Below are 57,671 nucleotides of genomic sequence, written 5' to 3'. Positions count from 1 at the left end.
CGAGCCCCGAGTGGGAATTGGAGTGTTTGCCCTTGTAAAATTTTTCCTTGGCCAAGGCCAATTCGTTTTCGTCCATGCCTACGCCGTTGTCGGAGATGATCATTTCGTAATTTGGGTAGTTTTTCCGCGCCTCAAAAAGCACCCATCCGCCGGGATCGGTGAATTTGATGGCGTTGTCGATGAGATTGATGAGCACCTGCCGCAGCCGGTCTTCATCGGCTGTAAGAAGCACCACTTCTTCGTTGATTTCGTTAATTAAGTGAATGTCTTCTTTTGATGCCCTGGGCTTCATTTGCTTCCACACATCTTGGCAGGTGGAGGTAATGTCGAAGCGGTCTTTTTTCAATGTGATTCTGCCGGAGATGTATCTGGAAAAATCCAAGAGCTCTTCCACCATTTTCGACAGTCGATCCGTTTCTTTTTCGATAATATCGAAGCCTTCGTTCATGACCTCGGTTTCCGTCGGATCCGTGTCTTTGAGCACCGCCGCCCAGCCTTTAATGGAGGTAAGGGGCGTGCGCAATTCGTGGGAGATGGAGGAGATAAAGTCGTTTTTCACCTGTTCTTTTCGCACGATTTCCGCGGCCAGCGTGTTAATGGATTGGGCCAATTGCCCCAATTCGTCGTCTCGCTTCATGACGATATGCTTTTTGTACTGGCCGTCGGCCAATTGAATGGCGGTGGACTGAATCTCTTCGATGGGTCTTGTAATGCTTTTCGCCAACATGCGGCTCGCCACCACGGCGATGGCGATAACAAAGGCCGTTAAAATCATCAGATACCGGATCAGCGTCCACACCGAATGAATGGCCGGCGCCAATGACGAGGAGTAGCGCAAAACGCCGATGACGTCGTTGTCGTTGGAGTAAATCGGGCGGGAGACGGACAGTACCTTCGTGTCGGAATAGGGCACAGGGCCGATGCGAAAGCCGGCCTTTCCCGCAAGGGCCTGAGCGACGTCAGGATAATCTTTTACAGGGTCGTTAATTGCGCCGATGGAATCGTAGACCAGTTGGGCGTCGTTATCCATCATCTGCACCTGGCCGCCAAATTGATTAAAGATCATATCGTAGTCGCTGTCCAGAAGTTCGTCGATGCTGCGGCTTTTAAAGTAACGATCGTAGGTGTAGACGGCGCTGTTTAATTGTTGATTTAAGTAAAATTTCACCCCGCCGTAGGTGTATTCGCGAAAGCCGAAAATCAAAGCCAGGTCCAGGAGGCTCACAGTTAAAAGAATCAGGGCGACGAAATTTCGCGTCACCGTTTTTCGAATGGAATGTTTCATGCGTCGACGGCCGTGTTTTTCCAGCGGTAGCCCACGCCCCATACGGTTTCGATGGTAACGGGGTGGGCGGCGTCTTCTTCCACTTTCGAACGCAGACGACGAATGTTGACGTCCACGATTTTACTGTCCCCTAAAAATTCTTCGCCCCACACGGCGTTTAGAATCTCGTCGCGACTTAAAGCGCGATTGGCGTGGGTAATGAAGAACTTCACGATTTCGTGTTCCGTCGGCGTGAGCTCGATTTCATTGCCGTTTTTGTAAAATTTATGGCCGAAAACATCCACTTTAAATATGCCCGATTCCAAAAAACGCTCGCCTTTTTTCTCCCCTTTGCTTTCGCTGCCGATGCGCCGCTCCAAGGATTTAATGCGCAGGGTAAGCTCCGTGGGGTTAAAGGGCTTGGTAAGGTAGTCGTCGGTGCCGCTTTGCAGGCCCATGATCTTGTCGTAATCCTCGGCCTTCGCCGTAAGCATAATAATGCCCAGGTGCGGGAAAGACTTTCTCAGGCGATCGCAGACTTCGAATCCGTCGATGCCGGGGAGCATAATGTCCAAAAGCACGATGGTGGGCTTTTCCCTTTCGGCAATTTCAAGGCCCTCTTCGCCGCTGCCCGCTTCGTAGACTTCAAAGCCTTCTCGCTCTAAATTAATTTTTATAAACTTGCGAATGGATACTTCATCTTCCACCAGTAGAATTTTCGTCATCGGCTCCTTCTCCCTTCAAAATGTGCGTCTACTTTTTCCTTTATCATGGCATAGAGTGGCGGAAATTTCCGCACCGGCTCGATGCGTTCATAGACATCTTTTTGCTTGATCCCATGGCTTGTCCAGGTGCCGCCGCCTCCGGCCGCATTGAGAAGAATGGGCTCGATTCGGTCCATGGCCAAAGCGAAATGGGATTCCGGCGTCTCTTGGGCTTCAAATTCTTCCCACAACGCCCGCATTTCTTTGCCCTGCTCTTCGGGAAGCATGCCGTACAAATGCTCCGCCGCACGCACTTCCCTTTCCCGCTTGGTCTTGTTGTTTTCCGTATCGTAGGCGAAGGTGTCTCCCGCTTCGATTTCCACCACGTCGTGGAACAAAAGCATAAACACCACTCGCTCCATGTCCACCTCATCCGGCGCATATTCCTTTAAAATAAAGGCCATGGCGGCGATGTGGAAGCTATGCTCCGCGTCGTTTTCAAAGCGATCGGCGTGGAGAAGATGGGTTCTGCGATAGACGCTTTTCATCTTTTCCAGGGCGTAAATAAAATCGATTTGTTTGTCTAATCGTTGGCTCATAATCATACAGCGAAATAGAAATCGCCCGCTCCTTTTTTCTTTTCGTATTTCTTTAATTGATCCGCTTTAAAAATGCCTAAATCCGTCACCACGCCGAAGACTAAATTCGGCGGCGTCACGTCGAAGGCCGGGTAATAGCCCTTTACCCCTTCCACCGTGTGCTTGATGCCGTGGGCGCTTAAGCTCTCCTCGGGATCCCGCATTTCGATGGTCAAATCCTTTGCACTTTGAATGTCCATGTCGGGAATTCCCGTGGCGTAATAGGGAACGCCGAAGTACGCCGAGACGATGGCGATTTGGTGGGTGCCCACTTTGTTTACGATGCTGCCATCCATGCAAATGGAATCCGCCGCCGAGGTAAATAAGCTGATGCCGTGATTTTCAATGTATGCCGCCACCATGTTGTCTGTAATCACCGTGGTGTCCATGCCCATTTGAGACAAGACCGAAGCGGTAAAACGGGCGCCCTGTAAAAAAGGGCGGGTCTCCGGGCAAACAAAGGAAATATCTTTTCCGCTCGCTATAATTTCCCGCGCCAGCATGCCGATAATGGTTTCGCCGAAACACTGGGTCATGACCGTGCCCTCATCGGGCAGAAGGTCCATAAAATGCTTCGCCACCCGATGGATGGTGGCGTAGCGCTTTTCCATGGAATGAAGGGCGTGATCCCGCAGAATTAAATCCAAATCCTCGTCGTCTAAATGATCCTTCGCCACAGAAAGGGCGCCCTTCGTTACCTGGGCCATGCGCATGGCCGTGGTGGGGCGGCCGCTGGCCAGTACAACCGCCGCCTCTTCCAAATAGCGAAGCCGCGCCGCTCCCTTTAAGTGGCGGGATTCGTGTGCCGCAAGGGCCATGCCCATGGCCGCCGCCGTGTAAGGGCCCGCCGATTGCGTCACCATGTTTTTCAAGGCGTCGCGCACCTCGACGTGGGTCTTGCAACGCACGTATTCCACTCGCACCGGGTAAATACGTCGGTCTAAAATCGATACGACGCCGTCTTTATAATAAGCCACGTGCTCCGCCTGAAGCATGTAAGCTAAATCTCCGTCAAATTCCATACAGACCTCACTTTCCATGTATAATAGTACCATATTCAGGAAAGAGAAACGAGGTTATCATGCATTACGGAATCATCGGCGGCACCGGCTTCGAAGCGCCCTTCGCTGCCGCCAAAGAAGAAATTTTTTCCACACCCTACGGCGATGCCAAACTGATTTATCCCGAAAACAAGCCCTATGTTTTCGTCTCGCGCCACGGCACGGATCACACCATCCCCCCGCACAAAGTGCCTTATCGGGCAAACATCTGGGCCCTGAAAGAAATCGGCGTTACGGAAGTGTACGGCATCAGCGCCGTGGGCAGTTTAAAAAAAGAATACGGCCCCGATTCCATCGTCTTGTGCGACGACTTTTTAGATTTTACGAAGACACGGCCCCACACCTTTTACGACGGCGACCACCATGTAGCCAAGCACATCGCCATGGACGCGCCCTACGACTCGGAATTAAACGACGCCTTTGAGGCGGCCTACGGCGAAAAGCTTCCCCGCGGCATCTACGTGGCCACGGAAGGCCCCCGCTTTGAATCCCGTGCGGAAATAAAATTCTACGCCTCCATCGGCGGCGATGTGGTGGGCATGACCAATGTGCCGGAAGTGGTTCTCGCGAGAGAACTGGGCCTGCACTACGCCAATATTTGCCACGTTATCAACTACTGCACCGGCGTGGAAGACACCATGGTGATTTCAAAATCCGAAGCGGTGCGGAACAACATCCTCCACGCCGTGGACACCGTCTTTACTTCCGAGCGCAGGCCGCGAGAGGCGCGCATCGATCTCTTATAATGCTACACGAATAATGGTACACGAAAAAACCGACGGCCGATCCCTTCGATCACGCCGCCGGTTATTTTTATCCCGCCACGTAGACGGCATCTTCGCCGTCGTATTCTTTAAAGTGTACGATGATTTTTTCCGACTGAGCCGTGGGCACATTCTTGCCGATAAAATCGCCGCGAATAGGCAGTTCTCTGTGCCCCCGATCCACGAGGCCCACCAGCTCCACGAGCTTCGGTCGGTCTTTTACCATCAATGCATCCATTGCGGCGCGCACCGTGCGGCCGGTGTAGAGCACATCGTCTACCAAGACCACCCGCTTGCCGTCGATTTTCCCCATAAATTCCATGGGCATAAAGGCTTCGTCCCGTCGATCGTCTCTGAAAAAGCCGGGATCCAGGGTGTACACCGGCACATGAACGCCTTCGATTTCTTTCATCTTTTCTTGAAGGCGACGGGCGAAAAATTCGCCTCGCGTCACGATGCCGATGAGAACCACGTCGTCCAGCCCTTTGTTTCGCTCGATAATTTCATTGGCGATACGCGCCGTGGCCCGCTTCATGGCCAATTCATCTAAAATCTTGTGCATCGGTCCCCTTTCTCCTTTCGAATGTAGGCGAGCATGCGCTCGGGAAGTTTCGACGTCACGGCCACAACATCACCCGTAATGGGGTGGGTGAAGGCCAGATGGTAGCTGTGAAGCAGGAGCTGTTTCTCCTTGTCGTTCTTCGCCCCGTAAAGGGGATCGCCTAAAAGCGCGTGGCCAATTGATGCCATGTGTACGCGAATTTGATGGGTGCGACCTGTGTGAAGGGCCACGCGAAGCAAGGTGGAATCCCGAAAAGCGAGAACAGGCGCGTATTCCGTCAAGGCTTCTTTGGAGGGATACACCCCCGCCGCCATGCGGATGCGATTTTTCGGATCCCGCCCGATGGGCGAATCGATGATGCCCGCTTCCCGAATGTCGCCGCGGCAAATGGCGTAGTAAATTTTCTCGACCCGACGGTTCTGAAAGGCATCCACCAATCCGTCGTAGGCGGCGTCGGTTTTTGCCACCACCATGACGCCGGAAGTATCCTTGTCCAATCGATGAACGATGCCCGGGCGAAGGGGATCGCTTCCCTTTGCCAGGTGATCGAAGCGATGCATCAGCCCGTGGACCAGGGTCGCTTCTTCTCTGCCCGCCCCGGGATGGACCACGAGGCCGTAGGGCTTGTCGATGCAGGCCAGATGCTCGTCTTCGTAAAGCACCTTAAATGCCACATCCTTCGCCTCCAGCACATAGGGGGCTTCCTCTTCGTAGGCGATTTCATCGCTCCCTTGAAGCTTATAGCCCGCCTTCACCTTCTGCCCGTTTACCGTGACGCGGCCCTCGTCTACGGCCCGCTTCACTTGGGAGCGGCTCATTTCGAGTTTTTCGGCGAGAAATTGATCCAGGCGACCGCCGTCATCTACCCCTGTGAATTTATGAATCATGGCTGTCCTTTTCGTCTCCTAAAAAGACGTGGATCATAAGCAAAATCGTGCCCACGACGATAAAGGAATCGGCGAGATTAAAGACGGCAAAGTCGTGGCCGAAGAAGCGGAAGGACAAAAAGTCCACGACGAAGTGGAGGCGCAATCGGTCGATGAAATTGCCGACGGCCCCCGCCAGAATTAAGACCAGTGCCACGCGCAAAAGCCCCCTCACCTCGTCGCGCTTTCTGTAAATGCCGTAAAGCAAAAAGCCGATGACCGCAACGGTAATCACGATAAAAAGGGGCCGGCCTTCCTGTAAAATACCGAAGGCTGCGCCGCGATTTTCAACATAGAGCAGGCGAAAAAAGCCCGGGATGATCGCCACTTCGCCGCCGCCTGCCAAATGGCGGACGACTGCGAATTTGGACAACTGATCCAAAGCGATGAGTATAAGAATAATTAATGTTACCATAGCGCTCCTATCTGCTGTTTAAGGTACCGTACTGAAAGCGCACTTTGTCCTTCTTCGTTCGGTAAAGGGGCTCGAAAATTTTGATGCGGCCAAATCCCCGCACGGAAATCATATCCCCGGGGACAATCATGTCGTGGGTCTTCTCAGCCCGCTTAAAGTTTACTTTCACCAAGCCCTTGGCCACGAGCCCCTTCACTTCGTCGCGGGGCTTGTGGGTCACCGCCCGCACCACGGCGTCCAGGCGCATGGAGGACACCACCGCCGCGGCCTCGTTCCAATCCTCTTCAATTTCCGGCACGGAGAGGGCGGGAATTTCTTTGAGGCGAATGGGTGTCGCACCCACTTTTCTGAAGTTCACGGCGATGAAATTCGCGATCTCTTTTTTCACGAAAACATAGGCGCCGTCGTCGGTGGCGGCGATGTCGCCGATTTTATCCCGCTCGATGCCCATGCCCAAGAGGGAGCCTAAAATTTGCCGGTGATCGAAGGGGCCGCCTTCTAAATAAAAGGCCGAGAGAAAGCTATCTTCCGTGTCGAAGGGTTTATAGACCGGAATTTTTCGCTCCCAATTGCCCGCCGGTTCGAAAGACAATTCCACTTCCGGAAAGTGGGGCGTCCAGGAAGCCACCAATTGCTGTTCGTAGGGATCTAAAAAATCACCGGCTGTGGCCCTGTAATTTCTCGAACTGATTTCAGGCAGATCGAGTACATGGCGCAACCGAGTGATTTTTTCAGGCTCTCTTATGTGGCGAAGGAGTTCATCCTTCCGAAGGCTCTTTACCAAGGAAAGATGCCCGAGTTTTGTAATTCTTCTTTAAGCCCGTCGATGGCAATATTCGCCGGCGCAAGAATAAAGATGTCTTTGTTCACCTTTTGGATCTTGCCTTCGATGGCATAAAGGGCGCCGTTGACGAAGTCGAAAATTTCACGCTTCACGTCTAAATCCAATTGTTCGAAGTTTAAGACGACGGCTTTGTTTTCCTTTAAGTCATCGACAATCTTCGGCGATTCGTCGTAGCTTAAGGGTTCGTGAACCGTAATGACCATAGCGGCTTTCGTTTGAATGCTTAATACATTGCCGCTGTCTTTTCTGCGAGGGGCCACGGGTTTTTGCGAATGGGTCGTTGTGATGGGTTCAACTTCCGTGGTTTGAAATTTTTCGTCTTCTTGAAAATCGTATTCGTCGTCGTATTCGTAATCGTCACCGAAACCGAACGCCCTTTTTAACTTATTACCAAAATCTGCCATAATTTCCTCCTTAATAGTGCCTTGCACCGAAAATGCGACTGCCTACGCGTACCATATTTGCGCCTTCTTCAATGGCGATATGAAAGTCTTGACTCATGCCCATGGACAAGTGCGTCATGTCCACGCCCTCGTAATGGCGTCCGGCGATGTCCTCTTTCAAGGCCACCATTTTCCGAAACAGCTGCCTCAAATAAGCCTCGTCATCTACATTGGGCGCCACGGTCATTAAGCCGTCAACTTTCAAGTGGGAGTAATCGACGATGGATTCCAAAAAGGGCAGCACCTGATCGTAGGCCAAGCCGCCTTTTGACGCTTCGTCGCCGATATTTACTTCCAATAGACAATGGACGATATGATCCGTTTCGCATCCCCGCTTTTGAATTTCTTTCGCCAAGGACGGTCTGTCCAGTGAATGGATCAAAACCACATCATTGTAGATATATTTTACCTTATTTGACTGCAAGTTTCCAATCATATGATAACGAACCTTCGGTCCCAGGGCCTCAATTTTTTTTGTCAGCTCCTGCACCTTGTTTTCGCCGATATCCGTGACGCCGTATTTCAAGGCTTCTTCGATTTTATCCACGCCGTGGGTTTTCGTCACGGCGATTAATTGCACCGGTTCCCCGGTTAAGCTGTGGCGTCTTGCCTCTTCAATTTCTTCGCGCACCCGCTTGAGTTCGTCGCCTATGCTTGACATAAACACCTCCTGTGATTAATACACAATCTTATCCCGCCGCACTTTCTTCGGCTCAACAACCACCTGATCCGTCGGCCGCAAGGTGGACACGTCCTTGCCTTTCTTATTTTTGATCATGGCCTTGTCGTCGCCCATGCTGATGTAGGCGTCTTTTTCACGAACGGACAACACATCCACGGGCACAAAGGTGACAAATCGGCGCACGGCATCGACGTAGACGCCGCTTTCGCCGTGTTTTCCCGTAACAATGGCTGTCTTTGGAATCTTCAGCGCCCGAGATTCGTTTTTAATTATGGTGGTCTTTTGCTTCCGCGGCCGATAAACCTCCTGTAGTTTATCTTGCAGACTCAAGATCACCACCGGCTCGCTCTCGTCGCCGACAATGGATTCCACCCGAGCTTCGGTCATCACCTTTCCGATTCGCACCGTCACTGTTTTTCCCATTTCATCTTTCACCAAACGGGCATCGGCAATGGGCAGAGCGATTTTATAGGCCGTGTCGCAAATGGTGCGGAAAAAGGCCTGGCCTTCTTTTACTCGATTCTTCCCCCGGGTCAGGGACTCGGTGCTCACGCCTTTTAGGTAGGCGCGGGTAAATGTATCCTCGTCCTTTTCCAATGAAAGGGCTTTTTTAAAGTCGTCAAAGGTGTAGCTTACGATGCCGGATTCCGGTGCCACGTAATCGGCACTGGTGGAGGCGATGCGCTTGGTGAGACGGTCTTTTTTCTCCTCCAGCTCCGGAATGGAAAGCTTTAAAAGTTCGTTGAGCTCCGACACATTCACCGTGTGTTTCGTGCTTAAATCCAAGGTGTTAATGGATGAAATAAGCTTTTCGTAATCCTCGTCGCGAATAAAGCGCTGGATGTTTCGAATGACATTTTCATCTTCTTCATTCATTCTGTCCTTGGATTTTTCCGATGTTCGATCATTTTTAAAGTCGATGGCCGCCTGAATTCGAATGAGCTGGTCCTTCACCTTTGAATTGTCGTTCATGACATTAATGTCCGCCACGCGAAAGCCCTTGGGCACTTTTTTCCCCTCTCGCACATTATAAACGGCGGTGCCGCCTGCCTTGGTAAAAATCGTCTCTTCATTGAGAAGCAAGTAGCCCTCGCCCCGCACCACGTCGCGAAAGCATACCTGCACGGGCTGCTTCGTTTTAGGCGCAGAAACCAGGCGGTCGTACAGGGAGTAGACGCCGCCTGAAATAATCAACAGCAAAAGTAGTACGAGAAGCAGTCGCCTGCGTTTTTTTCTGTGATTTTGCCGTCGTCGAATTTTTTTTCGAACAGTCGAACTTTGTCTCATAATAAAAATATTTTCTCGTTTTCGTGTTTATTGGGCCGCTGCATCAGATCCAACACGGCCTGTCTCGGATCGGCCTCGCGGTACAAGACATCGTAGAGCTTTTCTGTAATGGGCATTTCGATGCCAAGCTCCCGAGACAGCTCGTAGCAGGCCTTGGTGGTCTTATACCCTTCCACCACCATGCCTACTTCCTCGATGGCAGCATCCGCCGCCTTGCCCTTGCCGATGAGGTTGCCGAAGCGCCAGTTGCGGCTGTGCACACTGGTGCAGGTGACGATTAAATCGCCGATGCCGGAAAGGCCTTGGAAGGTAATTGGCTTTGCGCCGAGGGCGATGCCCAGGCGCTGAATTTCAGTTAAGCCTCGGGTCATTAAGGCGGCTTTGGCATTGTCGCCATAGCCCAGGCCGTCGGATAGACCGGCGCCGAGGGCGATAATATTTTTTAACGCGCCGCCGATTTCCACGCCGATCATATCATCTTGTACGTAGACTCGGAAGCTGTCGTAAGTAAATAAATCTTGCGCCCAAAGGGCATCTTTTTCGTCTTCGGCACACACCAGCACCGTAGTCGGCATAAGCTTCGCCACTTCTTCCGCATGGGAGGGGCCGGATAAGACGATGTAGGGCGAATCGGGCAGGATCTCTTTGGCCACTTGAGAAAGGCGCAAATGGCTTCCTTGCTCCAGCCCTTTGGCGAGATTGATGACGGGGGCCTTCGATCCCTCGCGGGCCACGGCTTCCATGGTGGTGCGCACAGCACCGGTGGGCACGGCCAAGACGATGCCGTCTGCCCCTTCAATGGCCTCCTTTACAGACAGGTGCACCTGAATCGTCGGATCAAAGGCAAAGTCCTCCAAGTAACCGGGATTGTCTCCCACCGATTGAATCCGCGCATACTGCTTTTCATTGCGGGTGTACATGTGCACCTCGTGGCCGATGCGGGCCAAGAGATTGGCAATGGCACTTCCCCAACTGCCACAACCTAATATTCCGATCTTCACCGAATCAACCTCCGATTCTGTTTTCTCTGCCTTCTTTCAAGCGAATCAAATTGTCTTTATGACGAATAAACCCCAAGAGCCACACGGCGAGGATCGCCCAGCGATTGTAGCCGACGCCTCCGTATTTGACGAGCATGGCCCCGCAACTAATGGTAAGAAAGGTCAATGATCCGACGCTGACGTATTTCGTGATCTTCGCTGCGATGACGCCGGCTATGGCCGCTACGCCTCCCGATAGGGGCTCAAGGGTCGTCCACGAACCGAAGGATGTGGCGATGCCTTTGCCGCCGCGAAAACCTAAGTAAAAGGGAAAGTCGTGGCCCAAAACGACGAAGAGGGCGGCGAAGAGCCGAATGGATTCGTCCAACATGGGCGCGAGAAAGGCCATGGCCACCACGCCTTTTAATACGTCGATGGCAAAGGTAGTATAGCCCAGTTTCTTTCCCATGACGCGCACGGCATTGGTGGTGCCGGCGTTGCCGCTGCCCTCGTCGCGAATGTCTTTGTGGAAAAAGAGGCGGCTCAGGAAATAGGCGCCGGAGACGGAGCCTACGATATAACAGGCCATCAGCACGAGAAATGTATTCATCGATTCCTCAGCTCCAAAATAATGGGCACGCCGTCGAAGCGATAGGCCGCGCGAATTTGATTTTCCAAATAACGCAAATAGGTGAAGTGGAAAAGCTCCTTGTCATTGACGGAGAGGACGATTTTCGGCGGTCTGGCCGAGACTTGGCTCGCATAGTAAAGCTTCCCGCGCTTGCCCTTGTCCGAAGGCGGCTGATTCATTAAGACCGCTCGGTTCATAATGTCGTTTAAGACCCCGGTTTGAATCCTGAGGGAGTAATTGTTGTTGACCACGTGGATCATGTTCAATAATTTTTCCACGCGAGAACCTGTAAGTGCCGAGATGAAAATCATGGGTGCGTAGTTTAAAAAGGGCAGCTCCATGCGAATGGCTTCTTCGTATTGCTTCATGGTGCGGGTTTCTTTTTCGATGGCATCCCACTTGTTTACGGCGATAATCATGGCCTTGTTGTTGTCGTGGGCATAGCCTGCGATCTTCGAATCCTGTTCGCTGATCCCTTCCGTGGCGTCGATTAAAAGCACGCACACATCGGCCAACTCGATGCTTCTTAAAGTACGCACCACGGAGTAGCGTTCCACTTTTTCGTTGATTTTTTTCCGCTTTCGAAGGCCCGCCGTGTCAATAAGCACATAGTCCGTATCTTCGTATTCGAAGAAGGAGTGGATGGAATCCCGCGTCGTGCCGGGAATATTGGTGACGATGGAGCGCTCTTCCCCTAAAATTCGGTTGACCAAAGAGGATTTCCCCGCATTGGGTTTTCCGATAAAGGCCACTTTGATTTCGTCGCGGAAGTCATCCTCCTCCACTTTGGGAAAGGACGCCACCGTGGCATCCAGCAAATCGCCGATGCCGCGGGATTGCTCGGCGCTAATGGAATAGGGCTCGCCTAAGCCCAATTCGTAGAAATCGTAGCGATGGTCTTCCGATTCCTTGGCATCCATTTTATTGACGACGAGAAGGGCTTCCTTGCCGCTTCTTCGAATATAAGATGCCACCTCGCGGTCCACGGTGGTCAGGCCTTCTTTGCCGTCGACGACAAATAAAATGATCTCTGCATTTTCAACGGCCACTTCCGCCTGGGCCATGATTTCAGGCATAAAGGCTTCGTTGCTGGAGGGATCCAACCCGCCCGTATCGATTAAAGTAAATTCATGATCGAGCCAAGTGGCCTTGGCATAGATTCTGTCTCGCGTCACGCCCGGTGTATCCTCGGTAATGGATATTTTCGAGCGCGTCAGCACATTAAATAAGGTACTCTTCCCCACATTGGGGCGACCTAATATACAGACGACCGGTCTATTCAACAGGACGCACCTCCAAACATTTTTCTAAAAATTCCGCACCATTGTTGCTTACGGTAATAATCTTCGCGCCTAATATCTCTTCCAAAGCATCCACCGTGACATCGTCCAATGTAATGGCGTGATCGCTTCGAAACATTGACATTGGTAACATTATAGCATCGTGGATTTTACCTTTCAATTGACGGACCACATCCTCCGCCGTCAAGAGCCCCGCCACTTTCACCGTCTCGCCGAAAAAGTCGTTTTTGATCGTAACCACGTCGCATTGAATGCCGGGGAATTTTTCGTGAATCATGGCGGCCAAGGCCTCAAAGAGAGGCGCCGCATATTCTCCCGTAGCTAAGGTGATTTTCGAGCGGTATTGCCCTTCCGCCCGATCCAGCGCCTCCTTAAATTCTTCGTAGAAGGAGCGCATAAGGCCCACGCCGTTTTCGTACTGCGGGTAGCCGTCGTAAAAATCCGCCTCGGGAAGATCTTTTTCCGCGATAAGGTAAAATTCATCGGATGCGTAGACCCAGTGGCGGCCGCATTTTTTACGCATATCTTTTCCGAAGGCCTCGGCGATGGCGATGACATCTTTCGCCTCTTCTTTCGTGTAAGGAGAAAGCTTCGGCAAATGGTCGCGATACTTTGACAGTCCCACAGGCACCATGGCCACGGAGGCCACTTGGGGCATGAGCGAGGCCAAGTCCCGAAGGGTGCGCTTCAACTCCTCCCCGTCGTTTACGCCGGGAAGCAACACGATCTGCGCGTTCATGACGATGCCCGCATGGGCCAAACGTTTCATGTCCTCCATGATCTTGCCCGCCGAGGGATTTTTTAACAACTCCACCCTTAGGGCGGGATTGGTGGTGTGCACCGACACATTAATGGGGCTTAGGCCGTAGGCGATCATGCGGTCGAAATCTTCTTTTTTTATATTGGTCAGGGTAATGTAATTGCCCTGAAGAAAAGAAAGGCGTGAATCGTCGTCTTTAATGTATAAGCTGTCGCGCATATTCGGCGGCATTTGATCGATAAAGCAAAAGAGGCAACGATTGGAACAGGTCTTTTGGGTGTCCAAAAGCGGGGTGACGAAATTCAGGCCGATGGGCTCCTCCACATCTTTTTCAATGTCGTAGAGGATCAGCTCGCCGTCTTTCTTTTCGATGGTGAGGGTAATGTATTCGTTGGCCGATTCGTAGCGGTAGTCGATCACATCCCGCACCTCGTTATCGTTAATGGCGATGAGGCGGTCGCCGGCTTCGATTTCCAGCTCTTCGCCGATGGACCCGGGATCGACAGAGCGAATGGTATTTAATGCTTTATGAACGATGTCGATTTCATAAGGGTTCATGGCGCCTCCTGTTGCCGTAATAGAAAAGGACTCTTTCGAGTCCTTCCCGCTTTATTTGTACAGAGGAAATTTTTCGCAAAAAATCCGCACGCGGTCTTTTGCTTCGTCTTCCGCAATGTCTTTTTTCAAAAGATCCACCATGATTTGTGCCACATAGGCTGCGTCTTCTTCTTTCGCACCTAAGGTGGTCATGGCCGGGGTGCCGATGCGAATGCCGCTGGTCACCATGGGCGTTTCGGGATCGTAGGGGATCATGTTTTTGTTGACGGCGAGGCCGCTGTCGTTTAACAGTTTTTCCGCCTCTTTACCCGTCATCTTCAGGGAACGAAGATCTAAGAGCAGTAGGTGATTGTCCGTACCGCCGGAGACCAAATCCACGCCTTGATCCAAGAACACTCTTTCCATGGCCTTGGCATTGTCGATGATTTGTTTGCAGTACACTTTGAAATCCGGTTGGGCCGCTTCGTAGAAGGACACGGCCTTTGCCGCAATGACGTGTTCCAAGGGGCCGCCTTGCAGTCCGGGGAACACGGCCTTGTCAATGGTTTTGTGCAATGCTTCCGTGCAGAGAATGGCGCCGCCTCTGGGCCCCCGCAGGGTCTTATGGGTGGTGGTAGTCACCACATCGGCATAGGGCACGGGGTTTTCGTGATAGCCCGTGGCCACAAGGCCGGCGATGTGGGCCATGTCTACCATAAAGTAGGCACCGCTCGCCTTCACCACATCACTCATGCGCTTAAAATCGATTTTTCTCGGATAGGCCGATGCGCCGCCGATGACCAGCTTCGGTTTGTATTTCTTAACCGCCGCTTCGAAGGCTTCGTAATCGATTCGACCCGTCTTTTCATCGACGCCGTAGTCCACGATGTCGAAGTATTTTCCCGAAATATTCACCGGGCTGCCGTGAGACAAGTGGCCGCCCTGACTTAAATTCATGCCCAGAATCCGATCGCCCGGCTTTAACAAGCCCAAGTACACGGCCATATTGGCATTGGCACCGCTGTGGGGCTGAACATTGGCGTGATCGGCGCCGTAAAGGGCTTTAAAGCGATCGATGGCCAATTGTTCCACTTCGTCTACCACTTCGCAGCCGCCGTAATAGCGGGCGCCGGGCAGACCTTCTGCGTATTTATTGGTGAGGGGCGATCCCATGGCTTCCATAACGGCGCGAGAGACAAAGTTTTCCGAAGCGATAAGCTCGATGTGGCTCCGTTGTCGCTCGGTTTCTTTTTGTACCAGCGCATAAATCGCGGGATCCGTCTGTTTTAAATGCTTGTAATCCAATCTTTGCCCCTTTCTCAGTTTTAATACCTGTCGTTAATGTAGGTGTCGATTTTGGAACGCTTTTTTTCTTCCATAAAGACACCGTGATCGACCAAGGCTTGATATACCCGTTCAGAGGTGGAATGCAAAATATACTCCGGATACTCGATAAAGACAATCTCAAAGAGACGGCCTTGCAATTTCTTGCCGTTGCAATGGACGAAGTAACCGTAGATATTTTTATAATCGACAAAATCAAGGATCTCCAAGATCGTGTCGTCTTTTTTTCCGTAATACTTTTCAGCCATAGAAAGGGAGCGGCAATAGGCTCGATTGCCTTTTTGCATCCGCTTCACACGCCTGGCTTCCATGCGATAGCTTTTGGCCAGAGCGTTGTAGTATTGGTAATTAAAGATCCCTTTTTCCAATCGATCGATGAGAAAAAAGGGGCGCACATTGCTGTTGTGCATATCCTTTAAATTCGTCTGCAAAAATTCCTTTTTGTTTAAGTCGCCCCGCTCATAGGCGCGAATCAAGGCGCTTCGCCTTTCCATGAAGTGCTCAAACCATTTGTCGCAAATCGGCTCCATGGTTATCGGGTCGTCATCATAAGAATGCATTGATCAGTACCGGCAACACCATTGCTAAGCATAAGATCACGGCCACGATTCGAATAAATGTCTTGTTCGATTTCATTCCAATCCCCTGTCAGTTATTAGCCTTCCAAAGAAACTTCTTGTGCGTATTGTTTTAATTCTTCCGGGAAGTCTGCTTCCACGTAGTTTACATTAATGTAAATTTGACGATTTTCCATGCCTAAAGATTCCAGGCGATCGGCCAAATCTTTTAAGTCGTCAATGGAAAGATCCATGACCTTGTACATGCCGTCGACATACACTTTTTCCAAGTCGTAGTCCATGGCGAACATGCCGCTTAAGAAGCCGTAGAATTCATCTAAATTGGTGAGATTGTATTCCGTGGCATTGATTAAACGTACATTGTAGTCCAAGCTGAAAATGTGATCGTCGTCAACTTCGACAAATGCGATATTGCCGTTGCCGCCTTCGTGGTCTTCATTGGCATGATCGATTAACCATTTCGTTTTGCCTGCGCCTTTTGCTCCTAAGATATAACGAATCATTGTCATCATCCTTTCTCTATTTCCTATATAAATGACCTTGCGGTCGGTTTTCCTCAATCATTCGCCGCACGATTTCGTCGCGAATGTAGTACCAGCTTCTGTTCCAATTAGCGAACAAGACATCCTCTTCCGGGGCACGTCCCAAGAGGCGGCCAATCACCGTCTCAGGCGGCAGATGTTCCAGAAATAAGATGACCCGCTCCATAAATTCTTCCATGGGAAGGGGCACGAAGGTGCCGGCCTCATACATATCGGCGAGCTTGGTGTGCTTCGCCACGTAAAGATTGTGAATCTTCACTTCATCGGCGCCAACGCGGGCCAAAAGTTCGGCACCTCGAAGCACATCCTCTCGGCTGTCCCAAGGCAGATCCAAAATCATGTGAACCGTAAGCCTCAGGCCCTTGCCCTTGATTCGATGCGCTGCATCAATAAATTCGCGGGTGCCGTGGCCGCGATTAATCACTTTCAATGTCTTTTCGTTGGCCGATTGCAGGCCCAATTCAAAAGTGATCGCCTTGCCCGGAAAAATTTCCTTCGCCGCCGACAAATACGCATCGTCCACACAGTCGGGCCGCGTAGAGATGGAGACGCCGACGATGTCTTCTTCCGCCACCGCCTCTAAATTTTCTTTAAATTGCGCCAGGGGAAGGTAGGTGCCTGTAAAATTTTGAAAATACGGGATAAAGCCTTGGGCCTTGTAGCGGGCTTTCATGCGCGCTTTGTTTTTTTGAAATTGTTCCCGTACGCTACCTTGTATCCATTCGAAGCTTCCCCCTTCTTCGCCGCAAAAAATGCAGCCGCCCACCCCGGCGGTGCCGTCTCGATTTGGACAGCTGCCTTTAAGATGGATGGGCACCTTGTACACTTTCATGCCGAAGGTGTCTTTTGCGTAATCGCTGAAACTTCGATAGGGTCGTGTTTCCGTAATGGTAAACTCCTTAGTCTTCCTCGTCTTCTGCGTAAAGACGTTCGAATTCATCGGCGACGTGGTTGAAATAGTCTTCATCTTCGATGAAGATCAGTTCCAATTCACCGTCTTCCAATTCGGCGTATTCATAAATCAGAACGGAGGCGTCTTCGTCCACTTCATCGCCCTTCAGGGGCAATAAAGCGATGTAGTCTTTTTCCTCGTAGGGGAAAATGCCGATAACGGCACAGTCCAATTCGCTGTCGTCATCGAGGGTCAACGTAATGACGTCCATTTCCTCGTGTTCATGTTCGTGATCGTGATCGTGTTCGTGGCTCATATTTATCCTTTCATCTTTAACAGTTCAAGAAGGTAATCGAAGACCCGATTGGTGGAGGCGATGGATAGATTTTCGCCGGGGGCGTGAACGCCCTCCATGTCGGGACCAATGGAAATCATGTCCATTTTACCGATGGAATCTTGCAAAATGCCGCATTCCAAACCGGCGTGGATCATTTCCACCGTGGCGTCGTTGCCTGTCATGTCTTTCCATAATTTCACGGCCTTATCCCGCAAGGGGGATTCTTCCGCGTATTCCCAAGGCGCGTAGGCGGAAAGTTCTTCGAATGTGCCGCCGCCCAATTCGCCGGCAATGCGGTTTTTCAAGGCGATTTCATGAATCTTGCTTTCCACATCGCTTCGGATTTGCATGGTAAAGACGAATTTTTCATCGTCACTGGCCGCTACGCCGATGTTGGTGGAGGATTCCACCAAACCTTCAATTTTTTTGCTGAAGGTGTTGACGCCGTTGGGCGCGACAAGCAGGTAATTAATGATGCCGTCGGCCACCTTCGGTGCCAGGACTTTGTCGGCGGATGCGCCTTCAATCTTGAGTACGCCATTGGGATCCGTGGCGACAAATTCTTTGAAGATCGTGTCGGCTGATGCATTCAATGCCGCCTTGATGCCTTCAACATCTTTGGCGTCGACACCGATAATGGCTTCCGCATCTCTGGGAATGGCATTGGGTTTCGAACCGCCGGAGAAATCCGCCAACTCGAAATCATATTGATAGGAGACTTCTCTTAAGATCCGCGCCAACAAGAGAATGGGGTTGCCTCTTTCGTCGTCGATGTCGGAGCCGGAGTGACCGCCGCGGAAACCGCCGAGATCAATGGCGAGGAATGCATCCTTTTCGGGGGACTTAAATTCTTTTTTGAAGATAATGTTGGACACCATGCCGCCGGCACAGCCCACGGTAATAATGCCTTCATCTTCCGAGTCGATATTAATTAATGTGCGGCCTTCGAAATACTTGCCGTCGATGGTATGGGCGCCCGCCATGGAGGTTTCTTCCTCGACGGTGACCAAGCATTCCAACGCCGGGTGCTCGTAGTCGCCGTCTAAAATGGCAAGCATCATGGCCACGGCGATGCCGTCGTCGGCGCCGAGGGTGGTGTTTTTCGCGATGATGCGATCGCCTTCCACGACGGCTTCGATGGGATCCTTTGAAAAGTCGTGTTCGTAGCCTTTCACCGCCTCGCAAACCATATCCATATGGCCCTGCAAAATCACGGTGGGCTCATTTTCGTAGCCTTTCGATGCAGGCTTTTTAATAACGATATTTTTCCATTCGTCCTGAATGACTTCAAGCTCGCGCGCTTTTGCCCATTGGACCAGGTAATTGCTGATTTTTTCTTCTTCTTTGCTGCAACGGGGTATGTCCGTAATCTCAGCAAAAAAGTTTAAAACCGGTGAATCGCCGGTTAAACCTTTTATCACTCTATCACCTCTTCTTTATAGTACATATTACACGAAACAAGCCGCTTCGTCATTACTTTTCGCTTTTATTCGGTAAAGGAATATGGCAATAACCGCCGGGATTTTTTACCAAATAGTGTTGGTGGTATTCCTCGGCCTTCGTAAAGTTTTCAAGAGGCGCCACTTCCACCCAAATCTTGCGCGTCGATACGCTTTGTCGCTTCTGTTTATCCTCTTCATAAAAGGCCTTTAAGGCATCCTCGCCGGGACGATAATAGAGGCCGGTGCGGTACTGGCGACCGATGTCGTTGCCTTGGCGGAAATAGCTGTAGGGATCGATGATTTTATAAAATAAATCCACGATCCTTTCCCGGGAAATCACCTCGGGATCGAATTCGATGATCACACCTTCCGCCGCCTTGCTCTTGCCGTAGCAAAGGTCTTCATACGTGGGATCGGCAATGTCGGAATTAATATAGCCCACCACGGTGTCGGTGATTCCCTCGGTGCGTCTGAAATATTCTTCCACACCCCAAAAGCAACCGCCGGCCAAAATAATTTCTGCCATGCTGCCTCCTGTCAGTTTAACATGCGCTGGATGCGCGTCTTGTTTTTCTCAAAATCCTCGTAGGATCGAATGTTTCTGAATACCTGTGAAATGGAATGGGTGCTCATGCCGTAATAACTGCTGATCATGTGGTTCATGGAAGGATCTTTTTCCACCATGGAAGCGTAGCAATTGAGGATAAAGTCGATGAGCGCATCGTACTCCTCTTCGGTAAAGCCCTTGCTGTCCACCTCTCGTTTAATCGTTCCGATGAGCAGACTTTCCAAGTAGCGGAAAAATTCTTCGAAGTCGATCCTCGGCTCCGATTGCTCGATTTCGGCGATGATCTTAAAAAATAAATTCCAGCCGAATTCCCTGGGCATAATGGCGTACACCGCCCGACCCACGCGATCGGTAAAGGCCGTGGTAAAGGTCGGCTTCCGGTCGAATTCGACGCCTTCGGCCACTTTAAATTCCTGTTGGTCGATGTGATTGATTCGATTCAAGAGGCGAATAAAGTTTTCCCCTTCGTCGTAATCCAGGAGGGCTTGGCATTTGTAGTCGAGGTAATCCACAATAATGTCCGACGTTTCGTTGAAATCCACGACAAAGCCCAGTTCTTTGCGAATGGTGCCGACGAAAATATCGTGAATGATTTTCGACAACAGGCTTTTCACCTGCTTGTGATTGCTTTTCACGGCAGAAGAATCCATGTCGTTGACGTGCTCGTAAAGGATCCGCAGTTGGCGGTCGATCATGGATAAATTGTCCTTAATGGAATGCATAATGTCTCGGAAAAATTCTTCCGTGAGCATGTAATTGTAGTTTTTGTACAGAACCTTGTGGTCGATTTCGCCCCAGAAGACATTGACCAGGGACTTGATCTGCAGCTCGAAATTGATCTGCTCGTCGCCGTTTTTTATAATGCCGTCGATTTTATAAATTCCGAAGCCGTTTTTTTGAATCATGGGCTGAGCCGTTTCCATATCCAGCAAAATATGCTTGTGGCTCGGCGAACGATAGTAGCCATTTTCCACGGGAATGTAAAACAGATCTTTAATGGCTCGGTAAATGGACAACTCGTCGTCGGTAAAGCGACATTCGATTCTGAGCCCGATAATATCCTGCATATTTCGAAGCATTTCACCGGCGTCGTCGTAGCGCATATAGAGGCTGTTACGAATGATTTTTTCTCTTAGTGAGTTTGCCGATTTGATTCGTGAATTGACCGCCAGAAAGCTGTCGTTGTCTTTAAATTCCATTTCAAAAAAATTTTCAAGCTCTCGCTCCAGCTCAGCAATGGCGTCGTATTTGTTGTTTAACAACGCGATGGAGCGGTCAATAAAGTTGAATAAATCCAGTTCCATATCTACCCCCTGACATAGAACCAGTATATCACAGAATCGTGAAGGAAAACGGTCCTTCTCACGGATCGAAAAAGTCATCTGAAAAGCAAAAAACGCATAAAATCAGCCTTCGTAAACAAAAAAGCGGCCGAAGCCGCTCATTTTATTTGTATTCAACTTTGTATTTCTTTTCCAGTTCTGCCACTTTTTCCAAGTAGCGTTCTTGTTGTTTTTGGCGGGTCAGTTCCATTTGAATTTCGCCGCGCACTTCGTCGAAGCTCTTTTCTTCTTCCGGATTGCCTTCGATGCGCTTAATGATGTGGTAGCCGAATTGGGTCTTCACGGGATCGGAAATTTCGCCGTCTTTCATGCCGAAGACTTTTTCGTCGAATTCCGGCACCATTTGGCCGCGGGCGAAGGAGCCTAAGTCCCCGCCGTTTTGATTGGAGGGGCAAGTGGAATGTTCTTTCGCCAGTTCACCGAAGTCGGCGCCTTCGCGGGCTTGCTTGGCGAGATCGGCGGCCTTAGCTTCCTCGTCGACTAAAATGTGTGCGGCGTGAACGGATTCAGGCTTCTTGAAGAATTGCTTGTTTTCTTCGTAGAATTTCTTCATGTCTTCTTCCGTGGCTTCCACACCTTCAATGGTCTTGCTGAAGTTATAGGATTTTAAGAGGGACTTCTTCGTGTCCGCAAAGACCTTTTTAAATTCTTCGTCTTCGTCCATCTTCTTGTCCAATGCATCCAACAGCAAAAGCTCTTGACGCACCAATTCGTCTAAAATGTGTTTTTTGCCTTCGTCCCCTTGGAATTGGATGGCCATTTGGGGATTCATGCTCTTTAAATAGGCATCGACATCGGATTCGTGAATATCTACATTGCCGATGGACGCCAATACTTTATTTGCTTCTGTCATTAAATTACCTCCTAATGATCGTGGCTGTTTGCCTTTTACTGCTCTTTATCATAACAATCCCCTGTGTTTCCGTCAAGATTGTCGCGGTTCTCTTAAATGCGAAAGCTATGGTATAATGAAATACGTACGCAATTTATTTAAACGGGAGAAGAATTTAAGCGCCAGCACCTTTTAGGTGGACGAGGGATGAAGTGATCGAATTTTCGGCGGATGCTTCATAGGTCTGCAACCTGAGTATTGTACAAAACCCGGAGCAATCTCGGCACAAAATCAATACGGCAGCTCCCGAGATTAGGAGGATATTATGTGTGGAATTGTTGCCTTTAACGGCAAGGAAAATGCTGAAGAGCGCATTCTTCAGGGACTTGAAAAATTAGAATACCGCGGCTACGACAGCGCCGGCATCGCCATGATCGACCACGGTTTATTAAAAGTAACAAAGGCCGCCGGCCGTTTGGAAGCGCTGGAAGAAAAGCTTCGCGTCCATCCCCTGGAGGGGCACAACGGCATCGGCCATACCCGTTGGGCCACCCACGGCGTGCCCAGCGAAACCAATGCCCACCCCCACGTGTCCTGCGACCACAAAGTGGCCGTGGTACACAACGGCATCATCGAAAACTTCCAGGCCATTAAAAACCGCCTCATGGAAGAAGGCTTTACCTTCTATTCCGAAACGGATACGGAAGTGGTGGCCAATTTAATCGCATCGAAGCTTCACGGCGATTTAAAAGCCGCTGTGGAAGAAGCCACGAAAGAACTTCGCGGCACGTTCAGCCTGGCCGTCCTCTCCCCCGACGATCCTGAAACGTTAATCGTTACCCGCAGAGAATCGCCCTTGATTTTGGGTATCGCCGACGACGGCATTTTCGCCGCATCGGACATCCCCGCCCTCTTGGCCTATACGCGGGACGTCATCTATTTAGATAACGACGACCTTGTGGTCATTGAAGGGGGAAACTACACCATCTACAACAACGGCAAGGTCATCGACAAGGAAATCAAAACCGTGGAATGGAGCATGGAAAGCGCCGGCAAAGAAGGTTTCGACCACTACATGATGAAAGAAATCTTCGAACAGCCCAAGGCCATTCGCGACTGTTTGCGCCGCAAAGTAAAAGACGGCTTCGTAAGCTTCGGCGACCAATCCTTTACGAAAGATGAAATCGAAGCCTTCGACCACGTCTTTATGACCGCCTGCGGCACGGCCTTCCACGCCTCCGAAGTGGGCAAACGCGCCTTGGAAGATGCCATGCAAAAAGAAATTACCGCAGAAATCGCATCGGAATTCCGCTACAATATGCCTTTCTTAAACGAAAACAGTTTGCTCATCGTCGTGAGCCAATCCGGCGAAACCGGCGACACCTTGGCCGTGCTTCGTGAAGCGAAACAACGGGGCGCGAAGGTCCTCGCCATTACCAATGTGCTGGGTTCTTCCATCGACCGCGAAAGCGACAAGGTCATTTACTGCGACGCCGGCCCGGAAATTTCCGTAGCCAGCACCAAGGCCTACTCCACTCAGCTTTTGAGCCTCTATCTTTTGGCCCTGGACTTCGGCTACAAACTGGGCACCTACGACGAAGAAGCAGTGAAAGTTGCCATCGAAGAGCTCTCCGGCGTTCCGGAAAAAATCGAATCCATTTTAGACCATGTGGACGATTTGGATCCCATCGCCAAGCGCCTCGCCTCGCACCGGGCCATCTTCTACCTGGGCCGCGGCATCGACTATTTAAGCGCCAAGGAAGGCGCCTTGAAGCTCAAGGAAATTTCCTACATTCACGCCCAATCCATGCCCGCCGGCGAATTAAAGCACGGCAGTATCGCTTTGGTGGAAGAAGGAATTCCCATCGTCACCATTATCACTCAATCCCTTCTCGTGGAAAAAAGCATTTCCAATATTAAAGAAGTGAAGGCCAGAGGCGCCTACAACATCGTCATCACCGACGACGTCAGCGCCCACATCGACGAAGTGGCCGACGATCTTATTCGCATCCCCGCCATTTCCGATCTCTATGCCCCCATTCTCGCCGTCTTGCCCCAACAAATTCTCGCCTACAAAGTGAGCGTCCTTTTGGGCAACGACGTGGACAAACCGAGAAACCTGGCGAAATCCGTCACCGTCGAATAATAATACGAATCGGCATAAGGCTTCTTGTGCCGATTTTTTCATGGAAAAAGGACTTCCGCCTTGGGAAGTCCTTTTTGAGTGCAATTCAATTTAAGTCATCAACGAATACTTGCTCTAAACCCTTTCTTATGGAAAAGCTGATCCCGATGCCCATGACGACGAAGACCAAAACAATAGGCAAATAGTTCGTCGTGAGAAAAAGATTTTTCGCGGCGAAAGCAATGGCGAATTTGCTCCTCGCCGATCGCCCCAAGATGACCACGGGAAGCAAGATACCGTAAAGGACAAGTAAGCGCAAAAAGAGCATGCCGCCTTCTCTGTAAACCATGGATTTCATTTGCCTTTCCGTCATGCCCGCCGTCATAAGCAGTTCAAACTCTCTCTTCCTCGCCCGCAAGTTGCCGTTAAAGCTATTGTAGGCATTGGTCAAGGCTATGAGGATGAGAATTCCTTGAATGCCTCCGTTCAGTACGCGTACATTCCTCTCCGCCTCATTATCCAAGGCCCGATTCATGGCTTGAGTCATGGTGGAGTGGTCGGTTTTCGGAATATAAGATGCGATGACTTTCTCAAAATCTTCAGATATTTTGTCCACGTTTTTGTCCGCACGCATTTTTATATTGTAGTAATTGACCGGATCTGCCGGATCGTGTCCTTCCTTTTGGAAAAAGGCCTCCATGGTGGATTGTCGCGTAAATAGAGAGACTTCGCGGGCCGTCATGGGCTCGATGGCGAAGGGCATCTCGTCGATCACGCCACCGATGCCGATGGCCATCACCTTGCCCTCCGCACTGTAGCGTAGATTCACAGCGCCGCTTCCGTCGGTGACGGGAATGTATTTCCGAAAGGCATAGGGACTTCCGTCGTCGGCGGCGGTTTTATTTAAGAGCAAATACGCCGTATCGCTATCGTATCCATTCGCTGCCAAAAGCTTCTCGTAATCCTCGTCGGTAAGTCCATACAGCCTGGCATACAATTCCTTGGACTTCTTTCCATCTTTTAACGCCTTTTTCATAGGTGCCGAAAAGAACGCTCCATTGTCTGCGACAAAGCACTTAAAGTCTTGTTTGCGATATAAATGCCATTCATCCGCACCTTTTAGTGCCTTTAGGTCTTCGGTCATTTGGGGATCCATCGATCCCGGCGTAAAGATAGTTGATGAAAAAGTATAGGGACTGCGAAATTTGTCGTAGGCTTCAGTGAGCTCGCCATAGGCGCCGGAGACCATCACCACGGTGAGAATCACGGCCGAAAGGGCCGTGGATAAAAGGATCGTTCGGTAAGTTCTCTTGTAAGAAAGGTAATAATCCTTGGCCAACGTCTTTTCAATTTTTCCCCTTACTTTCGAAGGACCCAGCCGCCCGTCTTTTTCCGACAGGCCGTTTAATCCCTCGATAATATTTAATTTCCCGCAGCGCTTCGCCGGCACCATGGCGGATAGATAGACCGTCGCCGCAGATAAAATTAAAATGGCCAAAACCACATAGGGCGAAAGGCTCACAGATTGAAAATCCGGTGCCTTAATTCGCTCGCCTAATATATCACCCACGGCATGAATACTCTTTGCATTGTTGCGCCATATTAAATACAAGAGTCCGTTGGCCACACCATAGGACAGAGCCGTGCCCAGCAGAATCGGTCCCCTCGCCAAAAGAAAAGCACGCCTGCGTATCATTTTCTTTACTTGTTTCTCCGTCATGCCCACGCTTTTTAACAGGGCGATCTCCCGCTGATCTCGACTGTTCCACACATTAAAAGCGCCGTAAATAATAAAGGCAAACAAGAGCGCCAACATGCTTATGGGAATATAAGAGTCCAATGCCTCAGATAATACAGTTCTCGGCGGAATAATTCCATTGGGATAGATCATTTTATAATTCAATAACGGAGTATTGTAGCCCAATCGCCCCTGACTTTCCGCCACTTTTGGATCGATGCCTTGCTTCTGTAATATTTCTCGAGTCAGGGTGTAGGTATCTCGTGGATTTTTGTACCAAATATAGGCTTCGATTCCGCTTGATCCTTCGAACAGCTCGTCTTTCGACACATCTCCCAAGCGTCCGATTAGATAAGACTCTTCAAATGATATTTCGTTATTTTCATAAACGCCTACGATCCGATACGTCTTCCCCTCCGCCTCCAATGCGCTGTTTAAATGCAGATCCCGGTTGCGCTTCAAAAACGAATCGGGCACCAACAATTCATCGTCTCTTTCCGGCCGCCTACCCTCGACGGGTTTGAAGCTTTTTAATTGATTGAAATAATCCTCTCGTTCGTAAATCACGGCGTTACGGTCCGTTTTTACAATGCGATCGAAGGCAATTTTTTCGATGGCCGGATTCTTTTTTAGCTCATCGTAAAAAGAGGCGTCGACCTCGGCAATGGACGCGTGGTAATCGCCTGAATCGGCGATGGCAAAATCAACTTCCGCTTTTCTTAAAGAGGTAGTGATGAAGAGAATGGTTCCCAGCAGGATCACGGCAAGCAGTATGCTTGTTTTTACCGCCAAGGCGTCTTTTTTTCCGGCGTTGACCACGGAGGCAGCTAATTCACCAATGATTTTCATCGTCTACACCTCCGAAGGGAAGAGTTTTCCATCGATCATGCGAAAAACTTTTTGGCAGCTGTTGGCCACCTTTTCATCGTGGGTCACGATGGCCATGGTGGAGCCGGTGCGCTCGTTGACCAATCGGAAAAGGGCAGTGATTTCTTCGGAATTTCGCCGATCCAAGTTTCCCGTGGGCTCATCCGCTAAAATCAGGGCGGGTCTCGTGATTAAGCTTCGGGCAATGGCCACCCGCTGCTGCTCGCCGCCGGAAAGTTGTTTCGGATAGCGGTCCAATTTATCTTCGATCCCGAGAATCGAAATAATCTCTTTAAAATAAGCTTCATCTTCCTTTCTTCCGTCGAGAAGCAAGGGGAGCAAGATATTTTTCCGCGCCGTAATATTCGGGATCAGATTAAAAAATTGGTAAATGACCCCGATGTTTCGTCGGCGGAAAATGGTCATTTCCTCGTTACTAAGGGTGGTAATGTTTTTATCTTGAATATAAATTTCGCCGCCGGTGGGCCTGTCGATGCCCGCCAAAAGGTGGAGTAAGGTGGATTTTCCCGATCCGCTGTCGCCGATGATTGCCACCAAGTCTCCTTTTTCCAACTGGAAATTCACGCCGTCCAGTGCGTGTACTTCCACCGACCGACCGTAGGTTTTCGTTAGATTCACTGTTTTTACAATAGGCATAGGGTTCCTCCTTTTCTGAGCCTACGATATCAAGTGAAAGTGACCGGTCGGTGACCGAGTACCGATGCCTCGTTTATTCGTAAAAGCGCAGCTCAAATCGATTTGATTCCTTGCCTTTTGTATAGAGGAGATCGCCGCCTTGTCTTTTCATAATCGCCCTTGCCATGGGGAGGCCGATTCCAAAGCCGGGTGTGTTGGGATCTTTTTTATAAAAGCGCCGAAATGCTTGTTCCAAGGTGTCCCGATCCATGCCTTCGCCGAAATCTTCGACGACAATGGATTTGTAGACATTGGTTTCTAGGAAAGTCATGGCGATGCCTCTTTCTTTGGACGCTTCCATGCCGTTCTTCGCCAGATTAAACAGGGCTTCGTAGGTCCATTTCTTATCACAATAAAGAGCCACTGATTCGCCATAAATAGTGCAAGGGGTCTTTTCTCTCCCGAAGGCACTTTCCAATCCTTCCGCCACGGATGTCGCCAGCTCCATACCGTCTACCGTTTCTTTTTTCATCGCCACCACGTCACTATCCACTGCCGCCAATTTGAGTAGCGCATCGGAAAGGCCCAAGAGGCGCTCCATGGATCGGCCCATACGTTCAAGGGCCTCTTTGTCCGATGCATCGTCGATGAGATCCAGCATAAGCAAGGTGCCTGTAATTGGTGTCTTGATTTGATGGGCGATATCTTCCGTATACTCCGTCAGTTGAACGCGACGGTTCTCAGCCTCTTGAGCGATGCGCTTATTTTCTGATGTCATCTTCACGATTTCATCTCTCAGCTTAGAAAAATCGTCTTCTTCGGCCTCATCGACTCGAGACTCCGGATCTGAACTATGTAGGAGGCGGATCATGTCGTCGATCTTCTCTTCAACTTCCATGGAAGCATTCCCTTCAAAGCGATCGATGGCAAAGTAAAGCCCTGCGTTAATCATGAAAAATAGCGCGACGGTCAACCAATCGAAGCGCGGAAAGAAAGCAACTACAACCATGGAAAGGACGAGATTCAGCGAAAGGATCAACAGAGTCTGTCTTTTAGTCATCGCCATCCTCCCAAAAATAGCCCATGCCCCGCACAGTTTTTATAAAATGGCCGTAAGGTCCCAGCTTCTTGCGAAGGCGCTTCACGGCGACGGTGAGTGTATTATCGTTAACTTCGCCGCCAAAGCCCCACACCTCGTCGATTAATTGGCTTCGCAACAATTGTCTGCCCCGATGTGCCAATAGCATGGCCAGCAGATCAAATTCCTGTCTATTTAAGTCCACTGCATCGTCCCGCAAGATTGCCATCTTCGATTGCCTGTCCAAGATCAGCTCTTTAAATTCCAGCAATTCTTCTTCCGGTCCGCGTCGCTTGAAAAGATTGTCAATTCGCGCCTTCAGTACGGGAAGGGAAAATGGCTTCGCCACGTATTCATCTGCTCCTTGAGACAAGCCCTTCACGACATAGTCTTCGTCGCCTTTTACCGTAAGCATGAGAATGGGCAGTTTGGAAAAGGAACGGACCCAAATTAAAAAATCGAAACCCGATCCGTCGGGAAGATTTACATCCAGAATGAGCAGATCGGCGGAGCGTATTTGCTCTTCGCCCACATCACCCAATCGACTCGCCGCCACCACATCCATGTCGTAACGAGCCAGATAAGTTTTCACGCCGTAGACGATGGTCTCGTCATCTTCGATCATCAGTATCTTCAATGGTCGCCTCCCTTTACAACAAGCCCAAGATTTCATCCAGTTTCTTCATATCCAAGGCTTCTTCCACCACAGCTGCCAGTTTTTCTATCTGGCTGTCTTTAAAGGCGGCGTAGTTCATGGTCTCTTGCTGCGGCAGATTTTTTTCTTTCTTTAGTGCCGCGACGATCCTCTCGGCCATGTGAGGTGCGTCGAAAAAGCCGTGGATGTAGGTGCCGTAGAGGTGGCCGTTCTTTGCGATGCCGCCGGATTCCGTCAGGCTTCCTATTTCGTCCGCCTCTTTTATTTTGCTCTCACCCATGTGGATTTCATAGCCTGACACTTTTTCTCCTTCCAGATTTTTAAGCAGCCCTTCAGATGCGGTAATCGTCGTTTCTACGCGGCACTGTTTCTTCTCTCTCGAAAAGACGGTGTCCATGGGAAAGAGCTTGAGCCCTTCCATAATGCCGCCGCTTTCCACGGCATCCGGATCGGAAAGGGTGTCTCCCATCATTTGAAAGCCGCCGCAAATGGAAAAGATGTTTCCGCCCCTCTCGGCGTGTTGCAGGATGCGGGCATAGATCCCGGTTTCTTTCAGCCATTTTAAGTCGGCCATGGTGTTTTTCGTCCCGGGGATAATCAAGAGATCCGGCTTGCCGAATTCTTCCACTCGCGTAATGGCACGGACGGACACATCGGCCATCATCTGAAAGGGCGCCACGTCGGTAACATTGGAGATGTGTGGCAGGCGAACCACGGCGATGTCCACGGATGCACGATCCGTTTCGCGGAATTCCATGGCCAGGGAATCTTCCGCCTCCAACCGCACGTCGGCGTAGGGCACGACGCCGAGAACGGGGACGCCGGTGCGTTCTTCTAAAATTTTGAGCCCCGGCTCTAAAATCGACACGTCGCCGCGGAAGCGATTCACGACGATGCCCTTGAGCCTTCTTCGCTCATCCTCGTCGAAGAGCTCCCATGTGCCTACCACAGAGGCGAACATGCCGCCGCGATCGATGTCGGCGATCAAGATGGCGGGAATGTCCGCCGCCTTGGCAAAGCCCATGTTCACCATGTCCACGCTTTTTAAATTGATCTCCGATGCGCTCCCCGCCCCTTCGCACAAGACGAAGTCGAACTCGTGGGCCAAGGATTCGTAGGCCGCCAGGGCTTTCGGAAAGAGTTTTTTCTTTTCGGCGTAATAGGCGCGGGTCTCGAGATTTTTGTAAACGCGGCCATTTACGATGACCTGGCTCACCCCCGGCGCCGTGGGCTTTAAGAGAATGGGGTTCATGCACACGTCGGCTGGAATCCGCGCCGCCTCCGCCTGAACGATTTGCGCCCGCCCGATTTCCGAGCCGTCGTCGGTGATGCCGCTGTTCAGCGCCATGTTCTGGGCCTTAAAGGGCGCCACCCGGTAGCCTCTGTTGGCGTAAATGCGAAGGAGCGCCGCCACCATGGCGCTCTTCCCAGCGTTGGATGCCGTGCCCAATACCATTAACCCTGCCACGGTGTCGCCTCCTTTAATGCCTTCAGAATATTTTCTCTCAGTTTCTCATTGCCGCTTATGTGAAGCTCGGGATAGCCGGCATAAACATTTTTTTCGTGATGTGCCGTACGCCTTTTCGCTCTGCCGCCCGGCTTTTGGATGAGAAGGTCCCCACCCTCATTATCGGCAGCGCTGTAGTGAAATTCGTGAACGGGCGACGATTCGCCTGCCTTTAAAAGGAGCCCGTCTTCTTCCGCCGCTATTACCTGATAGCCGAAGTGTTGCAGTCGGTCGGTCATTATCGCCTCGCCGGGAAAAAGCCCGAAGGCCGTGCTTCCGTCGATTTTTTCCAAAAGGCTCATAAATCCGCCACCTTCAGCGATAAGGACGCCGCCCTTTTCCGCAAAGGACTTTAAATCCCGCCCGAGGGCTTTATTTTTCACGAGGATTTCTTCGTACAGCTCCGGATAGCCGCCGCCAAGGTATGCGCCGCAGATCCCCTTCGGCAGAGAATCCGTGAGGGGCGAGAAGGGAATCCATTCCACGCCGCGCCCGGAAAGATCGTCGAGGACGTCTTGGTAATAGAAGAAAAAGGCTTCGTCCTTCGCAATGGCCACGGGGATTTTTTCCCGCTGAGGAGTCCTCGCCATTTCGCGGCCTACGGATTTCGTTTCGCAGGCGGCGAGAAGCTTGTCTAAGTCCACGTAGTTTTCCACGACATCCGCCCATTGATCGGCGAAGGCACGAAAATTTTTGATCTCCTCCGGCCGCTCTAGACCCAAATACCGCTCGGGCAAATCCTGATCCAAATCGGGAATGCAGCCGAAAAGAGGAAGGTCCGTGGCTTCTTTGATGATTTTTTCGTAGTAGGACGCCATGGCGGGCTTCGTGTGGTTTAAGATCACGCCTGAAATGGTATTTTTCCCGTAATTTAAAAAGCCCTGCAGCTCTGCGCCAAGGCTCGCGCCTTTTCCCCGCCCCGATGCAATGAAGATCGTCGGCGTCTTCGTGAAATTCGCCATCTCCGCCGCCGAACACGTCGTCGTGGTGGCCATGCCGTCGTAATAACCCATGGCCCCTTCCATGACGATGACGTCCTTTTTCTCCAATCGGGCCATGAGGTGGAGAATGTACTCGTCATCCATCAAATGGCGATCCAGATTCACACCGTACGCCCCGAGGGCGCGGTGATACATGGGATCGATGTAATCGGGCCCGATCTTCGCCGATGCCACCGTCATGTTCCGGCGAATGAGGGCACCGATGATTCCCATGGTAATGGATGTCTTGCCCGCGCCGGAATGGCCGGCAGATAAAAGTAGTCGCTTCATAAAATCACCTGCTCATAAGCCACCCGCTCGGTGCCGTCGGCCACGGTAATGATACCGCAGTAGGTAAAGCCCGACGACTCGATTAATCCTCGCATACGGAAATTGTCGGCGTGGGTGTCGATGCGAATGGCGGGAATGCCCTTAAACCTTGCATAGGCGAAGATCCGCTCCATCATGCGCCGGCTCATGCCCTCGCCTTTTCTTTCACTATCGACAACGAATTGATGAATCGTGAGGTAGTCCCCATCGGTAAGCCACTTTCCGTCGATAACATCGTACGTCGCATCCGCCCCTTCTTTTAATACGGCCATACCCGCGACGGCATCGTCTTTAAAAAAGTAGCAACAGCCGGCCTTGATATTTTCCAAGAGATCCTCCGGCGTGGGGTCCTTTCCCTGCCATTGATCCACGCCGTCGGCCTTTAGTGCCGCCCGGGCTGAATCGATAAAGTTTACGACGCGAGGTAAATCCCCTTCTTTCGCCTGCACGAGATCCAATGGTGCTTTGCTGAAATAGACCACGGGCTTGTCCACGGCCATGATCTGACCGTCCACGGAAGTGTCCACGACGAATACATTCATCCCCTTCACTTCCGCCTCTCTCAGTGCCGAGGCGAAGTCCGGATCCATCGCTTCATTGGGCGTAAAGCCCCACACGCCTTTCATCTGCACCACAAATAACACGCCGCAGCATTTTCCTTCAGCAGCCATGTCGCCTAATTCGCGGAGATGCTTCGCGCCCCGCACGGTGGGAGCGTCGGGAAATTTCGCCAGCCCGTCTTCTTCCAAGGTGACGCCCTTCACTTCCAAAAAGCCCTCGCCCTCTGTGCCCTTGAGGTAAAAGTCGAAGCGACTGTCCCCCTCGGTGACCTCCCGTTTGTAGGAGAGAATTTTTCCGAAGCCCTTTAAATAGGGCCCACCGTCAAAATATTCCGCCGCCAATTGATTGGGGGCCTGGGAGTCGATGTTTATGGGATTTTCCCCCTTGTAAACCGTGACCAAGCTATAAGGGGTCTTTCGTTTTTTCGCGGGGTCCGCCCCTTCTAAAAGCACCTTTACGCCGGGGACGAAAAGCTCCCGGCATCGGCCGGTATTGGGTACGTGGACCCGAATCGGTTGATTGTTTTTTTCTACCATAGCAATAAAGCGATTTTCCCTGTTAAGAAAAACCGCTTCTTCCATGCGTTTATATTTCATTCTGCACCCTTTTGCTTAAAATGCCAAATCAAGTAGCAGACGGCGATAACCGCCAATATGGCTACGATGGCATATTTGTAGTAATCCAAATAGGTAAGGATCACGTGCCAATTTTCGCCGGTCTTGTAGCCGAGAAAGGTAAGCACGCAATTCCATACGAAAGAACCCGCCGCCGTGAGTAAAGAAAACACGGAAAGCCGCATGGATACCATGCCGGCGGGAATGGAAATCAAGCTGCGAACCACGGGCACGCAGCGGCCGACGAGGACGAGGATCTTTCCCTTGTCCTCGAACGTATTCACCACGCCCATGATTTCTTTTTTCTTAAAGCCCAGCTTTCCCATCCAACCGTGCTCGGCAGAGTCGTATATTTTTACCGTGGGCACCAAACGGCCGATGCCGTAAAGGATATAGGCCCCTAAAAGAGAGCCCGCCGTAGCCGACAAGGTGGTGGGAAGAAAGGACAGATTGCCCCGCCCGACAAAGAAGCCGCCGAGAAGCAAAATCACTTCCGAGGGAATGGGCGGAAACACATTTTCAATAAAAATCAATGCGAAGACGGCCAAGTAACCGTATTGGGTAATGGCCGAAGTAATCACACTTTCCACTGCACATGCCCTCTCTTATTGATTAAGAAACTTCACGAGCATTTCGTTGGCCATTTGAGGATTGGCCTTGCCGCGACTTTTCTTCATGACTTGGCCTACGAGGAAGCCCACGACGCGGTCTTTGCCCGCCTTGTATTGTTCAACGGACTCGGGATTATCCGCCAAGACTTCCTTCACCATGGCTTCGATTTCGGAGGCGTCGCCGATTTGCACCAGGCCTTCTTCTTCGATAATGGCTTCAGGCTTTTTGCCTTCTTCGCACATTTTGCGGAAGACTTTCTTTCCGGCATTGTTGTTGATCTTTCCGGACTTGATTTGCTCCAGAAGGTAAGCGAAGTCTTTGCCTTCGAAGGGGACGTTCATTTCACCGTCGTCGGAGACTTCAATGCGGCGCAAAAATTCCGTCATAAACCAATTGGAAAGCATGTCGTAGTCCGTAAAGTGTTTGGCCACTTCTTCAAAATAGTTGGCCACTTTTTTCGAACCGCAGATAACTTTCGCATCGTATGCCTTCAGGCCGTAGGTGTCCATAAAGCGGGCGATCTTTACATCGGGAAGTTCCGCCATGCCCGCGCGCACTTTTTCGATCCATTCGTCGTCGATAAACAGCGGGCCCAAGTCGCCTTCCGGGGCGAAGCGATAGTCGCTTGCCGTGTATTTCACACGCATAATCACGGTTTTATTTTCCGCATCGTCCCAGCGGCGGGTAGCGCGAAGTTCCGTCTCGCCCTTTTCCATGAGCTCGATTTGGCGGGCCACTTCGTAGTCGATGGCCTTTTCCACGGCACGGAAGGAGTTCAGATTCTTCACTTCGGAAATGGCGCTTCGCTCTCCGGTTTCCGTGTTCTTAATATTGACATTGACGTCGCAGCGCAAGGAGCCTTCTTCCATCTTCACGTCGCTGACTTCCAAATAGCGCAGGGTGTTTCTCAGTTTTTCCAAAAAGAGCCGTGCTTCTAAACCCGATGCCATGTCCGGCTCGGAGACGATTTCCACCAAGGGCACGCCGCAGCGATTGTAGTCCATGAGGGTGGTGCCTTTTTCCGTGTGCAGGCTCTTGCCCGTGTCTTCTTCCAATTGAATTTGATGGATGCCGATTTTCTTCGGACCCTCTTCCGTTTCAATTTCAATATAACCGTCGTTGGCCACCGCTTCGTCTGTTTGCGTGATTTGATAGCCTTTGGTTAGGTCGGGATAGAAGTAATTTTTTCTGGAGAAAGTGGATTTATGATTGATGCGCATATGAAATGCCGTGGCGGTTTCAATGGCCCGCTCTACGGCACCTTTGTTTAACACGGGGGTGGCGCCGGGAAGACCCAAGCACACCGGGCAGGTGCAGGTGTTGGGCTCTCTGCCATAGGCATTTTCGCAACCGCAGAAGGCCTTGGTCTTCGTGGATAATTCGACGTGGATTTCCAATCCCACAATTGTCTTGTAACCCATTAGATATTTCCCTCCAATTCTTTCGCCGTGGCAATGGCTTGATTGTCGTGGCTCTTCTTCGGAATAATTTGAATCCCTACGGGAAGACCGTCTTTCGTCGATGCGGGCACGCTGATGCCGCCGGTACCGATAAGGTTGACGGGGACGGTAAACAAATCCAGCATGTAGATTTGTACCGGCGTCATGTTTTTGTCGATAGGCAATGCCACCGTCGGCGAGGTGGGACAGAAGATCACGTCGTGTGTTTCGAATACTTCGTTAAATTCGCTCATCATGGTATGACGCATTTCCAGAGAATGTTCGAAATATTCCTTGGAGTGATCCATGCTCATAATATAAGAGCCGATCATGATCCGCCGCTTCACTTCGTCGCCGAAGCCTTCGCTGCGTGTCCTGATGTAGAGCTCGTCGATGTTGTCGTAATCCTCGGCGATAAATCCGTATAAAATGCCGTCGAAGCGGCTCATATTCGGCGCGATTTCCCCGTTAACCAAAATATGGTACACGGCGATGGCCAAATCCAAGCTGGCGATGTGGACGTATTCAATTTGTGCCCCCGCATCCCGCATATAGTCTACGGTGCGTTGGAAGGCATCTCGCACGGAATCTTCCACTTCGAAAGACTTAAAGGTGTCGGGAATGGCGACCTTTAATTGGCTCAAAGGCTTCGCCGCTTTTATGGCTTCGGCCTTCAGCGAATCGTTGCCGATGCAGGTGGCATCTCGGAGATCGGATCCTTCCAGGATTTCCAAAACATAGGCCACATCGTCGACGGTGTGGGCCAAAACGCCCACTTGATCGAAGGTATTGGCCATGGAGGTCACGCCGTAGCGGGAAATGCTCCCGTGGGAAGGCTTCATGCCCACGACGCCGCAGAAGGAGGCCGGTTGACGCACGGAGCCGCCGGTGTCGGTGCCGAGACTGATGGAACAGTAATGGGCCGCTACAGCTGCCGCACTTCCGCCGGAAGAGCCGCCGGAGACGCGGGTCCTGTCCACGGGATTTTTCGTGGTGCCGAAATAGGATGTCTTCGTGGAGGAGCCCATGGCAAATTCATCTAAATTGACCTTGCCGATAATAATGGCATCTGCCGCCTTTAATTTCGTGGTAACCACGGCGTCGTAGGGGGAGATGAAATCGGCGAGCATTTTCGATGCACAGGTCATGCGCACGTCTTTCACGGCGATATTGTCTTTTATGGTGACGACCATGCCGGCCATTTTGCCGAGTTCTTCGCCTTTCGAACGCTTTTCGTCCAGCTCCTTGGCCTTTTCAAGGGCCATCTCGTCGGTGACGGTAATAAAGACGTTTAAATCCTCGTCATCCCGCTTAATGTTTTCTAAATAGGCTTCCACCAATTCCGTACAGGTGATTTTCCCGTCGAGGAAAAGTTGTCTGGTTTCTAAGCCGCTTAATTGGGTCAGATTCATGAGGCCTCCTTATTCCACAAATTTAATGATTTCGAAGTAGCCGTACTTCACGGCCACGGCATTGCCTGTGGCGTCTTCCCGATCCAGAGACGGGCGAATTTCGTCGTCCCGCAGGCGATTGGGCAACACATTCGTATGGAAGGTGGGCGAACAGTGCACATTGGCCTGCTTAATCGTATCCACCAAATCCATGGTGTCGGAAAATTCTTTTACCATGCCTTCCAATTCTTCATCGGTGAAATAAAGTTTGGAAATTTCCGCAATATGTCTGATTTCGTCTTTTTTCATAGGAGGTCTCCCCACTTTCTTATAAAGGCTTCTTCCGATAAGACGGCTACGCCTAATTCTTCCGCTTTTTCCGCTTTCGAGCCCGCCGCTTCTCCCGCGAGAACCAGATCGGTCTTTTTCGAGACGGAGCCCGTAACCTTCGCCCCTTCCGCTTCCAGGGCCGCTTTCACTTCGCTTCTCGGCTTCGACAACGTGCCCGTAAGCACCACGGTCATGCCGTCGAGGACGCCGGATTTCTTTTTTTCTTCGTAGATCAGTTTGATCCCCGCATCCATTAAATCGTGGACGTAGCCGCCGATGACGGGATCGGTAAAGAAGAGTTGAATCTCCTTCGCCGTCTCAGGGCCAATGTCTTCGATGGTCTCAAGCTCCGCCGCATCCGCCTTTGCAAGGGCGTCGAAATCGGCGAAGTGATCCGCCAAATCGCCGGCGGTTTTGATGCCCACCTGACCGATACCCAAGGCGTAGATAAAGCGCTTGAAGCTGACTTCTTTCGATTTCTCGATGGCGCTTAAAAGATTGTCCGCCTTCTTTTCGCCGAAGCCCTCGAGAACCATGAGGTCGTCACGCTTCAATGCGTACATATCCGGGATTTCGTGTAAAAGGCCGGCGGCGATTAATTTTTCCGCCGTCTTCTCGCTGAGCCCCGTAATGTCCATGGCATCCCGAGAGGCGAAGTGATCGATTCTTGCCACGAGCTGCGGTTCGCAGCCGATGGTATTGGGGCAGAAACTGTGTACGCCGTTTTGTACCAATTTCGTGGCGCAGGCGGGACATTTGGTGATCATCTCTATTCTATCACCTTCTTCGCCGATTCCCTCTAAAATTTCAGGAATCACGTCATTGCTTCGCCTTAAAAGTACCTCGCCGCCGATGCGCACGCCTTTTCGTAAAATGTCGTCGTAATTATTTAAAGTGGCCCGCTGAATAGTTACGCCATCGATGTCCACCGGCGCCAAGATGGCCGTCGGCGTCACTTTCCCCGTGCGGCCCACATTCCATTCCACATCGAGAAGTTTCGTGACCACTTCTTTCGCCTCGAATTTGTAGGCGATGGCCCAACGGGGAAATTTCACCGTGTAGCCCAATGCGTCGCGCTTGGCGACGTCGTTGATTTTAAGGACGATGCCGTCGATCATGACATCTAAATCACCGCGAATGCGTTCCACTTCTTTGATGTAGTCTAAAATTTCGTGGAAATCCTTGCAGCGACGGGTCATGGGATGCACGAGAAAGCCCTGTTCTCTTAAAAAGGCCTTTATTTCCTCGTCGGTCTCAAAAACCATGCCCTCGGCATCGGTGAGATTATATAAGTAGGCCGTGAGTCTGCGCCGCCTGGTTTCCTTGGGATCGAGATTTCTCAAGGCGCCGGCGGCACCGTTTCTCGGATTTTTCAAAGGCTCCGCCGCCGTCTCGTTGTATTTTTTAAGGCTCTTGTAGGGCATAAGCCCTTCGCCCTGCACCACCAAATGGTCCGTAAAGGGAATGCTTAAGGGCACGGTGGAAATGGTCACCGCCTGCGCCGTAATCACTTCGCCCACGGTGCCGTTGCCCCGGGTGACGGCGCGGGTGAGCTTGCCGTCGTCGTAGGTAAGGGAAATCGTGAGGCCGTCGAATTTCAGCTCCGCCATGTAGCCCTCATCGTCGGCACCGGCTGCGTGCATGCGATCGCACCATGCCTTGAGTTGCTCGTAACTCTGGACCTTGTCCAGGGAATAAAGTGGCTTTTCGTGGGTAAACTTTTCAAAGCCTTCCAAGAGATCGCCGCCGACGCGACGGGTAGGCGAATCCGCCGCCACTTCCCCCGTCTCCTTTTCCATGGCGACAAGTTTGTCGTAAAGGGCGTCGTAGGTCTTGTCGTCCACCAAAGGCGCATCCAAGGTGTAATAGGCATGGGCCCAGGTATTTAATTGATCGATGATCTCCCGCATCTTCTCCATATTATTCCTTCTTTCGAATGGGCGCCACCTTCAGGTTCAGGGTTTTCAGCCCCTTGCCTTCAAAAGAAATCACGCCTTCGTCTCCTTTTAACTGCACGAGCATCCCTTCGCCCCATTTCTTGTGAATAATCGTATCGCCTACCTTCAATTCAGGCAGGGACTCCGCTTTTTTCACGGGCTTTTGCTCTACCGCCGCGCCGGTGTAAATGTCGTGGCGGCTTTTTAAATCCTTCTTCCGCGGCGCTTCTTCGTGGACGGTGATTTTGTCTTGAATCTCTTCCACAAAGCGGCTCTTCATGGCGCTGTTGCGCTTGCCGTAAAGGGTGCGGGATTTGGCCGAGGAGAGAAAGAGCTTTTCTTCCGCCCGCGTCACCGCCACATACATGAGCCTGCGCTCCTCTTCCATGCTTTCCTCGTCGTCGTAGCTTCTCGAGGTTGGGAATAATCGCTCCTCAAGACCTACCACGAAGACCACGGGAAATTCAAGCCCCTTGGCGCCGTGAATGGTCATGAGTTTCACGGCATGAGATTCGTCGTCTAATTCATTTTTATCGGATATTAAACTGAGATTGCCCAGGTAATCGGTGAGGCTCATGTCCGGATTGGCCTCTTCAAATTCCGCCGCAGCGGAAATAAATTCCTCCACATTTTCCAGGCGTGTGCGGGATTCCACCGTGTCCTCCCGCTTCAGTTCGTCGGCGTAGCCGCTTTCGAAGAGAATCGCCTCCACCAGCTCTGCCAGGCTGAGCTCCGCCGCCTTGTTTTGCAGAAGATGAATCAAATTCACAAACTCGCGAATGTTTTTCTGTGCGCGGATTTTCAGCTCCGGATAGTTTTCCAACTCTTCCATCAGGGCGAAGAGGCTCATGCCACGCGCCCCTGCAAAACTGCCGAGCTTTTCTAAGGTCGTATCACCTATACCCCTTTTCGGCACATTCACAATGCGGCTGATGCTGATATCGTCTTTCGGATTGTTTATTGCCGACAAATAGGCGATGACATCCTTGATTTCCCTGCGGTCGTAAAAACGCAACCCGCCTACGACGCGGTAGGGAATCCCCTCCCGTATGAGGGCCTCTTCAAAGCCACGGGACTGGGCATTGGTGCGGTATAAAATCGCCATGTCACCAAAGGCCGTGCCCTTGTAGTTTAAATGCTGCATCTTTTGTACTACGGCCAATTCCTCTTCGGAACTGTGGTAAAACTCCCGATAGACCACGGGATCGCCGCCGCTTTTCGCCGTCCACAAATTCTTTTCCTTCAATTTGGGATTGTTGGCGATAAGGGCGTTGGCGCAGTCCAATATGGGCGTGGTGGAACGGTAATTTTGTTCCAGCAAAATGGTCTTCGCACCGGGAAAATCTTTCTCGAAGGAAAGGATGTTGCCGATATCCGCGCCCCGCCAGCGATAGATGGATTGATCGTTGTCGCCGACTACAGTAAGGTTTTTCGCCTTGGCCGAGAGCATTTTGACCAGTAAGTATTGAATGTGGTTCGTATCCTGATACTCGTCGACAAAAATATATTCGAATTTCTGTTGATAATAGGCGAGAACGTCACTTTTCTGTTGAAAAAGTTCCACGGTCTTTACCAAAAGATCGTCGAAATCCAGGGCGTTGTTCTCCCGCTTCTTCTTTTCGTAGAGGCGGTAGACCTCCGCCGTTTGCCGCCCGTAAAAATCGCCGAAATTTTCCTTCATGGCGGCATCCGCATCCGTGCCTTCGTTTTTCCATGTGGAAATTTGGCTCAAGAGACCGTAGGGCTTAAACATTTCCTTGCTGATGTTTAATTCCTTCATGCAGTCTTTTATTAGGGTCTTTTGATCACTGCTGTCGTAAATGGCGAAGTTTTTGTCGTAGCCCAAGTGATGGATGTCGCCCCGCAGGATGCGCACACACATGGCGTGGAAGGTGCTGATCCACATGCCTTCGATGGTACGGCCCAATTGCTTGGCCACCCGCTCCTTCATTTCCTTCGCCGCCTTGTTTGTAAAGGTAATGGCGAGGATGCGGTAGGGGGAGATGCCCATCTCTTCGATCAAATAGGCGATCTTTCCCGTTACCACGCGGGTCTTTCCGCTGCCTGCCCCGGCGAGTACCAAGAGCGGGCCCTCTGTGTGGCATATGGCTTCTTTCTGACGATTATTATAATTCTCTAACAAGACGCTCCTCTTTCTCACTTTGAACTAAATCTCGAATCACCTTCGATGCCGCAATCAGCCCCGCCGCAGATGGCACGAAGGAAATACTGGCCGGCGAACGGGCATCCATGCCCTCGACTTTTTTCGGCGCTTCTTTGGAATAGACCACGGGAAAATCGCCGAGGCCGCGCTTCTTCACTTCCCGCCGCATGACGCGAGCCAAGGGGCAAACTTGCGTTTCCGAAAGCATGGCCAGCTCCAATGCCTCGGGATGCAATTTATTTCCGGCGCCCATGGCCGATAAAACGGGCACCCCGGCGGCCTGTGCCTTTTCGATGATTAAAAGCTTCGCCGTCACCTGGTCTACGGCATCCACCACGTAATCGTAATCGCCGAAGTTTATTTCCCCTGCCGCCGATTCGTTAAACATCATGGGATAGGTGCGCACCTCTGCCTCGGGCACGATGGATGCGATGCGCGCTTTCATGACATCCACCTTCAGCGCGCCTACGGTTTCCGTGGTGGCGATAATTTGTCGATTGATGTTCGTAACATCCACTCGGTCGTAATCCACGATGTCCAATCGGCCGACGCCGGTGCGCGCCAAAGCCTCGATGCAATAGCCGCCGACGCCGCCGACGCCGAAGACAATCACCCGCGTGTTCTGCAGCCGATCCACGGCATCTGTGCCGATCAGCCACCGCGTTCGCAAAAATGGATCCATAACTACCTCCCGTCCCATACTAACGTCTCATTATATCAAAAAAGACCCTATGGGGACAAACCATAGGGTCTTTTGTATGAGTGGAAAGTTTACAATCTCGCCATTTTAGAGAGAACTCGCATCGAAAACAGAAATGGTATCGACGCCATCAGTGACTCGTATATCTGCTACAAAGCCGCCTTTGGTCTTGTCGTCGTAGATTTTGTATAAAAGCTTTAATCTTGATTTATCCATTCGATCAAAGATTGCATTTTCCACAGCGCCATCAAATTGACTGTATTTAAATCTGCGCTCCGAGTCTTCCAAGTAGAAAATGTAGTGGGTGTACTTATCTCTCGGATCGTTCACCGAGCGTTTAATGGGCCCGTTATTATTTGTGGCAGGTGCTTTTTCAACTCTTCTTACAGCTGTACTTTGGTCCTTACTTTCCTTCAAGACCGCTTTTACCGTAACAGATTTTATTTTACCGCCGATTAGGTCTAATTCGATAAGATCTTCTTTATTTTCTAACTCATTGGCAAGTTGAAGAGGCGTGACTTCCTTAGTTGATTCATTAAATCCTGTGAATTTCATCTTAGAATCCAAAAATACAGTTTGCGTTCCGCCACTTAAAAGATTAATTTTTAAGATACCTGCGCCCATTTTATCGAGAGAAATCTCTTGATAGAATCCGGACAATTTGCCTTCCGTCTCTTTGCCGCTGATTACTTCCGTGTATCTGGTGGTTAAGGTTAAGGGATAGCCCTTGCTCAGTTTGTTTGTGAGTTCAAACAGATCTTTCGCTGTTTTTTCTTCCTTGACGATAAATGCCTGTTCTTTTTTGTTATCCAATTTCAGGACAATACGAGAATTACCGAAGCGATTGTATTCGTAATTGACGAATTCGCCGCTGACAGTTCCCTTGTTCGGGAAGACTTCCAGTTCCTTCAACACGCCGTCTTGTGCCTTAAATACGACCATGTCTCTCGTGCTGAGGGATCGCAATTCGGCCTTTTTACCTAAGACAGTAATGGCGGTGTCCTTATTTAATTTAAAGACATCGGTCTTTTCCGCCTTAAAGTTTCCGTCCACGGTGGCATCTTTGTTCGTGGAATAGGCAATTTTCATTTCATCGTATTTTAATTCGTCGATCAGCCCGGCGCCGCTTAACTCGGTGCTAACTACGTCGACTGATACCGCTTGATAGGGTGCGTTGCCGCCGGTTTGGGGGAAGGCTTTTACTTTTACCTTGCTGCCTTCACTAATGTCTTCGATCTTGGCGCTCTTGCCGTTTACGGTGACGGCGGTATCCTTGGAAAGAACGAAGGATGTGCTCATGTCTTTGTTTTTGATGGATAAGACGGGTATGTCGTTGATCTTCACGATGGCATGTACTTCGCCTTCAAAGGATTTAACGGTTCTATAGTCGTAGCTTAAGTCCGTGATCTTCGCCATTTGTTCTCTTTTCAGCGGAGACAGGGGTTGGAATTGTCCGTCGGAGCCAAAGGCATGAAAAATGCCCACATCGATCATGGATGCCAAGAGGCCTTTGACGTCTACATCGCCGATAAGTTCTTTCGGCGTTTTTCCGATGGCAATGACGTCGGTGACTTTAATATTGGACGTGTCTTTTTTCGGTTGAACGCCCAGGGCTTTGGCATAATATACCATGGCCAGTTCCCGTCCGGGGAATTGATTGTCGTTCTTTAAGTTGTTAATGTAGTGCATATTGTACGCCGCTTTTAAATTACCTTCGGTGATGACCTTGTTTTGAAGGGCGATACACACGGCGGATTTTGCCCATGCCGGTACCTTGTAGGTATTGGCGATATAGCCGTACGTCGAAATGGCTTGCGTCATTTCAGTGCTCGATGGATTTTGTATGCCTTTAAGGAGCTCCAGAATTTCCAAATAACTGACGTAGCGAGCCGGCCGAAAAGTGCCGTCTTCGTAACCTTTAATGATTCTTAAATCGCTTAATTTAGAAATATGGCTATATGCCCAGTGATTAGCGCTGACATCTTTGTAGCTTGCAGCTTCGGCCGCAAAAGGTGCCGTCAATAATGCGCCGGCCAAGGCCAGTGTAGCCACTGTTTTTGCTCTGTTTTTTTTCATGATTTCCTCCTGGTATTCTTTGTAAAATCCTACCTATCCTTATTATAACACGACGAATGCCCTTCGCTGTTACGTTTTCGTTTCAAGTCTTGGGGGTTTTCTGCCGCGCCTTTGTTATAATAGAGAAAGTATGAATAAACAAAAAGGAGGGCCTATGCGATATTTTCCTCTCATGATGGACACAAAGGATAAAAAGGTGCTCGTCGTCGGCGGCGGAAAGGCGGCCACAACAAAGATCAAAGGGCTTTTTTCTGCGTCCTTTACCTTCTACTGCCTCTCTCCCAACTTCTCCGAAGCGCTCAGGGAGTTGGCAGCGGCACATCCCGATCGAATCTTCTTAAAGGAAAAGGCCGTCGATGATGATTTCCGCTTTTTCGCCTACGACTTTTTTATTGTCGCTACCGACGACGAGGCGCTAAACGCAGCCCTGACGCGGCGGGCAAAGCTTGCATCTGTGCCCGTGCTTTCGACGTCGGATCCCGAAGCGTCCGATTTCAACATGGCATCGGTGGTTTGCCGCGGCCCCCTTACTATAAGCATTTCCGCGGACAATCCCACGGTGAGCAAGTATGTGAAGGCGGATATGGAATGTTTTCTTGCGAGATACGACGAAGAGAAGCTTTATGAAATGAATCGCATACGAAAGCTCTTGGTTGAGCGAAAGAGCGATTATATTGGGCAAATTATGGAAGAATTATGGAATGATGAGAAAATCAGTAAAAATTACGGGGAGTCATTAGATGAAACTGAAAGTGGGAACGAGGGGCAGCCATCTGGCAAAGATTCAAGCGAAGCAGGTGGTGAAGATTCTGAATGAGGCGGGCCTCGATGCGGAGCTCGTCATTATTTCAACAAAAGGCGACCGCGTCCAACACCTGCCCATCCATAAGGTGGGAAAAAACGGGGTCTTTGTCGGCGAATTGGAAGGGGCCCTGGAAGAAGGGAGCGTGGATGTGGCTGTCCATTCCTTAAAGGACATGCCTTCGAAAATTGCCCCGGGCTTCACCTTGGCTCTGCCACCGGCGGCCCCCGATGACGTGGATGTATTCGTGGGAAAGAGCGATTCTTTCGAGGAGACGGATTTGGCCCACATGGTCATCGCGACGGGCAGCAATCGACGCATCGCCCAGCTAAAGCATTTCTATCCTGAGATTACCCTCGTGCCTATTCGCGGCAATGTGGAGACCCGCATCCAAAAAGTGGAAAGCGGCTTGGCCGACGGCACCCTTCTCGCCTACGCCGGTCTTTTTCGGGCGGGGCTTTCCCGAAAAGTGACCGCAGTTTTGGATCCTACGCGCTTTATCCCTTCGCCCTCTCAAGGTCTTTTAGGCATCGAGCTCGCCGAAGATCGACGGGATCTTTTGAAAATTTTCTCTGAAGCCTCCGATCCTTACGCCGCCTTTCGCATGAAGGTTGAGCGTGCTTTTCAACAGGCGTTAAATGCCTCCTGCGCCTCGCCTATTGGCATTCACATAGAGGCTAAAGGGAGTGAAATTATTCTCCACGGCTGCTTCGCAAAAACTGCGGATGAGTCTTTAAATTACGCCACGGTCACGACGAACAAAGAGAGGACCATGGAAGATGTCTATGAATTGGTGCGAAAGGTGAAGGGCGATGACTAATTATCCCGTGATTTTGGCCGGGGCGGGCATCGGCGGCGGCGACAACATCACCCTCGCCCTCTATAAGGCCCTCTCCCGCACAGACATTATCCTTTACGACCGCTTAATGGATCCGTCGATTTTAGATTTCGCCCGCGATGCGGAAAAAATCTACGTAGGAAAGGTGGCCGGCAAACACAGCATGAAGCAAAAGGCTATTCACGGCCTCTTGGAAAAATATTACCGCGCCGGCAAGCGCGTCCTTCGCTTAAAAGGCGGCGATCCCTTCGTCTTCGGTCGCGGCGGTGAAGAGGCCCTTTATCTTTCCGAGCGGGCCATTCCCTTTCAGGTGATTTCCGGCATCACCTCCGGCGTCGCCGTACCGGCCATGGCAGGCATTCCCGTGACGCAACGGGAGACGGCCACTTCCGTATCCTTTATTACCGGCCACCGGGCAGATGGCGACGAAGACTTTGCCGTCTACGGAAAAATACCGGGAACGCTGGTTTTCTATATGGGGTTGAAAAATGCGTCGTCCATCGCCAAGGATCTTCTGGCCGGGGGAAAGGATCCCGAAACGCCCCTCGCCGTACTCAAGGCCTCCGACGACGGCGACGTGGCCTCTTTTTACAGCAGCCTGAAAACTGTCGCCGATGCGGGCCTTCCCGAACACATCACTAGCCCCGGCCTTATCGTCGTAGGCGAGGTGGTGGCTCTTCATCAAATGTTGAAGCCGCTGAATCACCTGCCCCTGACCGGCCGAAAAATTATTTTGACCGGAACCAATCAGGAAGCCATGGCCGAATCCCTTCGCGCCCACGGCGCCGAGGTTTTTATGCGGCCCATGATCGAAATCGAAGCCGTGAATCATGTGCAGCTTGAAAAAGACCTGGCGGATTTTTCTTACGACACCTTAATTTTTACGTCGAAAAACGCCGTGGACCTCTTCTTCCGCGCTTATTTGAACGATCGCGACATTCGAAGTCTTACAGGTGTTTCCATCTACGTCGTCGGCGAAAAAACCGCCCACGCCTTGGCCCGCTACGGCCTTCGTGCCGACGGCCATCCGGCGATCTACGACGGCCGCCACTTGGCGGATTATTTGAAAGGCCTTGTTAATGCCTCCAATCGCATCTACTACCCCCATGGTGCGGGAAGCGATCCCTATTTAGGCGAGGCGCTTAAAAACATGGCAGCGACTACGGATCGAATCGTCTACCGCGCCGTTTTGCCGAAGCGATGCCTTCCCCTGCCCGCCCTTTTTGATGGGGCGATCTTCTTATCCCCTTCGGCGGTGAAAAATTTCATTGCCGCCTACGGTCTATCCTCTCTTCCTCCATGCTGCTTCGCCATCGGCGATACGACAAAACAATGCCTTGTCAAAATGGGCGTAAAAGAGGAAAATATAATTTCAGGAGAAAAGGCGACGCAAGAATCCCTCTGCGAGGCGGTAATCGATACGCTGTCTTCGCAAGACGGGTATTCGCAAAAATAACGATAATAACCGGTACCACCTTTTTAAATTTCAGAACCGGCAAAGATAAAGGGGCATTTTATGATTAAAAACGACTTTCTTATGCAGCAAATCAAAGAGCTGATTCAGTTTCTTTTAGGCCTGGCCTACCCCATGGGCTTCAGCGACGAGAAAAAAGCCGAGACAGCGTCTTCCGCGCTGTCGCAGAAACTTTATGCCCTCGCCGCCGAGGGCAAGTACGGCGAAGGGGAAGACGCCCTCTTCGATGCTTTCGACCAAGGCGAGGCGGATCTCGCCACGGGCATTCTCTTCTACGAATCCCTGCTCAGAATCGATGAAAAAGAATTGCGGCGGGGAAATTTTACACTAAAAGAAATCGAAACCGGCCTCAGGGACTACGCGAAGCTGTTTCACGTGGATCTTTGATTTCAAATTCCATCCCTAAATTTCATTACACCAAAAGAAGTTCGAGCCGCCACTCGAGCTTTTTTTATTTACCTTTTTCAGCCGTACCCTCTTTCATTGCACCAAAAAATCCGCCTGCAAGGGGCGGATTTTTCAGAATGTTGTTATTTTTGTTCTCTTAATTTACGCAGAATCATTTTTTGTTCTACGCCGGCGACTAAACGACGGGTGTAGTCGACGGTATCCGGGTTAACGGACATGGAGGTAATGCCGCATTCTACGAGGAATTCTGCAAATTCAGGGTATTGGCTCGGGCCTTGACCGCAGATGGAGCAGGTGATGCCTTCTTTATTGGCAGCGTCCACCAAGATCTTAATGGCACGCTTCACTGCATCGTTTCGTTCATCGAAGTAGCCCATGCGGTTTAAGATGCCGCTGTCGCGGTCGGCGCCCATGGTGAGTTGGGTCAAGTCGTTGGAACCGATGGAGAAGCCGTCGACCAACTTCGCAAATTCTTCCGCTTGGAAAACAACGGAGGGAACTTCCGCCATGATCCAAATCTTGAAGTTTTTCGATTGCTTCAGGCCTTCCGACGCCATGATTTCTTTGACGGTAATCAATTCTTCCGGCGTGCGGACGAAGGGCAACATGGCGACCACATTGGTCAGACCGAAGTCTTCCCGCACTTTGCGCATGGCCTTACATTCCAAACGGAAGCCCTTTTCGTATTCCGGCGAAATGTAGCGGCTGACGCCACGCCATCCGATCATGGGGTTTTCTTCGTGGGGTTCCACTTCGTCGCCGCCCTTGAGGCCGCGGAATTCGTTGGTACGGAAGTCGCTCATGCGAACGACGACTTGCTTCGGATAGATGGCCCCGGCGACTTCGGCAATGCCTTCGGCCAATTGGTCGATAAGGATGTCGCCTTGGTCGGTTTTTGCCAAGTACATGGGGTGCGCGCCGATTTTATTGGTGAAAATAAATTCCGTACGCATGAGGCCGATGCCGTCGAAGGGCAGGTTTTTGTATTTTTCGATGAGGGCCGGTTCGCCTAAGTTCATGTAGATCTTTGTCGCCGTGGTAGGTGCCACGATTTGGCGAAGTTCTTCGGCGGAAATGCCAAGGCCTGCGCCTGCACCGGCTGCGCTATCGTCTTTTTTCTTTTCCTTGTCTTTCAAGACATCGCCTTCGTAGACGACGCCGCGAGTGGCATCGACGGTGATGAATTGGCCTTCTTGAAGGACTTCGGTGGCGTCGTTACTGCCGACGACACAGGGAATACCCAATTCCCGGCTGACGATGGCGGCGTGACAGGTTCTACCCCCTTCGTCAGTGACGACGGCGGCGGCAGTACGCATGGCAGGTACCATGTCCGGATTGGTCATGGCCGTGACGAGGATATCCCCTTCTTTTACCAAGTTGATTTCGCTGACGTCTTTGATCTTTTTAACTTTGCCGCGTCCGATACCCGGCGATGCAGCCAAGCCGCGAACCAGGGGATTTAATTTTTCAGGTGCTTGATTCATGCCTTCCTCTTTCGAATTGTCCGATGCACTCGGTGCATCGCCCAGTGTGGTAATGGGTCTGGATTGCAAAATGTAGAGGCCCTTGGTATCTCTGTCCATGCCCCATTCGATGTCTTGTACGCTGCCGTAGAGGCTTTCGATCTTTAAGCCCGCGTCGATTAAGGTGTTCAGCTCTTCTTTCGTCAAGCATTCTTCCTTCACGGCGCCGGCGCCTAAAATGTCTTCCACATCGGCTTCGTGGGTACCGATGCCGGAATCATTTTGTACGACAATTTTCTTCTTATCGGCGATGACTTTTTCCAAAACCGATTTGTCGCTTTTCTTAATGACGTATTCGTCGGGGGTGACGGTACCGCTGACCACGGCTTCACCTAAACCGTAGCTGGCGTTAATCATCATTTCGTCACGGCTGTTGTTAATGGGGTTGGCCGTAAACATGACGCCGGATTTTTCCGAATTGACCATTTTTTGTACGACGACGGCCAAAGAAACGGCGAAGTGGTCGTATTTTTGTTTTTCTCTGTAATAAATGGCACGCGGGGTCCAAAGAGATGCCCAGCATTTGCGAACGTGTTGTACTAATTCTTCTTCCCCTGCGATGTGCAGATAGGTGTCTTGTTGACCGGCGAAGGATGCATCGGGCAAGTCTTCCGCCGTAGCCGAAGAACGTACGGCCACTTGGGGGTCTCTCAAATCGATGGAACGACTGAATTCTTTGTAAGCTAAAATAATTTCTTCTTCCAAAGCCGGGTCGATTTCGCCCTGTTCAATGTTTCTGCGAATGTCGTTGGATGCCGCTGTGAGCATATCCACGTCGTCCACGTCTAAATCTTGCATTAAAAAACGAACTTTTTCATCTAATCCGGCGTATTCGATAAAGGCGTCGTAGCCTTTCGATGTGACGCAAAATCCCGGGGGAACGTCTAAACCGAAATTGGTCATCTCACCGAGATTGGCGCCCTTGCCGCCGACGATGTCTACATCATCTTTGCGGATTTCATGAAAAAAACGAATGTACTTAAAACCTGTCATAGAATTCCTCCTCGGGATTTATTATAGCACAGTCGGCATATGTGTTGTACTATTTATTCCAAGATTTTTTTAACTCGGCAATGGATTTCGTGCTGACCTGCTCTCTGCTAATGTTCAGGTCTTCGATCACCGCTTCGATGGCCCCTCTCGTCGTCCCTTCGATTTCCATATAGGGCTCGGGAAAGCTCTCGGGGTCCCACCGGTCCAGGTCCAGGCGGCAGTTTTTATAGGCATAACTGATGCGATGCTTTTTCGCCACTTCCACCTTGTCGTAGCCTAAAAGGCCAAAGATGGCGATCATCTCTTCCGCACTGTCGACGATTGCCGTGTGCTCGTCATAGACACGAACGCCCTCTTGGCTCTTTTTTTCCTTAAAGGTGCACTGAATCTCCTCTTTGCCGCCTTGTTTGATGCGGCGAATGCGCAAGTAGCCCCGCTCGGCTGCAATGGGATGGGCCGCGGAATCGATGAGGTAATTTGCCTGTTGTTCCTCGCCGATTTTTTCGGCGCCCATGGAAATTAATTTTTCTTCCATGGCCTCTAAATCCACGTGAAGGATTTTAACTTCGATCTCTCGCTCCATCCTAGACCTCGATCTTTCTCGGTTCGAAATTAATATAATCCGACGAGACGCAGTAGTAGCGAACGCCGTTGATTTCTCCCTCCACGATAAATTTATGGCCGAAGCTGTGGAGATGGCCGTAGATGCAAATATCGATGCCTGCAGTGCTCAAGAGATCGGCGAAGTCGTTGGGTTCGCCCTTGGCGTTAAAGGGCGGGTAGTGCAAGAGGGCGATTTTGGTTTCGATGGCGTGCCCTTTCGCTTTTTTCTCCATATCGTCGATGCTCAGCTGCAAGCGATTTAATTCCCGTTTGTAGATTTTTTCGTCCTGCTCGTCGAATCCCGTGGCGTCGATATCGGTCCAACCGCGACTGCCGCAAAAGGCCACCGTATCATCTACGGCGCCGGTATTGTGTAGGAATTCCACGGTCTTTAAATCCAAGCTGTTTAATTTATTCATGGAGGACCACCAGTAATCGTGATTGCCCTTAATCAGGTATTTTTTCCCGGGCAACGCGTCGATTCGCCGAAGGTCCACCTCTCCTTCTTCCAATTTCAGGGCCCATGAAATGTCGCCGACAACCAAGACGCGGTCGCCCTCGGCGACGGTATTTTCCCACGAAGAGAAAATTTTCTCCTCGTGATTTTCCCATTTCTTTCCGAATACATCCATGGGCTTTTCTTTTTTATGATCTAAATGTAAATCGCCAATCGCCCAAATCAATCGGCACTCCTTTCTCTTTTCGGCGTGGTAAATTCGATTACCTGCCGGTTCAATTTCTTCAATACGTCTTTCAATCGCCCTCGTCTCCCTTCATCTAAATAGACGAATCCGTCGTCGAAGATCATGGGAATCGAGGGATCCATTTTTTCTACGGCGGCCAGGCGCAGAGAAAGAACCAATAGATCCGCCGTGGATCTGCTCAGCTGGGTTTCCTTCAGCCAATGGCCGTCATCTTTTTGAAGGACGAAGGCGTCTTCCGAAAGGGCGATAGTTTTGTAGCGCCCCCGGGAAAGATCGCGCAGATAGCGGGCGCCGTCTTCTAACATGGCCCGATTAAAATCCTCTCTTCCCCCTTCGTCCAATGCTCTGAGTATGCTTTCGCAAGCCTCCACCAGGGCCAGCTTTTTGCTCAGCTGCGCCCCGCGGGCCTGCTCGTCTTTATAGGCTTTCGTCGCCTTTTCCATTTTTTTCTCAATGGCATCTTTTTCTTCACGCCGAGCATCGACCTGGCCCACTTGCCGTTGCAAGGCTTCAATTTTATCGTCCAAGCCTGTTTCAAGGGGCCCATGCTCCAGCGCCTTCATGCGCCGTTTCATGGCGTCCAGCAGCTCTTCCATGGTAATGTCTTCTTCCACCAAGTTGTCAAACCAATGAAAGCGGGCGTTCTTTTTTTCCAGCAATTGATCCCGTTCGTAAAATGCCCGATGGTAGCGCTGAATGTTACGAAGGGTGAGCCGCCGCAAAACAAACAGAATCAGGGCGACGACAAATAAGCCCCCTGCCGCAAGGGCTGAAAGGGAGGCGAAATCTGCCCGATCTCTCGTCATGAAAACCACGGCAATTGCCGCTGCGACACAACCGAAGAGCAAAGCGAGTTTGTAATAGATGCCTCTAAAGAGGCCTTTGCCCCGCTTTCTTTCGTAGTGCTCGATCTTCGCTTCGTTTTCATCCAAAGCCCGATCCCATTGTGCCACTTCTTCCGCGGCCACGGCCAGTTGCGGCAGAAGCAGTTCTTTGTCTCTCGCCTGTTTTTGACGGAGTTTCAATGCGCGAAGTTCTCTGAGTAACGCCTCACGCTTTTCTTCCTCATCTTTCAAATGCCGGGACCGGGCGCGAAAATCCGCTAAATTCGCTTCCATTCCTTTGAGCTTTTCCCGATTGTCGCCGATGGGCGATTTCTTCGCCCTCTCCGTGCCCAAGGCCTTTTTCTCCTTGGCCAGATAGTCCAGGGCTCCTTCCACATTCAGGGCGGTGCTGTTGGTGCGCAGAAAATTTTTCATCTCCTGAACGCGCTTAAAAATCGCCTCCGCTCCCGTAGATTGCAAATCGTCCATGGCGAAGAAGCGTAGAAAATCCCCTTGGGACAGCTGCCAAAACAGTGCCCCGGGCTGTGGAATGCCGGAAAAGGTGTAGAGGGCGTCTTCATCGGACAGAAAGCGATTAGCCTCCACATCGTAAATTTTAAGCGTTTCTTTTTCTTTTATAAAATTTCGCTCGATGACGTAGGGCTTGCCTCCTACCTCCAATTCCATGGCGGCAGAAAAGTCCCGCCCCTCCAAGGGAAAGTAATCGTCGTAGGCCGAGGAATAAAGCTTGCGCGCTGGGCTGTCTTTGGAAAAGCCGTATAAAATCGCCTGAATACAGGCCGCCGTCGTGGTTTTTCCCGATTCATTAGGCCCCGGAAGGCATTGATAGCCTTCTTGAAAGGCAACCGTCGTGTCGTGGAAGCAGCCGAAATCCCGCATATAGAGTTTATGAATCATAGTCTTCCCCCAAAAGGGCACGCAAACCTAAATCACAGAGGGCGAGGCGCGTCTCTTCATCGCCGTCGTAGGCCTTCGCCCGCGCCAGAAAGGCGCCGAGAAGATCGCCTTGGTGTTCTCTTTCCATGCGCTCGATGATCTTTGGCAGATCCTTTTCCCAATTAAGCTCATACAAAAGGCCCTTTTCGTCGAAAATCCCTCGGAGCTCCCGGTCCAAGATGCCGCTGTAGGCGCCGGACAGGTGAAAGCTGTAGATAAAGTCTTTCGAATGGCCCAAGGCCTTGGCATCAGCCACAATGGCCTCGTCGTCGGCCCCGTCTCTTCGCAGGTAATTTTTCTGTTTCAGCATACGGGCCGCTACAGGAACGTAGCGGGTGGTGAGCACCTCGTCCAGCTCCCCTAATACCACGCCGAGTTTTCCGCGATCCGTTCGATCCAAAGGCTCCGGCGTGCCGCACATCTGCAGCTTGTTTTCGTACATAATGGGCTTGTGCACATGGCCCAAAGCCACATAGTCGAAGGCATGAAGCAGATTGGCATCCACCGGGAAATACCCGTCGCCGCCGCTCCAATTGCCGTGATGCAGGAGCACGCGGTGAAGGCCCTCGTCGCCAATTGTGCCTTCAAATTGTAGGATTTTATTGTAACTTGCCCGCGTCCAGCTGGTGCCGTAAAAGACCACGCCACGATCCCTGTCTTCGTAGCGATCCATGATTTCGTTGGAAAATAAAAACACGTTCTCCGGCAAACGAGCCGCCACGTCGTCGTAGAGCTTGTAGTCGTGATTGCCTAAGAGAAGCAAGGTGGTAAAAGGAGCGTGGGCCAAACAGTTCAAGACGTAGTCCACCTCGGCAGAGCTCACCTTCTCCTGCTCAAAAATGTCGCCGACGAGAAAAAGGTAGTCTACCTGCTCCTGAATCCCCAGTTTTAACACGCGCTCAAAGGTGCGAAAGCGATCCTTTCGGCCGATGATGCGGTCGTCTTCTCTTTCGTAAGGAAAACTTCGTCCTAAATGCAGATCCGCTGTGTGCAGAAAACGCATTATTTGATTAATTTCTGTACCGCTTTAAATTCATCGGTACCGGAGACGCTGTTTAAATCAAACAGAATGGTTTCCGTGGCGCGAACGGTTGCGCCCATTTGACGCATTTCGTCGAGGGCGAAGCGGACGTTTTCTTTTTCTCTGGAGCTGACGGCGTCGTGGGCGACGTAGACGTCGATGCCCTTGGCGATTAAATCGCGCACGGTCATGAGCACGCAAATATGAGCTTCAATGCCGCATACCACCACTTGCTCCGGTTTCTTTTCGTCGATGTAGGCGGCTATGTCTTCATCCAGCATACAGGAGAAGGCTTTTTTGTCGAAATCCGCGCCGCCGGAGACTTTGCTTCGAATGGCTTCGTTGAATTCTCCGAGGCCCCGTTTGTATTGTGTGGTAAACACGGTGGGAATGTTCATGATTTCAGCGGTTTCAGCCAAAATGCCGGCATATTTCTTCACGCCGTCGATATTGAAAATGGCCGATGCCAGGGAATCCTGAAAATCTACAAATAAAAACAGTACCTTCTCCCTATCTAAGCAAAAATTCATGTTTATACCTCCATTCGTTGTACATCGATTTGATTCATGCGTCCTTTTAAATCAGCGAAGTCCGCTTCGCCTTCGGTGGTTGCCGCCCCGTGAGCCAGCTTCAACACCGTGGGGGCGTCGTATTTTCTGACGATGCCCGCGGCCAGTGCCAATGCGGCATAATGGGCATCGAAGCTTCCTTTTTTGTCTTCATTTTTCGCAAAGTAATAGCTTCCGCGAGCTCGGAGAATGGATCCCCGCTCGCTTCCCGTGACCAGTATCAGGGGAATCTCGCCGCCATAAAGCGTATCTAAGGCCGAGACAATCTCCCCTAAAAAGTGAATGGGCTTGTTTATTTTTGCCGCCAACACATGGCGGTTCACGACGAGGCCGAAGGGCTTCGCTTCTTTCACAGCTTCCTCATCATCCGCTTCAGAAGCAAGGATAATCACCGGCTTCGACAGTTTCCGCGCGTAGCGTACCAAGGGAAGTTTCATCCCGTCGGCTTCTCCCGTTCCCGTGGATTCGCAGAGGACCACGGCATCCGATTTTTCCGCTTCCCTTAAAAAAAGATCGTAGAAATCCACCATATCTTCCCGCGTGCGCCGAGGCTCAGCGGTTTCGAGCGTGGTCTTTTTATTCTTTTCCTCCAGAATAAAGTGCTCCCGGGTTTCGTCGCGAAGATTTTTCGCCACCACCTGGGTGCCTTCTGCTTCCATCAGCTTTTTATAGCGCTCCCCGGCGTCGCCGCCGAGAAAGGTCATGAGCCGCACCGATTCATTGATGCTTCTTGCAAACCGCGCCATATGGGTGCCGTATCCCGCCGGTGTGGTCTGCTTTTCACTTGCGCGGGATAGGGCGCCTTTCGGGAAGCTTTCGCCTTTCAGGCGCTCTTCCAAGATGGGATTGGTATCGACGAGAAGAATCATGCTTGATTAAATCGACGGATAACGGCAGACTCGATCCATTCGATTTTCTCCTTCGCTTTTTCTTCGTCTTTGTCCTTGGTGTAAATATACAGCTTGATCTTCGGCTCCGTACCGGAAGGACGCACATAGAAGCGACTGCCGTCGTCCATGTGGTATTCCAATACATTGCTGGTGCCGATGCCCTCGACGCCCTCGGCGTAGTCCACGATTTTTTCCACTTTCAGACTTTCGATGGAATCCATGGGATTTGCCCGCAGATCCTTCATAATGTCTTGAATCAAAGCCTGACCTTCTCTGCCTTCTTTCACCACGGAAAGGAGCCTTTCTCCTTGATAGCCGTAGGTCTTAAAGATTTCGTCCAGCACTTCCGGAAGGCGCTTATCGAAGCTCAGGTAGTAAGCCGCCATTTCAGCCACCATCATGGACGTGACGACACCATCTTTGTCTCGTACGTGGTCGCCGTAAACATAGCCGATGCTTTCTTCAAATCCGAATAAAAATTCATACTCGCGGGTATCGTCCCATTCGTTGGCCAGGGCACAAATGTTTTTAAATCCGGTCAAGGCGTCGAACATGGTCACGCCGTAATGGGTGCAAATTCTGCGGCCAATGTCGCCGGTGACGATGCTCTTCACCACGGCGCCGTTTGTCGGCAGATCGCCTTTCGCTGCGCGGCGGGACAGAATGTATTCGAGAAGAAGGGCCCCCGTTTGATTGCCCGTAAAGGGAATAAACTCCCCGGAGGCATCTTTTGCCACCATGGCGACGCGGTCGCAATCCGGGTCGGTGGCGATGAGGATGTCCGCATCCACTTCTTTTCCCAGGGCCAACGCCTTTTCAAACGCCTTGATATCCTCGGGATTGGGATAGCCTACAGACTTAAAGGTGCTGTCCGGCGCAATTTGTTCTTCAACCAAATGAATGTTCTCAAATCCACGCGCATTCAACACCCGGCGAACGGGCAAATTCCCCGTGCCGTTTAATGGCGTGTAGACGATGGAAATATCTTTTTTTATATCCTCTTCCACGGCCTTGGCCAAGGTGAGGGCGTAATATTTTTCTTCCAATGCTTCATCGATCACGTGGATGAAGCCTTCCTCTTTGTATTCGTCGAAGGTTTTTTTCGGCCACACGGTGTAGTCGAATTTGGCGATTTCCCGGGAGATTTCATCGGCGATGTCGTCGCGAATTTGGGAGCCTTCCTTCCAATACACTTTATAGCCATTGTATTCCTTCGGATTGTGGCTCGCCGTCACCACGATGCCCGCTTGTGTCCCCAATTCCCTTACGGCAAAGGACAACATGGGCGTGGGACGAATATCCGGGAAAATGTGCACCTGAATGCCGCAGGAAGCCAGCACCGAAGCGGCGACTTTCATGAATCGCTCACTTCTTTCACGCACATCCCAGGCAATGGCGACGCCGCGGTTCATGGCTTTTTGCCCCCGCTTCTCGATGACGCCGGCCAGCCCCCGCGTGGCGCGGGCGATGACCTGTTCGTTCATGCGGTTCATGCCCGGACCGATTTTTCCTCGAAGGCCTGCCGTTCCGAAGGCCAGCTCTTGGTAAAAACTGTCCGCTATTTCATCGTCGGTCATCGCCGAAAGCGCACGGCGGTCTTCGTCGCAGAGGGTGGTCAGTTTTCCCCACTGAATAAATTCATCGTGAATCGTCATTTCAACCTTCTTTCGTGATATCTTCAAAAGTCGCATCAATTAATCTGCCCAATTCTTCGGGGTTGACGCGCATTTGCATTCCCTTCTTCCCGGCGCTGACATAAATCGCATCGTATAGAATGGCGGTCTCGTGGATGTAGGTAGGAAATAATTTTTTCATCCCTACAGGTGAGCAGCCGCCTCGTACATAGCCGGTAAGAGGCAAGAGATCTTTTACGTGAAGCATCTCAATTTTTTTCTCACCACAAACTTTGGCTGCCTTTTTTAAATCCAATTCTTCGGCTACGGGAATAACGAAGACGAAATGTTCCTTGTCTTTTCCCTCAGTAATCAATGTCTTAAATACGGCTTCCACGGGCAAATGGTTTAGCTCGGCAATTTTTACGCCGTCCACCTCCGCGTCTTGATCGTATTCGAAGGTTTCATAAGGGATACCTTCAGCATCTAAATGCCTGAGTGCATTCGTCTTTTTCATAAAAACACCTCGTTTAATCTATACCCGTTTTCAAAAATCTAGCGACAAGAGCTTGAAATCGATTCTCCCTATTTCCGAAGATTATTATAACATGGATAAATCAGGGGACACAGCGGATTCTCCCGCTCAGGTACAGGCAATAAGAAAAATAAACACAATAAACATCCCCCGGCGTAGCCGGGGGTTTTCCTTTTTCGGCCCAAAGGGCCTGTATTACTAGCTGCGCCTGAAGGGCGTCGGCGGTCTGCCCGTGCTATCGTTACTTGGCTACCCCTTAAAGGGGTTCGTCGTGTCAAAGGTTAGTTGCTCACTTATTTGATCCTCTTTCAACTGGTTTTGTATATACTCTTGAATCTTTTTAGCGTTTTTTCCCGTTGTATCGACGTAATAGCCTCGGCACCAAAACTGCCTTCCCCTATATTTAAATTTCATGTCTCCCCATCGTTCATAGATCATGATACTGCTCTTACCTTTTAGAAAGCCCATGAATGAAGATACAGATAGTTTGGGTGGGATCT

55 protein-coding genes (1 of these 55 running past the window's edge) are annotated in these 57,671 nt (G+C 50.9%); 6 read left to right on the top strand and 49 right to left on the bottom strand.

Annotation, left to right across the window (positions count from 1 at the left end; translation table 11 throughout):
* The 4 genes in view from KO087_RS02510 to KO087_RS02495 are tightly spaced (at most 2 nt apart) and all read right to left on the bottom strand, a layout consistent with a single transcriptional unit that may run on beyond the window.
* Positions 1–1,285, bottom strand: the 5' portion of a protein-coding gene (locus tag KO087_RS02510) for a sensor histidine kinase (RefSeq protein WP_215507393.1). The gene continues 122 nt to the left of window position 1, outside the view; 1,285 of the gene's 1,407 nt are visible here — the first part of the coding sequence; its start codon is at positions 1,283–1,285; its stop codon lies off the left edge, out of view.
* Entirely contained in the window at positions 1,282–1,989 is a 708-nt protein-coding gene (locus tag KO087_RS02505; protein ID WP_215507391.1) for a response regulator transcription factor, read from the bottom strand. The genes KO087_RS02510 and KO087_RS02505 overlap by 4 nt, the downstream gene beginning before the upstream one ends.
* Positions 1,986–2,567, bottom strand: coding sequence for an HD domain-containing protein (locus tag KO087_RS02500; RefSeq protein ID WP_215507389.1), 582 nt, complete (start codon positions 2,565–2,567; stop codon positions 1,986–1,988). Before KO087_RS02500 ends, KO087_RS02505 begins: the two co-directional genes overlap by 4 nt.
* A 2-nt stretch (positions 2,568–2,569) precedes the next feature.
* Positions 2,570–3,628, bottom strand: a complete 1,059-nt coding sequence (locus KO087_RS02495; protein WP_215507388.1) for a s-methyl-5-thioribose-1-phosphate isomerase — start codon at positions 3,626–3,628, stop codon at positions 2,570–2,572.
* A gap of 59 nt (positions 3,629–3,687) precedes the next feature.
* Between KO087_RS02495 and KO087_RS02490 the strand changes: the two genes are divergently transcribed.
* Positions 3,688–4,413 carry an MTAP family purine nucleoside phosphorylase gene (locus KO087_RS02490; RefSeq protein WP_215507386.1) on the top strand — a complete coding sequence of 242 codons (726 nt, stop codon included), beginning with the start codon at positions 3,688–3,690 and terminating at the stop codon, positions 4,411–4,413.
* Positions 4,414–4,480: 67 nt separating this feature from the next.
* Here the strand turns inward: KO087_RS02490 and pyrR are convergent, their stop codons facing one another.
* The 20 genes from pyrR to KO087_RS02390 form a co-directional block, all read right to left on the bottom strand.
* Positions 4,481–4,993 (bottom strand): bifunctional pyr operon transcriptional regulator/uracil phosphoribosyltransferase PyrR, encoded by a 513-nt coding sequence (gene pyrR / locus KO087_RS02485; protein ID WP_215507384.1) that lies wholly within the window; start codon positions 4,991–4,993, stop codon positions 4,481–4,483.
* Complete coding sequence (locus KO087_RS02480) at positions 4,978–5,880, bottom strand: RluA family pseudouridine synthase (protein ID WP_215507382.1); 903 nt, start codon at positions 5,878–5,880, stop codon at positions 4,978–4,980. The genes pyrR and KO087_RS02480 overlap by 16 nt, the downstream gene beginning before the upstream one ends.
* Positions 5,870–6,334: a signal peptidase II gene (lspA, locus tag KO087_RS02475; RefSeq protein WP_215507380.1), complete on the bottom strand. Its 465-nt coding sequence runs from the start codon at positions 6,332–6,334 to the stop codon at positions 5,870–5,872. Before lspA ends, KO087_RS02480 begins: the two co-directional genes overlap by 11 nt.
* A 7-nt stretch (positions 6,335–6,341) precedes the next feature.
* Positions 6,342–7,052 (bottom strand): YlmH family RNA-binding protein, encoded by a 711-nt coding sequence (locus KO087_RS02470; RefSeq protein ID WP_215507378.1) that lies wholly within the window; start codon positions 7,050–7,052, stop codon positions 6,342–6,344.
* Positions 7,053–7,111: 59 nt separating this feature from the next.
* Positions 7,112–7,582, bottom strand: coding sequence for a cell division protein SepF (locus KO087_RS02465; protein ID WP_215507376.1), 471 nt, complete (start codon positions 7,580–7,582; stop codon positions 7,112–7,114).
* Between the two features lie 10 nt (positions 7,583–7,592).
* Positions 7,593–8,282, bottom strand: coding sequence for a YggS family pyridoxal phosphate-dependent enzyme (locus KO087_RS02460; RefSeq protein ID WP_215507374.1), 690 nt, complete (start codon positions 8,280–8,282; stop codon positions 7,593–7,595).
* Positions 8,283–8,297: 15 nt separating this feature from the next.
* Complete coding sequence (locus tag KO087_RS02455) at positions 8,298–9,590, bottom strand: biotin/lipoyl attachment domain-containing protein (protein WP_215507372.1); 1,293 nt, start codon at positions 9,588–9,590, stop codon at positions 8,298–8,300.
* Positions 9,587–10,591, bottom strand: a complete 1,005-nt coding sequence (locus KO087_RS02450) for an NAD(P)H-dependent glycerol-3-phosphate dehydrogenase (RefSeq protein WP_215507370.1) — start codon at positions 10,589–10,591, stop codon at positions 9,587–9,589. Before KO087_RS02450 ends, KO087_RS02455 begins: the two co-directional genes overlap by 4 nt.
* Positions 10,592–10,595: 4 nt before the next feature.
* Positions 10,596–11,180, bottom strand: coding sequence for a glycerol-3-phosphate 1-O-acyltransferase PlsY (plsY, locus tag KO087_RS02445; protein ID WP_215507368.1), 585 nt, complete (start codon positions 11,178–11,180; stop codon positions 10,596–10,598).
* Entirely contained in the window at positions 11,177–12,484 is a 1,308-nt protein-coding gene (gene der, locus KO087_RS02440) for a ribosome biogenesis GTPase Der (protein WP_215507366.1), read from the bottom strand. The genes plsY and der overlap by 4 nt, the downstream gene beginning before the upstream one ends.
* The gene (locus KO087_RS02435) at positions 12,477–13,820 is read right to left on the bottom strand and encodes a DUF512 domain-containing protein (protein ID WP_215507364.1); all 1,344 of its coding nucleotides are present in this window, start codon (positions 13,818–13,820) and stop codon (positions 12,477–12,479) included. Before KO087_RS02435 ends, der begins: the two co-directional genes overlap by 8 nt.
* A 51-nt stretch (positions 13,821–13,871) precedes the next feature.
* On the bottom strand, positions 13,872–15,104 hold the full coding sequence (glyA, locus tag KO087_RS02430; RefSeq protein WP_215507362.1) for a serine hydroxymethyltransferase: 1,233 nt from the start codon (positions 15,102–15,104) through the stop codon (positions 13,872–13,874).
* Positions 15,105–15,124: 20 nt separating this feature from the next.
* The gene (locus tag KO087_RS02425) at positions 15,125–15,703 is read right to left on the bottom strand and encodes a DUF6648 family protein (RefSeq protein WP_215507360.1); all 579 of its coding nucleotides are present in this window, start codon (positions 15,701–15,703) and stop codon (positions 15,125–15,127) included.
* A gap of 95 nt (positions 15,704–15,798) precedes the next feature.
* Positions 15,799–16,224, bottom strand: coding sequence for a hypothetical protein (locus KO087_RS02420; RefSeq protein WP_215507359.1), 426 nt, complete (start codon positions 16,222–16,224; stop codon positions 15,799–15,801).
* Between the two features lie 16 nt (positions 16,225–16,240).
* Positions 16,241–17,203 (bottom strand): tRNA modification radical SAM protein MnmL/YtqA, encoded by a 963-nt coding sequence (gene mnmL, locus KO087_RS02415; protein WP_215507357.1) that lies wholly within the window; start codon positions 17,201–17,203, stop codon positions 16,241–16,243.
* Positions 17,163–17,471 carry a DUF1292 domain-containing protein gene (locus KO087_RS02410; protein ID WP_215507355.1) on the bottom strand — a complete coding sequence of 103 codons (309 nt, stop codon included), beginning with the start codon at positions 17,469–17,471 and terminating at the stop codon, positions 17,163–17,165. The genes mnmL and KO087_RS02410 overlap by 41 nt, the downstream gene beginning before the upstream one ends.
* Before the next feature lie 2 nt (positions 17,472–17,473).
* Positions 17,474–18,913, bottom strand: a complete 1,440-nt coding sequence (locus KO087_RS02405; protein ID WP_215507353.1) for an aminoacyl-histidine dipeptidase — start codon at positions 18,911–18,913, stop codon at positions 17,474–17,476.
* Positions 18,914–18,965: 52 nt separating this feature from the next.
* Positions 18,966–19,460: a peptide-methionine (S)-S-oxide reductase MsrA gene (gene msrA, locus KO087_RS02400; RefSeq protein WP_215507351.1), complete on the bottom strand. Its 495-nt coding sequence runs from the start codon at positions 19,458–19,460 to the stop codon at positions 18,966–18,968.
* An 11-nt stretch (positions 19,461–19,471) separates the two neighbouring features.
* Complete coding sequence (locus KO087_RS02395; protein WP_215507349.1) at positions 19,472–20,806, bottom strand: GTP pyrophosphokinase; 1,335 nt, start codon at positions 20,804–20,806, stop codon at positions 19,472–19,474.
* 142 nt (positions 20,807–20,948) lie between these two features.
* The gene (locus KO087_RS02390; RefSeq protein ID WP_251374899.1) at positions 20,949–21,698 is read right to left on the bottom strand and encodes a peptidylprolyl isomerase; all 750 of its coding nucleotides are present in this window, start codon (positions 21,696–21,698) and stop codon (positions 20,949–20,951) included.
* Between the two features lie 304 nt (positions 21,699–22,002).
* On the opposite strand from KO087_RS02390, the gene glmS reads away from it, so the two are divergent.
* Positions 22,003–23,823: a glutamine--fructose-6-phosphate transaminase (isomerizing) gene (glmS, locus tag KO087_RS02385; RefSeq protein ID WP_215507347.1), complete on the top strand. Its 1,821-nt coding sequence runs from the start codon at positions 22,003–22,005 to the stop codon at positions 23,821–23,823.
* Positions 23,824–23,908: 85 nt separating this feature from the next.
* Here glmS and KO087_RS02380 read toward each other — a convergent pair whose 3' ends face one another.
* The 15 genes from KO087_RS02380 to KO087_RS02310 form a co-directional block, all read right to left on the bottom strand.
* Complete coding sequence (locus KO087_RS02380) at positions 23,909–26,389, bottom strand: ABC transporter permease (RefSeq protein ID WP_215507345.1); 2,481 nt, start codon at positions 26,387–26,389, stop codon at positions 23,909–23,911.
* Positions 26,390–26,392: 3 nt separating this feature from the next.
* Entirely contained in the window at positions 26,393–27,064 is a 672-nt protein-coding gene (locus tag KO087_RS02375; RefSeq protein WP_215507343.1) for an ABC transporter ATP-binding protein, read from the bottom strand.
* A gap of 73 nt (positions 27,065–27,137) precedes the next feature.
* Positions 27,138–28,103, bottom strand: a complete 966-nt coding sequence (locus KO087_RS02370; RefSeq protein ID WP_215507340.1) for a sensor histidine kinase — start codon at positions 28,101–28,103, stop codon at positions 27,138–27,140.
* A complete protein-coding gene (locus KO087_RS02365) occupies positions 28,096–28,758 on the bottom strand; it encodes a response regulator transcription factor (RefSeq protein WP_215507338.1) in 663 nt (220 codons plus the stop codon). The genes KO087_RS02370 and KO087_RS02365 overlap by 8 nt, the downstream gene beginning before the upstream one ends.
* Positions 28,759–28,771: 13 nt before the next feature.
* Positions 28,772–30,244, bottom strand: a complete 1,473-nt coding sequence (locus KO087_RS02360) for a cobyric acid synthase (protein ID WP_215507336.1) — start codon at positions 30,242–30,244, stop codon at positions 28,772–28,774.
* Positions 30,232–31,554: a cobyrinic acid a,c-diamide synthase CobB gene (locus tag KO087_RS02355; protein WP_215507334.1), complete on the bottom strand. Its 1,323-nt coding sequence runs from the start codon at positions 31,552–31,554 to the stop codon at positions 30,232–30,234. The genes KO087_RS02360 and KO087_RS02355 overlap by 13 nt, the downstream gene beginning before the upstream one ends.
* Positions 31,551–32,750 (bottom strand): DNA/RNA nuclease SfsA, encoded by a 1,200-nt coding sequence (sfsA, locus tag KO087_RS02350; protein WP_215507332.1) that lies wholly within the window; start codon positions 32,748–32,750, stop codon positions 31,551–31,553. The genes KO087_RS02355 and sfsA overlap by 4 nt, the downstream gene beginning before the upstream one ends.
* Complete coding sequence (locus tag KO087_RS02345; RefSeq protein WP_215507331.1) at positions 32,747–33,358, bottom strand: DedA family protein; 612 nt, start codon at positions 33,356–33,358, stop codon at positions 32,747–32,749. Before KO087_RS02345 ends, sfsA begins: the two co-directional genes overlap by 4 nt.
* 15 nt (positions 33,359–33,373) lie before the next feature.
* Positions 33,374–34,801 carry an Asp-tRNA(Asn)/Glu-tRNA(Gln) amidotransferase subunit GatB gene (gene gatB / locus KO087_RS02340; RefSeq protein WP_215507329.1) on the bottom strand — a complete coding sequence of 476 codons (1,428 nt, stop codon included), beginning with the start codon at positions 34,799–34,801 and terminating at the stop codon, positions 33,374–33,376.
* A complete protein-coding gene (gatA, locus tag KO087_RS02335) occupies positions 34,801–36,231 on the bottom strand; it encodes an Asp-tRNA(Asn)/Glu-tRNA(Gln) amidotransferase subunit GatA (protein WP_215507327.1) in 1,431 nt (476 codons plus the stop codon). Before gatA ends, gatB begins: the two co-directional genes overlap by 1 nt.
* Before the next feature lie 9 nt (positions 36,232–36,240).
* The gene (gene gatC, locus KO087_RS02330) at positions 36,241–36,519 is read right to left on the bottom strand and encodes an Asp-tRNA(Asn)/Glu-tRNA(Gln) amidotransferase subunit GatC (protein ID WP_215507325.1); all 279 of its coding nucleotides are present in this window, start codon (positions 36,517–36,519) and stop codon (positions 36,241–36,243) included.
* A complete protein-coding gene (gene ligA, locus KO087_RS02325; RefSeq protein ID WP_215507323.1) occupies positions 36,516–38,459 on the bottom strand; it encodes an NAD-dependent DNA ligase LigA in 1,944 nt (647 codons plus the stop codon). Before ligA ends, gatC begins: the two co-directional genes overlap by 4 nt.
* Before the next feature lies 1 nt (position 38,460).
* The gene (locus KO087_RS02320) at positions 38,461–40,620 is read right to left on the bottom strand and encodes an ATP-dependent helicase (protein ID WP_251374898.1); all 2,160 of its coding nucleotides are present in this window, start codon (positions 40,618–40,620) and stop codon (positions 38,461–38,463) included.
* Positions 40,604–41,323 (bottom strand): tRNA threonylcarbamoyladenosine dehydratase, encoded by a 720-nt coding sequence (locus tag KO087_RS02315; RefSeq protein WP_215507319.1) that lies wholly within the window; start codon positions 41,321–41,323, stop codon positions 40,604–40,606. The genes KO087_RS02320 and KO087_RS02315 overlap by 17 nt, the downstream gene beginning before the upstream one ends.
* A gap of 105 nt (positions 41,324–41,428) precedes the next feature.
* Entirely contained in the window at positions 41,429–43,417 is a 1,989-nt protein-coding gene (locus KO087_RS02310; protein WP_215507317.1) for an S-layer homology domain-containing protein, read from the bottom strand.
* 154 nt (positions 43,418–43,571) lie between these two features.
* On the opposite strand from KO087_RS02310, the gene KO087_RS02305 reads away from it, so the two are divergent.
* From KO087_RS02305 to KO087_RS02290, 4 genes are read left to right on the top strand one after another with little or no spacing between them, the layout of a single operon-like run.
* Positions 43,572–44,234, top strand: a complete 663-nt coding sequence (locus KO087_RS02305; protein ID WP_215507315.1) for a precorrin-2 dehydrogenase/sirohydrochlorin ferrochelatase family protein — start codon at positions 43,572–43,574, stop codon at positions 44,232–44,234.
* The gene (gene hemC / locus KO087_RS02300) at positions 44,158–45,039 is read left to right on the top strand and encodes a hydroxymethylbilane synthase (protein ID WP_215507313.1); all 882 of its coding nucleotides are present in this window, start codon (positions 44,158–44,160) and stop codon (positions 45,037–45,039) included. The genes KO087_RS02305 and hemC overlap by 77 nt, the downstream gene beginning before the upstream one ends.
* Positions 45,032–46,513 carry a uroporphyrinogen-III C-methyltransferase gene (gene cobA / locus KO087_RS02295; protein WP_215507311.1) on the top strand — a complete coding sequence of 494 codons (1,482 nt, stop codon included), beginning with the start codon at positions 45,032–45,034 and terminating at the stop codon, positions 46,511–46,513. The genes hemC and cobA overlap by 8 nt, the downstream gene beginning before the upstream one ends.
* Before the next feature lie 60 nt (positions 46,514–46,573).
* Positions 46,574–46,918: a DUF6483 family protein gene (locus KO087_RS02290; RefSeq protein ID WP_215507309.1), complete on the top strand. Its 345-nt coding sequence runs from the start codon at positions 46,574–46,576 to the stop codon at positions 46,916–46,918.
* Between the two features lie 143 nt (positions 46,919–47,061).
* On the opposite strand, the gene ppsA is transcribed toward KO087_RS02290, so the two are convergent.
* The 10 genes from ppsA to tnpA form a co-directional block, all read right to left on the bottom strand.
* Complete coding sequence (gene ppsA, locus KO087_RS02285) at positions 47,062–49,455, bottom strand: phosphoenolpyruvate synthase (protein ID WP_215507307.1); 2,394 nt, start codon at positions 49,453–49,455, stop codon at positions 47,062–47,064.
* A gap of 49 nt (positions 49,456–49,504) precedes the next feature.
* Positions 49,505–50,038: a class IV adenylate cyclase gene (locus KO087_RS02280; RefSeq protein WP_215507305.1), complete on the bottom strand. Its 534-nt coding sequence runs from the start codon at positions 50,036–50,038 to the stop codon at positions 49,505–49,507.
* A 1-nt stretch (position 50,039) separates the two neighbouring features.
* On the bottom strand, positions 50,040–50,741 hold the full coding sequence (locus KO087_RS02275; protein WP_215507303.1) for a metallophosphoesterase: 702 nt from the start codon (positions 50,739–50,741) through the stop codon (positions 50,040–50,042).
* Positions 50,738–52,504: an ATP-binding protein gene (locus KO087_RS02270; RefSeq protein WP_215507301.1), complete on the bottom strand. Its 1,767-nt coding sequence runs from the start codon at positions 52,502–52,504 to the stop codon at positions 50,738–50,740. The genes KO087_RS02275 and KO087_RS02270 overlap by 4 nt, the downstream gene beginning before the upstream one ends.
* Positions 52,494–53,546 carry a metallophosphoesterase family protein gene (locus tag KO087_RS02265; protein ID WP_215507299.1) on the bottom strand — a complete coding sequence of 351 codons (1,053 nt, stop codon included), beginning with the start codon at positions 53,544–53,546 and terminating at the stop codon, positions 52,494–52,496. Before KO087_RS02265 ends, KO087_RS02270 begins: the two co-directional genes overlap by 11 nt.
* Positions 53,546–54,094 (bottom strand): isochorismatase family protein, encoded by a 549-nt coding sequence (locus KO087_RS02260; protein ID WP_215507297.1) that lies wholly within the window; start codon positions 54,092–54,094, stop codon positions 53,546–53,548. Before KO087_RS02260 ends, KO087_RS02265 begins: the two co-directional genes overlap by 1 nt.
* Positions 54,095–54,096: 2 nt before the next feature.
* Positions 54,097–55,002 carry a PfkB family carbohydrate kinase gene (locus KO087_RS02255; RefSeq protein WP_215507295.1) on the bottom strand — a complete coding sequence of 302 codons (906 nt, stop codon included), beginning with the start codon at positions 55,000–55,002 and terminating at the stop codon, positions 54,097–54,099.
* The gene (locus tag KO087_RS02250) at positions 54,999–56,678 is read right to left on the bottom strand and encodes a phospho-sugar mutase (protein ID WP_215507293.1); all 1,680 of its coding nucleotides are present in this window, start codon (positions 56,676–56,678) and stop codon (positions 54,999–55,001) included. The genes KO087_RS02255 and KO087_RS02250 overlap by 4 nt, the downstream gene beginning before the upstream one ends.
* Before the next feature lies 1 nt (position 56,679).
* Positions 56,680–57,153 (bottom strand): Cys-tRNA(Pro) deacylase, encoded by a 474-nt coding sequence (gene ybaK / locus KO087_RS02245; RefSeq protein ID WP_215507291.1) that lies wholly within the window; start codon positions 57,151–57,153, stop codon positions 56,680–56,682.
* A 267-nt stretch (positions 57,154–57,420) separates the two neighbouring features.
* The coding region (gene tnpA, locus KO087_RS02240) for an IS200/IS605 family transposase (RefSeq protein WP_215507289.1) at positions 57,421–57,671 on the bottom strand (251 nt) is incomplete at its 5' end.

The organism is Peptoniphilus rachelemmaiella (genome assembly GCF_943169845.1).
In the GTDB taxonomy this organism is placed as follows: domain Bacteria; phylum Bacillota; class Clostridia; order Tissierellales; family Peptoniphilaceae; genus Aedoeadaptatus; species Aedoeadaptatus rachelemmaiella.
The sequence above is the reverse complement of the archived record's forward strand: the minus strand, read 5'-3'. Positions and strand labels throughout refer to the sequence as shown.

Excerpts from the sequence above, each read along its gene's own strand:
- KO087_RS02505 (WP_215507391.1), bottom strand. The coding sequence starts at position 1,989 with ATGACGAAAATTCTACTGGTGGAAGATGAAGTATCCATTCGCAAGTTT.
- KO087_RS02500 (WP_215507389.1), bottom strand. The coding sequence starts at position 2,567 with ATGAGCCAACGATTAGACAAACAAATCGATTTTATTTACGCCCTGGAA.
- KO087_RS02495 (WP_215507388.1), bottom strand. The coding sequence starts at position 3,628 with ATGGAATTTGACGGAGATTTAGCTTACATGCTTCAGGCGGAGCACGTG.
- KO087_RS02490 (WP_215507386.1), top strand. The coding sequence starts at position 3,688 with ATGCATTACGGAATCATCGGCGGCACCGGCTTCGAAGCGCCCTTCGCT.
- pyrR (WP_215507384.1), bottom strand. The coding sequence starts at position 4,993 with ATGCACAAGATTTTAGATGAATTGGCCATGAAGCGGGCCACGGCGCGT.
- KO087_RS02480 (WP_215507382.1), bottom strand. The coding sequence starts at position 5,880 with ATGATTCATAAATTCACAGGGGTAGATGACGGCGGTCGCCTGGATCAA.
- lspA (WP_215507380.1), bottom strand. The coding sequence starts at position 6,334 with ATGGTAACATTAATTATTCTTATACTCATCGCTTTGGATCAGTTGTCC.
- KO087_RS02465 (WP_215507376.1), bottom strand. The coding sequence starts at position 7,582 with ATGGCAGATTTTGGTAATAAGTTAAAAAGGGCGTTCGGTTTCGGTGAC.
- KO087_RS02460 (WP_215507374.1), bottom strand. The coding sequence starts at position 8,282 with ATGTCAAGCATAGGCGACGAACTCAAGCGGGTGCGCGAAGAAATTGAA.
- KO087_RS02455 (WP_215507372.1), bottom strand. The coding sequence starts at position 9,590 with ATGAGACAAAGTTCGACTGTTCGAAAAAAAATTCGACGACGGCAAAAT.
- plsY (WP_215507368.1), bottom strand. The coding sequence starts at position 11,180 with ATGAATACATTTCTCGTGCTGATGGCCTGTTATATCGTAGGCTCCGTC.
- KO087_RS02435 (WP_215507364.1), bottom strand. The coding sequence starts at position 13,820 with ATGAACCCTTATGAAATCGACATCGTTCATAAAGCATTAAATACCATT.
- KO087_RS02425 (WP_215507360.1), bottom strand. The coding sequence starts at position 15,703 with ATGCATTCTTATGATGACGACCCGATAACCATGGAGCCGATTTGCGAC.
- KO087_RS02420 (WP_215507359.1), bottom strand. The coding sequence starts at position 16,224 with ATGATTCGTTATATCTTAGGAGCAAAAGGCGCAGGCAAAACGAAATGG.
- mnmL (WP_215507357.1), bottom strand. The coding sequence starts at position 17,203 with ATGAATTCGAACGTCTTTACGCAGAAGACGAGGAAGACTAAGGAGTTT.
- KO087_RS02410 (WP_215507355.1), bottom strand. The coding sequence starts at position 17,471 with ATGAGCCACGAACACGATCACGATCACGAACATGAACACGAGGAAATG.
- msrA (WP_215507351.1), bottom strand. The coding sequence starts at position 19,460 with ATGGCAGAAATTATTTTGGCCGGCGGTTGCTTTTGGGGTGTGGAAGAA.
- KO087_RS02395 (WP_215507349.1), bottom strand. The coding sequence starts at position 20,806 with ATGGAACTGGATTTATTCAACTTTATTGACCGCTCCATCGCGTTGTTA.
- KO087_RS02390 (WP_251374899.1), bottom strand. The coding sequence starts at position 21,698 with ATGACAGAAGCAAATAAAGTATTGGCGTCCATCGGCAATGTAGATATT.
- glmS (WP_215507347.1), top strand. The coding sequence starts at position 22,003 with ATGTGTGGAATTGTTGCCTTTAACGGCAAGGAAAATGCTGAAGAGCGC.
- KO087_RS02380 (WP_215507345.1), bottom strand. The coding sequence starts at position 26,389 with ATGAAAATCATTGGTGAATTAGCTGCCTCCGTGGTCAACGCCGGAAAA.
- KO087_RS02375 (WP_215507343.1), bottom strand. The coding sequence starts at position 27,064 with ATGCCTATTGTAAAAACAGTGAATCTAACGAAAACCTACGGTCGGTCG.
- KO087_RS02370 (WP_215507340.1), bottom strand. The coding sequence starts at position 28,103 with ATGACTAAAAGACAGACTCTGTTGATCCTTTCGCTGAATCTCGTCCTT.
- KO087_RS02355 (WP_215507334.1), bottom strand. The coding sequence starts at position 31,554 with ATGAAGCGACTACTTTTATCTGCCGGCCATTCCGGCGCGGGCAAGACA.
- sfsA (WP_215507332.1), bottom strand. The coding sequence starts at position 32,750 with ATGAAATATAAACGCATGGAAGAAGCGGTTTTTCTTAACAGGGAAAAT.
- gatB (WP_215507329.1), bottom strand. The coding sequence starts at position 34,801 with ATGGGTTACAAGACAATTGTGGGATTGGAAATCCACGTCGAATTATCC.
- gatA (WP_215507327.1), bottom strand. The coding sequence starts at position 36,231 with ATGAATCTGACCCAATTAAGCGGCTTAGAAACCAGACAACTTTTCCTC.
- gatC (WP_215507325.1), bottom strand. The coding sequence starts at position 36,519 with ATGAAAAAAGACGAAATCAGACATATTGCGGAAATTTCCAAACTTTAT.
- ligA (WP_215507323.1), bottom strand. The coding sequence starts at position 38,459 with ATGGAGAAGATGCGGGAGATCATCGATCAATTAAATACCTGGGCCCAT.
- KO087_RS02315 (WP_215507319.1), bottom strand. The coding sequence starts at position 41,323 with ATGGATCCATTTTTGCGAACGCGGTGGCTGATCGGCACAGATGCCGTG.
- KO087_RS02310 (WP_215507317.1), bottom strand. The coding sequence starts at position 43,417 with ATGAAAAAAAACAGAGCAAAAACAGTGGCTACACTGGCCTTGGCCGGC.
- KO087_RS02305 (WP_215507315.1), top strand. The coding sequence starts at position 43,572 with ATGCGATATTTTCCTCTCATGATGGACACAAAGGATAAAAAGGTGCTC.
- hemC (WP_215507313.1), top strand. The coding sequence starts at position 44,158 with ATGAAACTGAAAGTGGGAACGAGGGGCAGCCATCTGGCAAAGATTCAA.
- cobA (WP_215507311.1), top strand. The coding sequence starts at position 45,032 with ATGACTAATTATCCCGTGATTTTGGCCGGGGCGGGCATCGGCGGCGGC.
- KO087_RS02290 (WP_215507309.1), top strand. The coding sequence starts at position 46,574 with ATGATTAAAAACGACTTTCTTATGCAGCAAATCAAAGAGCTGATTCAG.
- ppsA (WP_215507307.1), bottom strand. The coding sequence starts at position 49,455 with ATGACAGGTTTTAAGTACATTCGTTTTTTTCATGAAATCCGCAAAGAT.
- KO087_RS02280 (WP_215507305.1), bottom strand. The coding sequence starts at position 50,038 with ATGGAGCGAGAGATCGAAGTTAAAATCCTTCACGTGGATTTAGAGGCC.
- KO087_RS02270 (WP_215507301.1), bottom strand. The coding sequence starts at position 52,504 with ATGATTCATAAACTCTATATGCGGGATTTCGGCTGCTTCCACGACACG.
- KO087_RS02265 (WP_215507299.1), bottom strand. The coding sequence starts at position 53,546 with ATGCGTTTTCTGCACACAGCGGATCTGCATTTAGGACGAAGTTTTCCT.
- KO087_RS02260 (WP_215507297.1), bottom strand. The coding sequence starts at position 54,094 with ATGAATTTTTGCTTAGATAGGGAGAAGGTACTGTTTTTATTTGTAGAT.
- KO087_RS02255 (WP_215507295.1), bottom strand. The coding sequence starts at position 55,002 with ATGATTCTTCTCGTCGATACCAATCCCATCTTGGAAGAGCGCCTGAAA.
- KO087_RS02250 (WP_215507293.1), bottom strand. The coding sequence starts at position 56,678 with ATGACGATTCACGATGAATTTATTCAGTGGGGAAAACTGACCACCCTC.
- ybaK (WP_215507291.1), bottom strand. The coding sequence starts at position 57,153 with ATGAAAAAGACGAATGCACTCAGGCATTTAGATGCTGAAGGTATCCCT.